Source organism: Mumia quercus (assembly GCF_025506335.1).
In the GTDB taxonomy this organism is placed as follows: domain Bacteria; phylum Actinomycetota; class Actinomycetes; order Propionibacteriales; family Nocardioidaceae; genus Mumia; species Mumia quercus.
Window position 1 is genome coordinate 27,835 of sequence record NZ_JANZYO010000008.1, and the last position, 55,995, is coordinate 83,829.

54 protein-coding genes (1 of these 54 only partly in view) are annotated in these 55,995 nt (G+C 72.1%); 21 read left to right on the plus strand and 33 right to left on the minus strand.

Features of this window, described 5'->3' with window-relative positions:
* The first annotated feature begins 216 nt into the window (after nt 1-216).
* Complete coding sequence (locus tag NYZ95_RS18240) at nt 217-1,161, plus strand: hypothetical protein (RefSeq protein WP_262852766.1); 945 nt, start codon at nt 217-219, stop codon at nt 1,159-1,161.
* Between the two features lie 67 nt (nt 1,162-1,228).
* On the opposite strand, the gene NYZ95_RS18245 is transcribed toward NYZ95_RS18240, so the two are convergent.
* On the minus strand, nt 1,229-2,242 hold the full coding sequence (locus NYZ95_RS18245) for a TerC family protein (RefSeq protein ID WP_262852767.1): 1,014 nt from the start codon (nt 2,240-2,242) through the stop codon (nt 1,229-1,231).
* A gap of 287 nt (nt 2,243-2,529) precedes the next feature.
* On the opposite strand from NYZ95_RS18245, the gene NYZ95_RS18250 reads away from it, so the two are divergent.
* Complete coding sequence (locus NYZ95_RS18250) at nt 2,530-3,558, plus strand: hypothetical protein (RefSeq protein WP_262852768.1); 1,029 nt, start codon at nt 2,530-2,532, stop codon at nt 3,556-3,558.
* A gap of 25 nt (nt 3,559-3,583) precedes the next feature.
* Here NYZ95_RS18250 and uvrB read toward each other — a convergent pair whose 3' ends face one another.
* The gene (gene uvrB / locus NYZ95_RS18255) at nt 3,584-5,692 is read right to left on the minus strand and encodes an excinuclease ABC subunit UvrB (protein WP_262852769.1); all 2,109 of its coding nucleotides are present in this window, start codon (nt 5,690-5,692) and stop codon (nt 3,584-3,586) included.
* Between the two features lie 126 nt (nt 5,693-5,818).
* Between uvrB and NYZ95_RS18260 the strand changes: the two genes are divergently transcribed.
* On the plus strand, nt 5,819-6,532 hold the full coding sequence (locus tag NYZ95_RS18260) for a TetR/AcrR family transcriptional regulator (RefSeq protein ID WP_262852770.1): 714 nt from the start codon (nt 5,819-5,821) through the stop codon (nt 6,530-6,532).
* Nucleotides 6,533-6,579: 47 nt separating this feature from the next.
* Here NYZ95_RS18260 and NYZ95_RS18265 read toward each other — a convergent pair whose 3' ends face one another.
* Nucleotides 6,580-7,884: an acetyl-CoA C-acetyltransferase gene (locus NYZ95_RS18265; protein WP_262852771.1), complete on the minus strand. Its 1,305-nt coding sequence runs from the start codon at nt 7,882-7,884 to the stop codon at nt 6,580-6,582.
* Between the two features lie 140 nt (nt 7,885-8,024).
* Between NYZ95_RS18265 and NYZ95_RS18270 the strand changes: the two genes are divergently transcribed.
* Both NYZ95_RS18270 and NYZ95_RS18275 read left to right on the plus strand, forming a co-directional pair.
* The gene (locus NYZ95_RS18270) at nt 8,025-9,368 is read left to right on the plus strand and encodes a 3-oxoacyl-ACP reductase (protein ID WP_262852772.1); all 1,344 of its coding nucleotides are present in this window, start codon (nt 8,025-8,027) and stop codon (nt 9,366-9,368) included.
* Nucleotide 9,369: 1 nt separating this feature from the next.
* Nucleotides 9,370-10,260: a MaoC/PaaZ C-terminal domain-containing protein gene (locus tag NYZ95_RS18275; RefSeq protein WP_262852773.1), complete on the plus strand. Its 891-nt coding sequence runs from the start codon at nt 9,370-9,372 to the stop codon at nt 10,258-10,260.
* 91 nt (nt 10,261-10,351) lie between these two features.
* On the opposite strand, the gene NYZ95_RS18280 is transcribed toward NYZ95_RS18275, so the two are convergent.
* The 5 genes from NYZ95_RS18280 to NYZ95_RS18300 form a co-directional block, all read right to left on the minus strand.
* On the minus strand, nt 10,352-11,239 hold the full coding sequence (locus NYZ95_RS18280; RefSeq protein ID WP_279307956.1) for an acyl-CoA thioesterase: 888 nt from the start codon (nt 11,237-11,239) through the stop codon (nt 10,352-10,354).
* Nucleotides 11,240-11,321: 82 nt separating this feature from the next.
* Nucleotides 11,322-12,254 carry a PAC2 family protein gene (locus NYZ95_RS18285; RefSeq protein WP_262852775.1) on the minus strand — a complete coding sequence of 311 codons (933 nt, stop codon included), beginning with the start codon at nt 12,252-12,254 and terminating at the stop codon, nt 11,322-11,324.
* Nucleotides 12,255-12,331: 77 nt separating this feature from the next.
* On the minus strand, nt 12,332-13,858 hold the full coding sequence (locus NYZ95_RS18290) for an amino acid permease (protein WP_262852776.1): 1,527 nt from the start codon (nt 13,856-13,858) through the stop codon (nt 12,332-12,334).
* Between the two features lie 68 nt (nt 13,859-13,926).
* A complete protein-coding gene (gene dxs, locus NYZ95_RS18295) occupies nt 13,927-15,786 on the minus strand; it encodes a 1-deoxy-D-xylulose-5-phosphate synthase (RefSeq protein WP_262852777.1) in 1,860 nt (619 codons plus the stop codon).
* 67 nt (nt 15,787-15,853) lie between these two features.
* The gene (locus tag NYZ95_RS18300) at nt 15,854-17,011 is read right to left on the minus strand and encodes a DNA glycosylase AlkZ-like family protein (protein WP_262852778.1); all 1,158 of its coding nucleotides are present in this window, start codon (nt 17,009-17,011) and stop codon (nt 15,854-15,856) included.
* Between the two features lie 14 nt (nt 17,012-17,025).
* On the opposite strand from NYZ95_RS18300, the gene NYZ95_RS18305 reads away from it, so the two are divergent.
* Both NYZ95_RS18305 and NYZ95_RS18310 read left to right on the plus strand, forming a co-directional pair.
* Nucleotides 17,026-17,454 carry an HIT family protein gene (locus tag NYZ95_RS18305; RefSeq protein ID WP_262852779.1) on the plus strand — a complete coding sequence of 143 codons (429 nt, stop codon included), beginning with the start codon at nt 17,026-17,028 and terminating at the stop codon, nt 17,452-17,454.
* Nucleotides 17,455-17,507: 53 nt separating this feature from the next.
* Nucleotides 17,508-18,725 (plus strand): Fic family protein, encoded by a 1,218-nt coding sequence (locus tag NYZ95_RS18310; RefSeq protein WP_262852780.1) that lies wholly within the window; start codon nt 17,508-17,510, stop codon nt 18,723-18,725.
* On the opposite strand, the gene NYZ95_RS18315 is transcribed toward NYZ95_RS18310, so the two are convergent.
* From NYZ95_RS18315 to NYZ95_RS18325, 3 genes are read right to left on the minus strand one after another with little or no spacing between them, the layout of a single operon-like run.
* Nucleotides 18,667-19,947, minus strand: coding sequence for an MFS transporter (locus tag NYZ95_RS18315; RefSeq protein ID WP_262852781.1), 1,281 nt, complete (start codon nt 19,945-19,947; stop codon nt 18,667-18,669). The genes NYZ95_RS18310 and NYZ95_RS18315 overlap by 59 nt on opposite strands.
* Nucleotides 19,944-20,426, minus strand: a complete 483-nt coding sequence (locus NYZ95_RS18320; protein WP_262852782.1) for a MarR family winged helix-turn-helix transcriptional regulator — start codon at nt 20,424-20,426, stop codon at nt 19,944-19,946. Before NYZ95_RS18320 ends, NYZ95_RS18315 begins: the two co-directional genes overlap by 4 nt.
* A 39-nt stretch (nt 20,427-20,465) precedes the next feature.
* A complete protein-coding gene (locus tag NYZ95_RS18325; RefSeq protein ID WP_262852783.1) occupies nt 20,466-20,981 on the minus strand; it encodes a flavin reductase family protein in 516 nt (171 codons plus the stop codon).
* A 66-nt stretch (nt 20,982-21,047) separates the two neighbouring features.
* On the opposite strand from NYZ95_RS18325, the gene NYZ95_RS18330 reads away from it, so the two are divergent.
* Nucleotides 21,048-22,244 (plus strand): winged helix DNA-binding domain-containing protein, encoded by a 1,197-nt coding sequence (locus NYZ95_RS18330; protein ID WP_262852784.1) that lies wholly within the window; start codon nt 21,048-21,050, stop codon nt 22,242-22,244.
* A gap of 1 nt (nt 22,245) precedes the next feature.
* On the opposite strand, the gene NYZ95_RS18335 is transcribed toward NYZ95_RS18330, so the two are convergent.
* From NYZ95_RS18335 to NYZ95_RS18360, 6 genes are all read right to left on the minus strand, one after another.
* A complete protein-coding gene (locus NYZ95_RS18335; protein WP_262852785.1) occupies nt 22,246-23,484 on the minus strand; it encodes an ROK family transcriptional regulator in 1,239 nt (412 codons plus the stop codon).
* 194 nt (nt 23,485-23,678) lie between these two features.
* Nucleotides 23,679-26,510 carry an aconitate hydratase gene (locus NYZ95_RS18340; protein ID WP_262852786.1) on the minus strand — a complete coding sequence of 944 codons (2,832 nt, stop codon included), beginning with the start codon at nt 26,508-26,510 and terminating at the stop codon, nt 23,679-23,681.
* Between the two features lie 200 nt (nt 26,511-26,710).
* Entirely contained in the window at nt 26,711-27,169 is a 459-nt protein-coding gene (locus NYZ95_RS18345) for a GNAT family N-acetyltransferase (protein WP_262852787.1), read from the minus strand.
* 92 nt (nt 27,170-27,261) lie between these two features.
* Nucleotides 27,262-29,796: an SCO7613 C-terminal domain-containing membrane protein gene (locus NYZ95_RS18350; protein ID WP_262852788.1), complete on the minus strand. Its 2,535-nt coding sequence runs from the start codon at nt 29,794-29,796 to the stop codon at nt 27,262-27,264.
* A 65-nt stretch (nt 29,797-29,861) separates the two neighbouring features.
* Nucleotides 29,862-31,124: a class I SAM-dependent RNA methyltransferase gene (locus NYZ95_RS18355; RefSeq protein ID WP_262852789.1), complete on the minus strand. Its 1,263-nt coding sequence runs from the start codon at nt 31,122-31,124 to the stop codon at nt 29,862-29,864.
* Nucleotides 31,125-31,151: 27 nt separating this feature from the next.
* Nucleotides 31,152-33,170, minus strand: a complete 2,019-nt coding sequence (locus NYZ95_RS18360) for an APC family permease (protein ID WP_372500519.1) — start codon at nt 33,168-33,170, stop codon at nt 31,152-31,154.
* 83 nt (nt 33,171-33,253) lie between these two features.
* Here NYZ95_RS18360 and NYZ95_RS18365 point away from each other — a divergent pair, with 83 nt between their 5' ends.
* A complete protein-coding gene (locus NYZ95_RS18365; protein ID WP_279307977.1) occupies nt 33,254-33,910 on the plus strand; it encodes a potassium channel family protein in 657 nt (218 codons plus the stop codon).
* Complete coding sequence (locus NYZ95_RS18370; RefSeq protein ID WP_262852791.1) at nt 33,907-34,608, plus strand: potassium channel family protein; 702 nt, start codon at nt 33,907-33,909, stop codon at nt 34,606-34,608. Before NYZ95_RS18365 ends, NYZ95_RS18370 begins: the two co-directional genes overlap by 4 nt.
* Before the next feature lie 15 nt (nt 34,609-34,623).
* Here the strand turns inward: NYZ95_RS18370 and NYZ95_RS18375 are convergent, their stop codons facing one another.
* Genes NYZ95_RS18375 through dut form a run of 4 tightly spaced genes read right to left on the minus strand, consistent with a single transcriptional unit; the run spans nt 34,624 to nt 36,977 of the window.
* Complete coding sequence (locus NYZ95_RS18375; RefSeq protein ID WP_262852792.1) at nt 34,624-35,364, minus strand: DUF3159 domain-containing protein; 741 nt, start codon at nt 35,362-35,364, stop codon at nt 34,624-34,626.
* Entirely contained in the window at nt 35,361-35,738 is a 378-nt protein-coding gene (locus NYZ95_RS18380; RefSeq protein WP_262852793.1) for an OB-fold nucleic acid binding domain-containing protein, read from the minus strand. Before NYZ95_RS18380 ends, NYZ95_RS18375 begins: the two co-directional genes overlap by 4 nt.
* A gap of 39 nt (nt 35,739-35,777) precedes the next feature.
* On the minus strand, nt 35,778-36,467 hold the full coding sequence (locus tag NYZ95_RS18385) for a DUF3710 domain-containing protein (RefSeq protein ID WP_262852794.1): 690 nt from the start codon (nt 36,465-36,467) through the stop codon (nt 35,778-35,780).
* 54 nt (nt 36,468-36,521) lie between these two features.
* On the minus strand, nt 36,522-36,977 hold the full coding sequence (dut, locus tag NYZ95_RS18390; protein WP_262852795.1) for a dUTP diphosphatase: 456 nt from the start codon (nt 36,975-36,977) through the stop codon (nt 36,522-36,524).
* Nucleotides 36,978-37,043: 66 nt separating this feature from the next.
* Here dut and NYZ95_RS18395 point away from each other — a divergent pair, with 66 nt between their 5' ends.
* Nucleotides 37,044-37,514: a DUF3093 domain-containing protein gene (locus NYZ95_RS18395; RefSeq protein ID WP_262852796.1), complete on the plus strand. Its 471-nt coding sequence runs from the start codon at nt 37,044-37,046 to the stop codon at nt 37,512-37,514.
* Between the two features lie 56 nt (nt 37,515-37,570).
* Entirely contained in the window at nt 37,571-37,936 is a 366-nt protein-coding gene (locus tag NYZ95_RS18400) for a DUF4235 domain-containing protein (RefSeq protein ID WP_262852797.1), read from the plus strand.
* A gap of 78 nt (nt 37,937-38,014) precedes the next feature.
* Here the strand turns inward: NYZ95_RS18400 and NYZ95_RS18405 are convergent, their stop codons facing one another.
* The 3 genes from NYZ95_RS18405 to NYZ95_RS18415 form a co-directional block, all read right to left on the minus strand.
* A complete protein-coding gene (locus NYZ95_RS18405; protein WP_149771276.1) occupies nt 38,015-38,311 on the minus strand; it encodes a DUF4193 domain-containing protein in 297 nt (98 codons plus the stop codon).
* Nucleotides 38,312-38,419: 108 nt separating this feature from the next.
* Nucleotides 38,420-39,259, minus strand: coding sequence for an inositol monophosphatase family protein (locus tag NYZ95_RS18410; protein WP_262852798.1), 840 nt, complete (start codon nt 39,257-39,259; stop codon nt 38,420-38,422).
* Nucleotides 39,256-40,389: a ferrochelatase gene (locus tag NYZ95_RS18415; protein ID WP_262852799.1), complete on the minus strand. Its 1,134-nt coding sequence runs from the start codon at nt 40,387-40,389 to the stop codon at nt 39,256-39,258. The genes NYZ95_RS18410 and NYZ95_RS18415 overlap by 4 nt, the downstream gene beginning before the upstream one ends.
* Before the next feature lie 97 nt (nt 40,390-40,486).
* On the opposite strand from NYZ95_RS18415, the gene NYZ95_RS18420 reads away from it, so the two are divergent.
* Nucleotides 40,487-41,668, plus strand: coding sequence for an MFS transporter (locus NYZ95_RS18420; RefSeq protein WP_262852800.1), 1,182 nt, complete (start codon nt 40,487-40,489; stop codon nt 41,666-41,668).
* Here NYZ95_RS18420 and NYZ95_RS18425 read toward each other — a convergent pair.
* Nucleotides 41,662-42,285 carry a trimeric intracellular cation channel family protein gene (locus NYZ95_RS18425; protein ID WP_262852801.1) on the minus strand — a complete coding sequence of 208 codons (624 nt, stop codon included), beginning with the start codon at nt 42,283-42,285 and terminating at the stop codon, nt 41,662-41,664. The two genes, NYZ95_RS18420 and NYZ95_RS18425, sit on opposite strands and share 7 nt — an antisense overlap.
* A 122-nt stretch (nt 42,286-42,407) precedes the next feature.
* Here NYZ95_RS18425 and sepH point away from each other — a divergent pair, with 122 nt between their 5' ends.
* Entirely contained in the window at nt 42,408-43,430 is a 1,023-nt protein-coding gene (sepH, locus tag NYZ95_RS18430) for a septation protein SepH (protein WP_262852802.1), read from the plus strand.
* 72 nt (nt 43,431-43,502) lie between these two features.
* Here sepH and NYZ95_RS18435 read toward each other — a convergent pair whose 3' ends face one another.
* A complete protein-coding gene (locus NYZ95_RS18435) occupies nt 43,503-43,868 on the minus strand; it encodes a hypothetical protein (protein ID WP_262852803.1) in 366 nt (121 codons plus the stop codon).
* 4 nt (nt 43,869-43,872) lie between these two features.
* Nucleotides 43,873-44,505, minus strand: coding sequence for a TM2 domain-containing protein (locus NYZ95_RS20510; protein ID WP_308212264.1), 633 nt, complete (start codon nt 44,503-44,505; stop codon nt 43,873-43,875).
* Nucleotides 44,506-44,603: 98 nt separating this feature from the next.
* Between NYZ95_RS20510 and NYZ95_RS18450 the strand changes: the two genes are divergently transcribed.
* Entirely contained in the window at nt 44,604-44,852 is a 249-nt protein-coding gene (locus NYZ95_RS18450; protein WP_262852804.1) for a DUF2630 family protein, read from the plus strand.
* Here the strand turns inward: NYZ95_RS18450 and NYZ95_RS18455 are convergent.
* Nucleotides 44,845-45,957, minus strand: coding sequence for a hypothetical protein (locus NYZ95_RS18455; protein ID WP_262852805.1), 1,113 nt, complete (start codon nt 45,955-45,957; stop codon nt 44,845-44,847). The two genes, NYZ95_RS18450 and NYZ95_RS18455, sit on opposite strands and share 8 nt — an antisense overlap.
* Nucleotides 45,958-46,060: 103 nt before the next feature.
* Between NYZ95_RS18455 and NYZ95_RS18460 the strand changes: the two genes are divergently transcribed.
* A complete protein-coding gene (locus tag NYZ95_RS18460) occupies nt 46,061-47,128 on the plus strand; it encodes an NYN domain-containing protein (protein WP_262852806.1) in 1,068 nt (355 codons plus the stop codon).
* A 6-nt stretch (nt 47,129-47,134) separates the two neighbouring features.
* Here the strand turns inward: NYZ95_RS18460 and NYZ95_RS18465 are convergent, their stop codons facing one another.
* Nucleotides 47,135-47,680 (minus strand): TetR/AcrR family transcriptional regulator, encoded by a 546-nt coding sequence (locus NYZ95_RS18465; protein WP_262852807.1) that lies wholly within the window; start codon nt 47,678-47,680, stop codon nt 47,135-47,137.
* A 161-nt stretch (nt 47,681-47,841) separates the two neighbouring features.
* Here NYZ95_RS18465 and NYZ95_RS18470 point away from each other — a divergent pair, with 161 nt between their 5' ends.
* Nucleotides 47,842-48,573, plus strand: a complete 732-nt coding sequence (locus NYZ95_RS18470) for a hypothetical protein (protein ID WP_262852808.1) — start codon at nt 47,842-47,844, stop codon at nt 48,571-48,573.
* A 2-nt stretch (nt 48,574-48,575) separates the two neighbouring features.
* Here NYZ95_RS18470 and NYZ95_RS18475 read toward each other — a convergent pair whose 3' ends face one another.
* On the minus strand, nt 48,576-49,232 hold the full coding sequence (locus tag NYZ95_RS18475) for a DsbA family oxidoreductase (RefSeq protein ID WP_262852809.1): 657 nt from the start codon (nt 49,230-49,232) through the stop codon (nt 48,576-48,578).
* Between the two features lie 274 nt (nt 49,233-49,506).
* Here NYZ95_RS18475 and NYZ95_RS18480 point away from each other — a divergent pair, with 274 nt between their 5' ends.
* Together NYZ95_RS18480 and NYZ95_RS18485 are read left to right on the plus strand one after the other, a co-directional pair.
* Nucleotides 49,507-49,710: a cold-shock protein gene (locus tag NYZ95_RS18480; RefSeq protein ID WP_262852810.1), complete on the plus strand. Its 204-nt coding sequence runs from the start codon at nt 49,507-49,509 to the stop codon at nt 49,708-49,710.
* Between the two features lie 371 nt (nt 49,711-50,081).
* Nucleotides 50,082-51,398 (plus strand): helix-turn-helix domain-containing protein, encoded by a 1,317-nt coding sequence (locus tag NYZ95_RS18485; protein ID WP_262852811.1) that lies wholly within the window; start codon nt 50,082-50,084, stop codon nt 51,396-51,398.
* A gap of 16 nt (nt 51,399-51,414) precedes the next feature.
* On the opposite strand, the gene NYZ95_RS18490 is transcribed toward NYZ95_RS18485, so the two are convergent.
* The 3 genes from NYZ95_RS18490 to NYZ95_RS18500 are packed head-to-tail and all read right to left on the minus strand — an operon-like array spanning nt 51,415 to nt 54,782.
* Entirely contained in the window at nt 51,415-52,854 is a 1,440-nt protein-coding gene (locus tag NYZ95_RS18490; protein ID WP_262852812.1) for a pyridoxal phosphate-dependent decarboxylase family protein, read from the minus strand.
* Nucleotides 52,851-54,254: an MFS transporter gene (locus NYZ95_RS18495; RefSeq protein ID WP_262852813.1), complete on the minus strand. Its 1,404-nt coding sequence runs from the start codon at nt 54,252-54,254 to the stop codon at nt 52,851-52,853. Before NYZ95_RS18495 ends, NYZ95_RS18490 begins: the two co-directional genes overlap by 4 nt.
* A 51-nt stretch (nt 54,255-54,305) precedes the next feature.
* Nucleotides 54,306-54,782 carry a hypothetical protein gene (locus NYZ95_RS18500; RefSeq protein ID WP_262852814.1) on the minus strand — a complete coding sequence of 159 codons (477 nt, stop codon included), beginning with the start codon at nt 54,780-54,782 and terminating at the stop codon, nt 54,306-54,308.
* 227 nt (nt 54,783-55,009) lie between these two features.
* Here NYZ95_RS18500 and NYZ95_RS18505 point away from each other — a divergent pair, with 227 nt between their 5' ends.
* Nucleotides 55,010-55,618: a MurR/RpiR family transcriptional regulator gene (locus NYZ95_RS18505; protein WP_262852815.1), complete on the plus strand. Its 609-nt coding sequence runs from the start codon at nt 55,010-55,012 to the stop codon at nt 55,616-55,618.
* Between the two features lie 296 nt (nt 55,619-55,914).
* Nucleotides 55,915-55,995, plus strand: the 5' end (the start) of a protein-coding gene (locus NYZ95_RS18510) for an NfeD family protein (RefSeq protein ID WP_262852816.1). It continues 351 nt past the right edge of the window; only the first 81 of its 432 coding nucleotides appear in the window; its start codon is at nt 55,915-55,917; its stop codon lies off the right edge, out of view.

Below are 55,995 nucleotides of genomic sequence, written 5' to 3' on the forward strand. Positions count from 1 at the left end.
AAACACCCCCCCCCCACCCCCGCCCCCCCCCCCCCCCCCGGGGGGGGGGGGGGGGGGGGGGCCCGGCGCGCCCCCCGGGGGGGGGGGGGGGGGGCCCCCCCCCCCCCCCGCCGCAGGGGGCAGGCGGGCGTCCACAGGCGGCGGGGAGTGCCGAGCGGTCCACAGGCGCCCGTACGGGGCCTGCGCGACGTACGTACGGCCGCGTCAGATGGCGGGATGCCCGCTCCGACACCCCTTCCCCCTCAGCTGACCAACCGCCCGTTCTCGCGCGAGGAGCTGGTCGGTCTCGGCCTCTCGCCGAAGCTCCTTCTCGGCCGGCGCTTCCGGCGCCTGCACCCGGAGGTCTGGGTGCATGCCGAGCACGCCTTGTCCGACCGCGACCGGATCGCAGCGGCCGCCCTGGCGGTGCCCTCGTACGCACGTGTCACCGACGGCGCGCGTCTGCAGCTCCTCGGCTACGACGACCTTCCCCTCACGCCGATCTGCTTCGTGGTGCCGGACGACCACCACGTCGCGCTCGACGGCGTGATGGTGCACCGGACCAAGGTGATGCCGCCGCTGGACGACGTCGGCGTCACCCCCGCCGCGGCATTCGTGGGCGCGTGCGCGGAGGAGCGCGGGATCGACCTCGTGGCTGCCGGCGACTGGCTCCTTCGACACGAGCACGCCGCCCGCGAGGAGATCGCCGAGCTCGTGACCCGTGACCCGTGGAGACCCGGCGCGGACCGTGCACGCGCGATCCTCCCGACACTGAGCCCGCGCTCCCGCTCGCCGCGCGAGTCGAAGGTCCGCGCCATGCTCGTCGCCGCCGGGCTGCCCGCCCCCGAGGTCAACGTCGACCTGCTCGTGGACGGGAGGTTCCTCGGCTGTGCCGACCTGCTCTACCGCCGGTGGCTCCTCGTCCTCGAGTACGAGGGACGGCAGCACGCGGAGAGCGCTCACCAGTTCAACGTCGACATCGGCCGGTACGAGGGGTTCCGCGACCACGGCGTCACCTACGTCCAGATCACTCAGGCGCGGTTCGCCCGGCCGCGTGCTCTGGTGCTGCTCGTCCACCGCAAGCTCGTCGCGCTCGGGTACGAAGGGCCGGCGCCGTCGTTCGGACCACGCTGGCGCGCGCTCCTGGCGCCGGTCCCGGGCTCGCACGCACGACGGCGGTGAGTCAGGTCCCACCCCAGGCTGCGGGGTGGGACCTGGCTCACCGCCGAGGCGGGCGTACGACGCCGCGTCAGGTCAGCGGGATGTCCTCGCGCTCGTCAGGACGCTGCGGCGGCGGCTGGTTGCGCGTCTTCCACAGGCTCGCCACGGCCGTGATCGAGAGAACCACGATGATGACGCCGAGGCTGGCCAGCGTCGGGATCTCCGGCACGTTGATGTGCTCACCGTTGTTGATGAACGGCAGCTCGTTGGTGTGCAGGGCGTGCAGGACCAGCTTGACGCCGATGAACGCGAGGATCACCGATAGGCCCAGCGACAGGTAGACCAGGCGCTGCAGCAGGCCGCCGAGCAGGAAGTAGAGCTGACGCAGACCCATGAGGGCGAAGATGTTCGCCGTCAGGACCAGGTAGGGCTCCTTGGTGATGCCGTAGATCGCGGGGATCGAGTCCAGCGCGAACAGCAGGTCGGTGGTGCCCAGCGCCAGGATCACGAGGAACATCGGCGTCAGGAAGCGCTTGCCGTCGATCCGGATGGCCATCTTCATGCCGTGGAACTCGTCGGTGACGCTGAAGTGGCGCTCGGCGAAGCGGACGACGGCGTTGTCGCCGGCCTCCTCGTTGTCATGGTTGCGGTAGCTCTTGACCAGCCCGTACGCCGTCCAGACCAGGAACAGACCGAAGATGTAGAAGACCCAGCTGAAGTTGTTGATCGCGGCGGCGCCCAGCGCGATGAAGATCCCGCGGAAGACCAGGGCCAAGATGATGCCGATCATCAGCGCCTCTTGCTGATAGACCCGCGGCACCTTGAAGCTCGCCATGATGATGATGAAGATGAACAGGTTGTCCACCGACAGGCTGTACTCGGTGAGCCAGCCCGTGAAGAACTCCAGGCCGTACTGGCCGCCGTGGAAGCTCGACACCCAGATGCCGAAGGCGATGGCGAGCCCGACGTAGATCGAGAGCGCGAAACCCGCCTCCTTCATCGAAGGCTCGTGGGGCCTGCGGGCGATCACGATGACGTCGAAGAGGAGCACGGCGACGGTGACGCCGATCGTGATCCACCATTCGAGCGGTGTGACGTTCATGCGGTTGGGTTCCTCCGGTCGGATCGGGTGTCAGGCCGGAGGTCTCTTCCGCCGTGCCGGCGCTGAGAGCACCCCACACGACTCGACCCGCCGGGCTGCGCACGAGGCGGCCGTGATGACGACGGGTCGACGAAAGGAATACTCCCCTCCCTCCGCCATTGTGCCAGAGGGTGCATCGGAGCCCACAACGCGAGATGCTCACGTCCGTGACGGTGAGACACGTAGGGCTTCGCGGTGCGGTGACCCGCCCGGCGGCACGGGATTCCCTTCTGCGAACAGGCGAACGGGTGGGCCTGCCGGCCTTCATGGACGGCGCCGTCCTGAGGGTGCAGGACACCGACGTCCCGGGGCGGGCGGTGACGCGCGGACTCGGCTGGGAGCCCGCGGACGCGTCGACGGAGCACTGGTACCCGCAGGGCGTGACCACCTCTGCCGACGCCGCCGACGGCGCGACCGACCGCGACCTCCTGGTCGTCAGCTGGTACGCCCGGCACCGCCCCCGCCGTACCGGGTCTCGGCTGACGTTCGTGGACCTCGCGGCGGGCCGCTACCGGCACGTCCTCCTCGTCCGCGCCGTCAGGACGCCGTGGGGCGTACGCGCCCGGCCGGTGCCGATCCATGCCGGCGGGATCGCCTGGTACGGCCCGTACCTGTACGTGGCGGCGACCCGGGCGGGGATCTTGCTGTTCCGGGTCGCCGACCTGCTCCGGTCCGACCAGGCCGAGCGCGGGCACCGCGTCGCGTCGCGGCTCGGCTACGAGGCCGTGCTTCCCGAGTACGCGCGGCTGTCGGCGTGGAGCCGCGACGAAGGCAGCCGCCTGCGCTACTCGTTCCTCTCCCTCGCGTACGGCGGTGACGGCGAGCCGCCCGCGCTGGTGGCCGGCGAGTACGGCGGCGTGGGGAGGACGCAGAGGCTCTGGCGGTTCGCGCTCGACCCCGCCACGCACCTCCCCGTACGGGAGCCGACCGGCCGCGCCGTCCCCACCGAGCTGCACGCCGCGCAGTCGGCACGGATGCAAGGTGCCGCCGTCCTCGACGGTCGGTGGTTCGTGACGACGAGCCAGGGACGCGGCAACGCCGGCGACCTCCTCGTCGGCGCGCCCGGCGGCTTCCGGCGGCACAAGGGCGTGCTGCCGACGGGGTGCGAGGACATCACCGCCTGGCCGCAGCGCCGCGAGCTGTGGTCGGTGACCGAGTGGCCGCAGATGCGCTGGGTCTACGCCGTCGACCCGGATGCGTGGGGAGGGCCGGAGACGGACGCGGGTCTCGATACGCCCGGTCTCGATACGCCCGGTCTCGATACACCCCTCGCCTAGCGGCTCGGGGCTACTCGACCAGCGATCAGCCGGCGCCGGCGGCCTGCATCTGGCGGAGCTCCTTCTTGAGGTCGCCGATCTCGTCACGCAGCCGTGCCGCGACCTCGAACTGGAGCTCCTCGGCCGCCTGGTGCATCTGGGTGTTGAGCTCCTGGATCAGCTCGGCCAGCTCCGAGGCCGCCATGGTCGAGGTGTCCACGTGGCTGCCGTCGCCAGACGCCCCCACCAGCGGCACCGGCGACTTGCCCCGCGACTGCGCGCGGCCGGAGCCGACGAGCTGCTCGATGTCGGCGTCCTCGCGAGCGAGCATGTCGGTGATGTCGGCGATCTTCTTGCGCAGCGGGGTCGGGTTGATGCCGTGCTCGGTGTTGTAGGCGATCTGGATCGCCCGGCGGCGGTTGGTCTCATCGATCGCCTGCTCCATCGACGGGGTGATCGTGTCGGCGTACATGAGGACCTGACCCGACACGTTGCGCGCCGCACGACCGATGGTCTGGATGAGCGAGCGGCCGGAGCGCAGGAAGCCCTCCTTGTCGGCGTCGAGGATCGCGACGAGGCTCACCTCGGGCAGGTCGAGGCCCTCCCGGAGCAGGTTGATGCCGACGAGGACGTCGTACTCCCCCATCCGCAGCTCGCTCAGCAGCTCGACGCGCCGCAGCGTGTCGACCTCGCTGTGCAGGTAGCGGGTGCGGATGCCTGCCTCGAGGAGGTAGTCGGTGAGGTCCTCGGCCATCTTCTTGGTCAGCGTCGTCACGAGCACCCGCTCGTTGCGCTCGACGCGACCGCGGATCTGGTCGATGAGATCGTCGATCTGGCCCTTGGTCGGCTTGACGATGACCTCGGGGTCGACCAGGCCGGTCGGGCGGATGATCTGCTCGACGACGTCGTCCTCACCCTTGACCTTGGACATCTCGTAAGGTCCGGGGGTCGCCGAGAGGTAGACCGTCTGACCGATCCGCTCGAGGAACTCCTCCCACTTCAGCGGCCGGTTGTCCATCGCGCTCGGCAGCCGGAACCCGTGCTCGACGAGCGTGCGCTTGCGGGACATGTCGCCCTCGTACATGCCGCCGATCTGCGGGATCGTCACGTGCGACTCGTCGACCACGAGCACGAAGTCCTCGGGGAAGTAGTCGAGGAGGCAGTTCGGGGCCGAGCCCGGAAGGCGGCCGTCCATGTGGAGGGAGTAGTTCTCGATGCCCGAGCAGGTGCCGACCTGACGGATCATCTCGACGTCGTACGTCGTGCGCATCCGCAGCCGCTGCGCCTCGAGCAGCTTGCCCTGGCTCTCGAGCTCGGCGAGCCGGTGCTCGAGCTCGTTCTCGATGCCGCGGACCGCGGTCTCGAGCCGCTCGGGCCCCACGGTGTAGTGGGTCGCGGCGCCGACGTACAGTTCTTCCTCGTCGCTGAGCACCTCGCCGGTGAGCGGGTGCAGGGTCATCAGCCGCTCGATCTCGTCTCCGAAGAACTCCACCCGGACGGCGAGCTCCTGGTAGACGGGGAAGATCTCGAGCGTGTCGCCGCGCACCCGGAACGTGCCGCGGGTCGCCGCGAGGTCGTTGCGGGAGTACTGAGCGGTCACCAGGGTCCGCAGGAGCAGGTCGCGGTCCATCTCGGAGCCGACCTTGAGGTGGATCATCCGGTTCATGTACTCCTCGGCCGAGCCGAGGCCGTAGATGCACGAGACGGTCGCCACGACGATCACGTCGCGGCGGGTGAGGAGGTTCCAGGTGGCCGAGTGCCGCAGCCGCTCGACCTCCTCGTTGATCGAGGAGTCCTTCTCGATGTAGGTGTCGGTCTGCGGGACGTACGCCTCGGGCTGGTAGTAGTCGTAGTACGAGACGAAGTACTCGATGGCGTTGTCGGGGAACAGCTGGCGCAGCTCGTTGGCGAACTGGGCCGCCAGCGTCTTGTTGGGCTGCATCACGAGCATCGGACGCTGGAGCTGCTCGGCGAGCCAGGCGACGGTCGCCGTCTTGCCCGTGCCGGTCGCGCCGAGCAGCACCGTGTCGGTGTCGCCGCGCTGGACCCGCTCGGTGAGCTCGGCGATCGCCCGCGGCTGGTCGCCGCTCGGCTCGAAGTCGGAGACCACGTGCAGGGGCGCGACCTGACGCTTCAGGTCCTTGACGGAACGCATGCGTCGAGCCTACGTCGTCTCACCGACAGCTTCGCCTGGTCGCAGCACGCACGAAGCGTACGGTCGGCGGGCCGTCGTCTCGTGTCGCGGCCCCCGGGCAGCATCCGTGCCCTCTAGACTTCGGATGTGGGAGAAGCCAAGACCGACGCGAGCGAGCCCCGGGCGCTGCGCGGAGCGCGAGCGACCGCCGCGCGCCGCCGAGCCCGTGAGGACGACATCATCCGCGCCACGCGGAACCTCTTCGACACCGTCGGGGTGCGCGACGCCCAGATCGAGGACATCGCGCAGGCGGTGGGCATCAACCGCGCGATCATCTACCGGCACTTCTCCGGCAAAGAGGAGCTTTTCGCGTTGACGCTGATCGGCTACCTCGATGAGATCGCCGAGGTGATGCGCGAGGCCGACGACCCGGAGGCCTCGCCCGCCCAGCGGCTCGAGAACGTCGCGAACGCGTTCCTCGACCGTGGCCACGAGTACCCCGCGTTCGTCGACTGCGCGCTCGACCTCCTCAGCAAGCCCGGCAACGAGCTGCTCGACAGCGTCTCCGAGGGCGCCATGATGCGCCTCGGTCGCGGCATGCTCGGCCCGCTCGGCGTCCTCGCGCACGTCCTGGAGGCGGGCAACGACTCCGGCGACTTCCACGCCGAGGACCCCTACATGCTCGCGAACATGCTCTACACCCAGGCCCTCGGCGCGCTGCGCTTCGCCCGCAACCAGCTGCTGGTCAGCGAGGCCTCCCCCGGCGTCCCGACCGTACGGCGGGTGCCGTGGGAGTCCGTCAAGCGGCAGACGGTGCGCGCCGCCCAGGCGATGGCCGTCGCCGACGACCCTCAGGAGTGACCGCGGCGAGGGCCGCCGGCACCCGGCGACCCTCCCCCAGCTGCCGCTCAGCGCTCCAGGATCGCGGTGACGCCCTGGCCGCCTGCGGCGCAGATCGAGATGACGCCACGGCCCGAGCCCTTCTCGGCGAGGAGCTTGGCCAGCGTCGCGACGATACGGCCACCGGTCGCGGCGAACGGGTGCCCGGCGGCCAGCGACGAGCCGACGACGTTGAGCTTGCTGCGGTCGATCGCACCGAGCGGGGCGTCGAGTCCCAGGCGCTCCTTGCAGAAGATCGGGTCCTCCCACGCCTTGAGCGTGGACAGCACCTGCGACGCGAACGCCTCGTGGATCTCGCAGAAGTCGAAGTCCTGGAGCGTCAGACCCGCACGAGCCAGCATGCGCGGCATCGCGTACGCCGGCGCCATCAGGAGACCCTCGCTGCCGTTCACGTAGTCGACGGCGGCCGTCTCGTACTCGGTGAGGTAGGCCAGCGGCTCCCAGCCCTTCGCCGCGGCGTACTCCTCCGAGGCCAGCAGGACGGTCGACGCGCCGTCGGTCAGCGGGGTCGAGTTCGCCGCCGTCATCGTCGCCGACTCGCCCTTGCCGAAGACCGGCTTGAGCTTCGCGAGCTTCTCGACCGACGAGTCGGGGCGCAGGTTCTGGTCGCGCTCGAGCCCGAGGTACGGCGTGAGCATGTCGTCGAGGAAGCCCCGCTCGTACGCGGCGGCGAGCTTGTGGTGCGACTCGACGGCGAACTGGTCCTGGTCCTCGCGGCTGATGCCCCACTCGAGCGTGGTGAGCGCCTGGCTCTCGCCCATCGAGAGGCCGGTCCGCGGCTCGGAGTTCTGCGGGATGGAAGGGGCGAGGTCGCCGGGGCGGATCCGCGCGAGCGCGGCGAGGCGGCCCTTGAGGTCCTTGGCGCGGTTGGCGTCGAGGAGGATCTTGCGCAGCCGCTCCCCCACCGCGATCGGGGCGTCCGAGGTCGTGTCGGAGCCGCCGGCGACGCCGACGTCGATCTTGCCGAGGGCGATCTTGTTGGCCACCTGGATCGTCGCCTGGATGCCGGTGTCGCAGGCCTGCTGGACGTCGTACGCGGGGGTCTGCGGGTCGAGGGTCGAGCCCAGCACGGTCTCGCGCGCGAGGTTGAAGTCGCGGCTGTGCTTGAGCACCGCTCCTGCGGCGAACTCGCCCAGGCGCTCCCCCTCGAGGCCGTACCGCGCGACCAGCCCGTCGAGCGCCGCGGTCAGCATGTCCTGGTTGGACGCGTGCGAGTAGACGGTGTTGGAGCGGGCGAAGGGGATCCGGTTGCCCCCGATCACCGCGACCCGGCGAGGTGCCGAGGCTGAGCGCTTGGCGGAGGTGGATGCCATGAGGACTCCTCGATGAAGGCGTTGCGTTGACCACACTCGTGACGGGCGAGGCTCCCTGTCCTGTACCCGCCTGTAACTCTAGGTTACGGTAGGACGCACGTTCTAGATACCACGGGTATTCGAGAGGCAGGACACACCGCATGAGCGACCGCTACCAAGACCTCGTCCACACGCCGGTCGGGAAGTTCTTGGTGAAGAACCTCGGCCTCCCCGACCCGCCACGGCTCGAACGCTACCGCGCGGGCGCTCCCCTCGTGGACGGCACCGTCCTGGTCGGCGCCGCGCCCGGCTCGACGCTCGGGACGGCCCTTGCAGACGCCCTCTCGAGCCTGTCGGTCACGACCACCGACGCGGTCGCCGAGGGCGCGCGCGTGAAGGGGATCGTCTTCGACGCCACGGGCATCGACACCGCTGCCGGCCTCGACCAGATCCAGGAGTTCCTCACGCCGGTCCTCCGCAGCCTGTCCGGCTGCGGCCGCGTCGTGCTCCTCGGCACGCCGCCCGAGCACGCCGACACCCCGGGACGCGCGATCGCGCAGCGCGCCCTCGAGGGCATCACCCGCTCGCTCGGCAAGGAGCTCGGCAAGGGGTCGACCGCCCAGACCGTTTACGTCGCGGCCGGCGCGGAGGGCGCGATCTCGTCGACGCTGGCCTTCCTGCTCTCGCCGAAGTCGGCGTACGTCTGTGGGCAGGTCGTCCGTATCGGCACCGCCGGCCTGACGAGCGCGCCCTCGTACGACCTCGCCGCGCCGCTGTCCGGCAAGGTCGCCCTGGTCACCGGCGCCTCGCGCGGCCTCGGGCTCGCGATGGCGCAGACGCTGCACCGCGACGGCGCCACGGTCGTCGGGCTCGACGTCGCCCCGCTGGCAGAGGACCTCCAGCGCGAGATGGCGGCGATCGACGGCGAGTCGATCATCCTCGACATCACCGCGCCCGACGCTCCGCAGCGGATCGCCGCGTACCTCGCCGAGCACCACCAGGGCGTCGACGTCGTCGTCCACAACGCCGGCATCACCCGCGACAAGCGGCTGCGCAACATGAAGACCGAGAACTGGCACAAGGTCGTCGAGATCAACGTGGACGCTCCGCAGCGGATCACCGCCGAGCTGCTCGACCAGAAGCTGATCCGCTCCGGCGGCACCATCCTCGGCGTCTCCTCGATCGCCGGCATCGCGGGCAACAACGGGCAGACCAACTACGCGGCCTCGAAGGCGGGCGTCATCGGCTGGGTCCAGGAGCTCGCTCCGCGCATCGCCGCCGACGGCCTCACCATCAACGCCGTCGCGCCGGGCTTCATCGAGACGGACATGGTGAAGACGATCCCGCTGACGATCCGCGAGGCCGGCCGCCGCATGAACTCCATGTCGCAGGGCGGCCAGCCGATCGACGTCGCCGAGGCGATCGCCTGGTACGCCAACCCTGGCTCGGCCGCTGTCTCCGGCAACGTCGTCCGGGTGTGCGGCCAGAGCCTGCTCGGGGCCTGACATGACCGTCCGCGAGTACGCCGGGGCTCCGGCGATCCTTCCGCTCTACCTGCGGGCGGCACTCCCTGCCGTGCCGGTCGTCGGTGGGCTCCCCGGCGTACGGCACGCCTCGGGCTCGGTGCCCGACCTCACGCTCGAGCGGCGCGGCGTCACGACCGACCTCGACGACCTGGCGGCGTACGCCGACGTGTGCGGCTTCAGCCTGCGCGACACGCTCCCGGTCACGTACCCGCACCTGGCGGCGTTCGGGCTGCAGATGGCCCTCATGGTCGACACCTCGTTCCCGTTCGCGCCGATGGGGCTGGTGCACCTGCGCAACCGCATCACCCAGCACCGCCCGCTGACGGTCACCGAGACGTACGACGTGACCGTCCGCGCCGCGGACCTGCGTCCGCACCCGAAGGGCCGGACCGTCGACGTCCACAGCACCGCCCGGGTCGGCGACGAGGTGGTCTGGGAAGAGACGATGACGCTGCTGAGCCGTGGCCGTGGGGACGGTGCGGAGGCAGCTCCAGCGCCGCTCGACGGCGTCGAGGCACCCGCTGGGACGGCGACGTGGCGGCTCGACGCAGGGCTCGGTCGCCGGTACGCGGCGGTGTCGGGCGACCGCAACCCGATCCACCTCACCAAGGTCTCGGCCAAGGCGTTCGGCTTCCCCCGCCAGATCGCGCACGGCATGTGGAGCAAGGCGCGGGCCCTCGCGGCCGTCGAGAACCAGCTGCCCCACGCGTACGCGGTCGACGCCGAGTTCCGCCGGCCGATCCTCCTGCCGGCGACCGTGGCTTTCGGGTCGCAGGCCGACGGCGACCGGCTGGTCCTCGGGATCACCGGCCGTGCGCGTGGCGACAAGCCCGCGCCGACGCACCTCGTCGCCCGGGTCACGCCCGTCTGACGCGCCCCACGCCGCATCGCCCCGCCGCCGGCGGTGAGTCCGGTCCCACCCGTGGGTGACGGGTGGGACCGGACTCACCGCGCGGGCGGTCTCAGGCCCTCGGCTCGGGGTTGACGGGCCGAATGAGCCCTTCCTGGGCGACGGAGGCGAGGAGCGCCCCGTCCTCGGCGAAGATGTTCGCGGTGGCGAACCCGCGGGCCCCGATCGCCGACGGCGACCGCTGGTCGTACAGCATCCACTGGTCCGCCCGGATCGGCCGGTGGAACCAGACCGCGTGATCCAGCGACGCGGGCTGGATGCGTGGCGAGCCGACCGTGAGCCCGTGCGGCACGAGCGACGAGCCCAGCAGGCTCAGGTCGCTGATGTAGGTCAGCACGCAGGCGTTCAGCACGGGGTCGTCCCCGAGCTCCCCCAGCGCGCGCAGCCACAGCCGCTGGACCGCCGGGACCATCTGCCGGGACGGGTCCTCGGCGGCGCGGTTGTCGCCGATGTAGCGGACGTCGAGCGCCGACCACTCCCGGCGCCAGTGCTCGGCGGCCTGGGTGTCGACGTACTCCAGCACCTCCGGCAGCTCCGGAGACGCAGCGACGGCAGGCACCTCGGGCATCGCGTCCTGGTGCTCGTAGCCGTCCTCGTGGCGGTGGAACGACGCCGTCATGTAGAAGATGACCTTGCCGTGCTGGCGAGCAGAGACCCGACGCGTCGAGAACGAGCCGCCGTCACGGATCCGCTCGACGTCGTAGATGATCGGCACGCTGGGGTCGCCACCGAGCAGGAAGTAGACGTGCAGCGAGTGGACCAACCGGTCGGGCTCGACGCTGTGCGAGGCCGCCATCAGGGCCTGTGCCGCGACCTGCCCTCCGAAGACCCGGGTGAGCTCGCTCCCCTGCGGGTGACCTCCACGGAAGAGGTCCTCCTCGAGACGCTCGAGGTCAAGAAGGTCGACAAGTTCTTCGATCGTTGCTGGCACGCGGCACATCGTCTCACGTGCGTACGGGCGCGTGGCTCGATCTCCGGGGTGACGCCGCCCGCTGTGAGCAGCGCCTCACGGGACGACGCGGTCAGTCGGACGTGCCGGGCTCGCGCTCGTCGAGCTGGGCGAGGAACTGCTCGAACTGCTGCCCGATCTCGTCGGGAGTCGGCAGCTCCGACTCGTCGGCGACGAGCGGCTCGGTCGCGGAGCGGTTCATCTGGTCGTACTGGCGCTCGAGCCCGGCCAGGACCTCGCCGCCGTCCTGCTCCTCGACCTGCTTGTGGATGTCGGCGACCGTCTCGGCCTGCTGCAGGCGCAGCTCCTCCAGGTCGAACTGGAGCCCCGTACGGGACGCCACCGCCTCCAGGAGCGCGACGGACGCGCTCGGGTACTCCATCTGGGCGACATACTGCGGCACGTGGGCCACGTAGCCGAGGGCGTCGTGCCCCCACTCGCCCAGCCGCAGCTCGAGGACCGACTGGATGCTGGCCGGCAGCACCACCTGGGCCCGGAAGACGTTCTTGCGGTCGAGCAGGTCACGGCGGACGGCGTGGTTGGTCACGACCGACGGCCGCGTGTGCGGGACGCCCATCGGGACTGCCCCGAGACCGACGACGAGCTCGACGCCGTACTCCTCCACCAGGTCGTGGACCTCCTCGGCGAACTGCTCCCATCGGAAGTCAGGCTCCGGGCCGGTCAGCACCAGGAAGGGGGCGCCGTGGTCGTCACGGTGCAGGCGCAGCTCCAACGACGGCCGCTCGTAGTCGGCGTAGCGATCGCGGTCGAAGACGATGGGGGGTCGGCGCGCGCGGTAGTCGTAGAAGTCGTCGAGGTCGAACTCGTGCACGACCTCACCCTCGTCGCGTGACTCCAGGTGCTCGATGGCCAGCCGCGGCGCCGAGCCCGCGTTGAGGAAGCCGTCGAACGCGTAGATCATCGTCGGCCTCACACCGTCGGGCAGGTCGTCGAAGATCTCGTTGCCACCGTGTCCCGGCCTGAGCCGAGCGAACCAGTTCCGCACCACGACACCTCCCAACACCGGACGACTGCGCGGGATTCCCGCTCGTACGGAGGGGGCGGGGGCCGCGCCCTTCCAGCCTACGCGGCCGGTGGCGAGGGCTGATCGGCGGCTCGGGTGACCTCCCCCACCCGCCCCAACCTGCTGTGCCGGCGGCCGTACGTGAAGTACACGACGAACCCCAATGCCATCCAGACGAGGAAGCGCACCCAGGTCTCGCCCACCAGGTTGAGCATGAGGTAGACGCAGGCGATCACGGCCAGGACCGCGACGAGGGTCGCGCCCGGGACGGTGAACCCGCGCGGGAGGTCGGGCCGGGTCCGGCGGAGGATCACGACACCGACGCTGACCAGGACGAACGCGAACAGCGTCCCGATGTTGACGAGGTCCGCGAGGGTCGAGAGGTCGACGAAGCCCGAGATCGCCGCCACCGCGAAGCCGGTCACGTACGTGATCCGGTGGGGCGTGCGGTGCTTCTGGTGCGTCTCCGCGAGCCAGCGCGGCAGGAGCCCGTCCCGCGCCATCGCGAAGGCCACCCGGGTCTGCCCCAGCATGAGGATCATCACGACCACGACGAGCCCGATGCACGCGCCGACCGAGATCACGTCACCCATCCACCGCACGCCGACGGCGTCGAAGGCGGTCGCGAGCGGGGCGCCGTCCATCGGATCGATGTCCCGGAAGTCCTGCATGCCGGTGATCACCAGGCTCACCGCCATGTAGAGCACCGTGACGATGGCGAGCGACCCGAAGATGCCGATGGGGACGTTGCGCTGCGGGTCCTTCGTCTCCTCCGCGGTGGTGGCGACGACGTCGAAGCCGATGAAGGCGAAGAACACGATGGCGGCACCGGCGAACACCCCCGCAACGCCGTAGACGGCGGGCTCCAGGCCGAGGAGCGTCTGGATCAACGGAACCTTCAGCCACCCGCCCTCCCCGCTCTCCGGCGAGGCCGACGGCGGGACGAAGGGCGACCAGTTCTGGCTGTCGATGTACTTCACGCCCGCGATGATCACCAGCAGCACGACCGCGATCTTGATGGCGACCACGACCTGGTTGATGCGGCTGGAGAACTTGATGCCGTTGATGAGGATCCACATCACGATGAGGGAGATCGCGATGGCAGGGATGTCCACGACCCCGCTGCCGGCCGCGGTTCTCAGATGCTCGGGCAGCTCGAGGAACGTGCCGTCGACCAGGTTGTTCCAGTACGAGGAGAAGCCCGACGCCAGCGCGGCGGCGCCCACAGTGAACTCGAGGACGAGGTCCCACCCGATGGTCCACGCGACGAGCTCGCCGAAGGTGGCGTACGAGAACGTGTACGCGCTGCCCGCGACGGGCACGGTCGACGCGAACTCGGCGTAGCAGAGCGCAGCGAGACCGCAGGCCAGCGCGGCGATGAGGAACGAGATCGCGATCGCGGGACCGGCGTTGGTCGCGGCGGCGCGTCCGGTCAGGACGAAGATGCCCGCGCCGATGATGACGCCCACGCCGAAGACGACGAGGTCGACCGCCCCGAGGTTGCGGTTGAGCTGGGTCTCAGGGTCGTCGGTGTCGCGGATCGACTGCTCGACGGACTTCGTACGGAAGAGCTCGCTCTTGGCCATCGTGATCCCCCCTCTGGGGTCACTATGCCCGGTACGACCCTCGCAGGCGCGTCAGAGCGTGCGGCGCGTCACAGCCTCGCGAGCGCGTCGGCCGCGATCGCCGCGCCGGTCAGCCCCATCCGCTCGAGCAGCACGTCGCGCTTGGCGTGGTCGAAGAACTCCTGCGTGACGCCGTGCACCCGCACGGGCGTGCGTACGTCGGCGTCGGCGAGCATCTGGGTCAGCACCGAGCCCATGCCCCCGACGCGGCCGCTGTCCTCGACGGTCACGAGGAGCCGGAAGCGCGCGGCGAGCTCGACGAGCGCGGGGTCGAGAGGCTTGACCCAGCGCGGGTCGACGACGGTCACGCCGACCCCTTCGGCACGCAGCACCGCTGCGGCGTCGAGGGCCTGCCGGGCCATCGGTCCCGCCGCCACGACGAGGACGTCCTCGTCGCCCTCACGGAACAGGACGTCGCTGCGTCCGACGGTGTCGACCGCCTCGATGTCGCTGGAGACCCCGCCCTTGGGGAAGCGGACGACGGTCGGCGCGTCGTCGACGGCCACCGCCTCGCGCAGCAGCTCGCGCAGCCGCGCACCGTCGCGCGGGGCGGCAAGGCTCAGGGTCGGCACGACCTGGAGGATCGACATGTCCCACATGCCGTTGTGGCTCGGACCGTCGTCTCCGGTGACCCCGGCACGGTCGAGCACGAACGTCACGCCGCACCGGTGGAGAGCGACGTCGAGGAGCACCTGGTCGAAGGCGCGGTTGAGGAACGTCGAGTACACCGCGACGACCGGGTGCAGACCGCCCATCGCGAGGCCGGCCGCGCTGGTCACCGCGTGCTGCTCGGCGATGCCGACGTCGTACGTGCGGTCGGGGAACTTGTCGGCGAACGCGTCCAGACCGGTCGGCGAGAGCATCGCCGCGGTGATGGCGACGACGTCCGGGCGCTCGTCGCCGATGCGGACCAGCTCGTCGCGGAAGACCGACGTCCACGACGTCGGCTCCACGGCCAGGGCCTCACCGGTCGTCCGGTCGAACGCCTTCGCCTGGTGCATCTGGTCTTCTTCGTTGGCGACCGCGATCTGGTAGCCCTGGCCCTTGGTCGTGATGACGTGCACGATGGCCGGACCGCCGTACGTCCGGGCCTGGGCCAGGGCCTGCTCGACGGCCGGACGGTCGTGACCGTCGATCGGGCCGACGTACTTCAGGCCGAGGTCCTCGAACATGCCCTGCGGGTAGAGCGCGTCCTTGAGGCCCTTCTTGATGGCGTGCAGCGCCTCGTACGCGGCCTGGCCGACGACGTTGGTGTTGGAGAGGCGCTCGCGCACAGCCTTGAGCGCCGGCTCGTAGCGCGGGTTGGTGCGCAGGCGCGCGAGGTGGTTGGCGAGACCACCCACGGTCGGGCGGTAGGAGCGGCCGTTGTCGTTGACGACGACCACCAGCCGGCGGTCGGCGTCGGCGGCGATGTTGTTGAGCGCCTCCCAGGCCATGCCGCCGGTGAGCGCACCGTCGCCGATCACGGCGACCACGTGGTCGGGCCGTCCCTGGACGGTGTTGGCCTTCGCGAGGCCGTCGGCGTACGACAGGCTGGTCGAGGCGTGGGAGTTCTCGACGACGTCGTGCGGCGACTCGGCCTGGCTCGGGTAGCCCGAGAGGCCGCCCTCGATGCGCAGCCGCTCGAACTCACGGGCCCGGCCGGTGAGCATCTTGTGCACGTACGCCTGGTGGCCGGTGTCGAAGATCACCCGGTCGCGCGGGGAGTCGAACACCCGGTGGATCGCCATCGTCAGCTCGACGACGCCGAGGTTCGGGCCGAGGTGGCCTCCGTGGGTGGCGACGGCGACGATCAGGCGCTCGCGGATCTCCTCCGCGAGCGCGTCCAGCTCAGCGTCGGTCAGATCCCTCAGATCGCTCGGCTGGCTGATCCGATCGAGCGTGCTCATGGTCCTCCGCGGGTGTGGGTGGGCGTCATTCGATCTTAGGCCATGGCCCCTACCCTCCCACGGACCCTCAGCCGTCGAGGGTGACCCGCGCGACAGTCCGCAGGTCAGCCACCTCGGTGGCGAGCACGGCCTCCACCGCGGGTAGCGCGGCGGCGACGGCGTCCTCGGCGGGCGCCTTCTCCCCCGGCAGCGGGATCACCTCGACGTCGACCCGGGTGCCGCGCGGCACGATCCGCCACTGGGCGACCAGCCGGGTGCCGTCGAGGACGACGGGGGCGGTCGTGCCGTTGACCTTGTTGAAGAGGTGCTGCTGGTTCTCGAGGGCGGTGAACCGCGCGCGCTCGGGGCCGGTGCCCTCGTAGCCGAGCATCACCCCGTCGAACTCCGGGAGGAGACGCAGACCTGCGGCGAAGCCGCTGCCGTCCGGAGCATCGGCGAGGTCGAGGTACGTCTGGCCGTCGGGCCCCTCGTACTGCACGACCTCGTCCCCGAGCGCGGCGATCGCCGCGTCCACGGGGCGCAGCTTGTCGCCGAGCCACCACGCGACGTCGCGCCGCGTCGCGGGGCCGTACGCCCCCAGATGGACGCGGACGAGCTCGCGCCGCGCGACCTCGGGTGGCACGCTCGCGTCGATGCCGGTCAGCGCCGCGGACGACCGGTAGAGGGTGTCGGTGCGCGTGTGCCACCGGCGGTCCGGCGGGCGCCGGACGAGCCACGGCGCCCCGCGGAGCAGGTTGCGGGCGTAGGAGTCGGCGACCGTGCCGTGCCCCGGCTTCTCTGCGTCCGCCAGCCACGCCGCGACGTGCGCGACCAGGTCGTCGCGCTCGCGCCACTCGTCGGTCGCGTACGCCGCGGTGCGGGCCCGCACCTCCTCCGGCGCGACGGCGTCGAGGGACAGGCCGCGGGCCAGCGCCTTGTCGAGCCACACCGAGGTCACCGCCGACGCCCACGCGTGGTGCTGGGGGACGGACGAGTGCACAGTGCCCCGCAAAGTGGTGCCCTTGACCAGCGCGTAGGTGTCGAACGCCTCGACGACAGTCTCGTGGGTGATGCCGGGAAGCCGTGAGGCGGCGAAGAGGAACGCGGCGCGTGGCACCTGGGTCTGGACCGGCCCGAGCGCCTCGTACAGGGCCACGAGATCGGCCACCGCGGTGCCGGTCGGGCTCGGGAACTGCCGGTCGAGCGTCCGCAGCGCGACGTCGTCCGGTGTCAGGCGCTTGCTCATGGTGTGATGCCTCCATGTCTGGGACGTACGACGCCTCGTGCACGTTCTGCCGCGTCGTCGCGGGTGAGATCGACGCCCCCCTCGTGTACGAGGACGCTGACACGATCGGGTTCCTGGACCATCGTCCCGTCTTCAAGGGCCACGTCCTGGTCGTCCCGCGCGCGCACGTCGTGACCCTCCCGGACCTCGCGAGCCAGCTCGTCGGGCCGTACTTCGAGGTCGTCCAGCACGTCGCGCGCGTCCTCCCTGACGTCGTCGGGGCGCAGGGGACGTGGGTCGCCGAGAACAACGTCGTGTCGCAGTCCGTGCCCCACCTGCACGTCCACGTGGTGCCGCGGACCAAGGGCGACGGGCTGCGAGGGTTCTTCTGGCCTCGGACGAGGTACGCCGAGGGCGAGGCCGACGCGTACGCGGCGCGGCTGCGCGCGGCCCTGGCTCGCTGACGCCCGCGGCCGCTGGCCAGGGTTTCTCCCGAAACCTTCGGTAACGTGACCAGATGGGCAAAGACTGGCCGGCCGTCGGGTGGGAGGAGCACCCCTGGACGCGCCTGCCCCCGTACGGGGTGTCGCGGGCGCGGCTGCGCCGGCACTCGGCCCCGTACCGCGCGGCCGTGCTGCCGCCCATCGCCGACCTCCCCGTACGCCTCGACGCATCCGTCCTCGCCGACGCCGAGGAGGCGACGGCCGCGATCGCGCGGTTCGACGCCGGCCTCTCGCACGCCTTCGGCGACACCGAGGCGCTGGGCGAGCTCGGACCGCTCTCCACGCTGCTCCTGCGGACGGAGTCGGCCTCCTCCTCGCGGATCGAGCACGTCGACACCGACGCCGGGCAGCTCGCGCTCGCCGAGATCGGCGCCGCCACCACCGACGACGCCCGCCTCGTCGCCCGCAACGTGGAGGCGGTGCGCGCGGCGGTCGCGCTCGCCGACTCCCTCGACGCCGACGGGCTGCTGACCCTGCACCGCACGCTGCTCGCCGACACCGACCCCCAGGGGGCGGGACGCTGGCGTACGGAGCAGGTCTGGGTCGGCGGCTCCTCCTACGGGCCGCACGACGCGGAGTTCGTCCCGCCCCACCACAGCCGCGTGCCGGCCGCGGTCGAGGACCTGGTGCGGTTCGTCCGGCGCGACGACCTACCGGTGATGGTCCAGGTGGCGATCGCGCACGCGCAGTTCGAGACGATCCACCCCTTCGCCGACGGCAACGGGCGCACCGGGCGCGCTCTCGTCCACGCCATGCTGCGGGGGAAGGGGGTGACCGAGCGCGTCTCGGTCCCGATCTCGAGCGGCCTCGTCGGCGACACGCGCCGCTACTTCGCTGCCCTCGGCGCCTACCGGGACGGCGATCCCGCGCCCGTGGTCACCGAGCTCGCCGCCGCCACCCTGCGCGCCGTCGAGAACGGCCGGCAGCTCGTCGCCGACCTCGTGGCGCTGCGCGCGTCCTGGGCCGAGCGGGTCGTCGCCCGTCGCCACGCCGCGGTGCACCGGATGCCGGCGGTGCTCGTCCGCCACCCTGCCCTCGACAACGCGCTGGTCGCGCGCGAGCTCGGCGTGAGCGACGTGGCGGCGCAGGCGGCCATCGACCGCCTCGTCGAGGCGGGCGTGCTCGTGCAGGTCGGCACGCGGGCCCGCAACCGGGTCTGGCAGTGCCCAGACGTCATCGACGCCCTCGACGCCTTCGCGCGGCGGGCCGCGCATCCACCTCGTCACGGCTGAACGCGCCGACCGCGGGGTGCGTGAAAGCGACGGCGGCCACGCCGAGGGCGCCGAGCAGGCCGCCGGAGACCAGCGCGACCTCCGGGGAGCTGAACCCGGCGACCGCTCCCCCGCGTGCGTTGCCGAGGTCCGGTCCGGCGACGCCGACCACGTGCTCCACCGAGGACACCCGCCCGCGCTGGTCGTCGGTGGTCGCGAGCTGGGTGAGGACGCCTCGCGCGATCACGGCGAACGTGTCGGCGGCCCCGGCCACCGCAAGCGCCAGCAGTGCCGGCACGAGCCACGGCGAGGCACCGAACGCGGCGACGCCCAGGCACCAGACGAGTGCCGCCGCGACCATCGTGCGTCCGGGGCGGCGCCCTCTGCTGACCACGCCCGAGGCGAGGCCGGCCAGGATGCCGCCCGCGCCGACGGCGGAGAGCATCAGGCCGGTGACAGCGGGGTCGTCGTCGAACCGCGCGGCGACGACGACCGGGAACAGCGCGACCGGCATGACCAGCACGGTCGCGAGCACGTCGGAGAGCATCGCGCCGCGCAGGACCGCCGACCGCGCGACGGCCCGCAGCCCGTCGAGCACGGAGACGTCTGCCCTTCGCCCGGACCGCGCGGGCACGGCCGACGGCGTCGGAGGCGTCGGCGGCAACCCGTGGGTGACGAGCCACGCCACGCCCACGAGCGCGGCCTGCACGCCGAACGCGACCGCCGCCCCGGCGTACGCCACGAGCAGCCCGCCGACGGCGGGACCGACGAGCATCGACACCTGGAAGCCGACATGGCTGAGCGCCACGCCTGCGGGCACGTCGGAGGGCGCCAGCACGCGCGCGATGAGCGCCCGCCTGGCCGGGGCACCGAGCGCGCCGAGGCCGGCCTGGCACGCGACGAGCACGAGGACGAGGGCGAGCGACCGCAGGCCGTACGCGGCCTGGGTGGCGAGCAGCGCGGCGACGACGGCACTGCCGGCCGTGGTGGCGAGCGCCACGCGACGACGGTCGTACGCGTCGGCGAGCGCCCCGCCGTACAGCCCGAGGACCACCATCGGGACCGCGTGGGCGAGTCCGAGAGTGCCCATGAGCGCGGCGCTGCCGGTGAGGTCCCAGACGAGCTGGAGCAGTGCGACCAGGCTCACCTGACCCGCGAGCGCACTGAGAAGGCCTCCGGCCCACAGCCGCCGGAACCCGCTCCCGCGCCGGAGCGGGCCGAGGTCGAGCAGGCCCGACCTCACGCCGACGGAGCGGGATCGTCGGGCAGGTGGGCGCTCACCCGCTCGCGGAAGGAGCGTCGTCGCAGCGCCGCGCCGAGGTCGGCCACGACGGCGTGGAACGAGTACGGCACCTCCGCGTCGAGCTCGAGGAGCGCGCGCTCGGTCGCGCGCCACTCCGCCTCCAGCAGCGGGACGAGGTCACGTCCCTGCGCGGTGAGGCTGACGAGCTTCGTCCGGGCGTCGGGGCCAGGGCCGGTCTCCACGAGGCCGTCGGCCCGGAGCACGGTGACCGTCTGGCTGGCGGCCGAGTGCGTCACACCGATGGCCTCGGCGAGCGCGCGGATCGTCATCGGGCCGTGGTGGGCGAGCTTGATGACCGGCTTGGTCAGCCGCGGGCGTACGCGCAGGCCGCGCTCGCGGTAGAGCGCGGCGAGCTCCGCGTCCATCTCGTCCTGGAGCCCGCGCAAGGGCTCCCAGAAGTTCTCGTCGGTAGGGTCCACCGCAGCACTGTAACAGCACTTATATAAGCGCTGTTACAGCTACTCCAGAGACACGTAACGTCCGCGTACGTGCGTGAGGGCCGGACCGTCCTCACCGATCTCGACGTGCTCGACCACTCCCTCGACGAGCAGGGGCCACCCGACCTGGCGCGGCGGCGCCGCGACCCGGGCACCGAGCCAGGCCACGGCCGTCTCCAGCACCGGGCCGTACGGCGTCTGCCTCCAGCTCCCCCGCGTGAACAGGCCACCGGGTGCCGGCGCGGTCCCCGCGAACGGGTCGGCCAGTCCACGGTCACGCGCACCGAGGACGTTCACCACCCACGACTCCCCCACGTCCAGGGCATCGGCCAGGTCGCTGTCCTCGTCGACCAGCATCAAAGCCCGCGCAGGCTCGCCGCCGGCCACGAGCAGGGACGAGACGGTCAGGCCCGCCCGACCGCGCCCCTCCCCCGCGGTGCAGATCGTGACGGCCTGCGCGAGCCGGCCGCGCAGACGGCGCAGCGGGTCGCGCTCGCCCTCGGGCGGGACGAACGGGTGCTCGGAGTGGATCGTCACGCCGTCAGCGTACGGTCGGTCGCGCCGTCCGCGTGATCTGTCACCGCGCTGCGCCAGGATGGGCGGGTGCACCTCACAGACGAGCAACGCCGCCGTCGACTCGTCGTCCAGCACCGGGTCGGCCTCGGCGAGCACGGCGGCGCGCCCCGCGTCGAGGACGTGGTCGACGACCTCCTCGTCCTGCACGCCACCGACCCGGCCAGCGTCTACCTCTCCGTCCTGGCCCGCGCACCTGGCCTGACCCGCGACGACGTGCGGGCGGCGATGTACGAGCGACGCGACGTCGTCCGGGTCCTCGCCATGCGGCGCACGCTCTTCGTCGCCGGCCGCGCCGACGTCCCGATGATCCACGCCGGTGCGAGCCGCGGCGTCGCGCGCGTGCTGCGCACGCGTCTCCTCAAGGAGCTCGCCAAGATCCCGACAGACCCACCCGTCCCGGACCCGCAGGCCTGGCTCGCCGAAGTCGAGCAGGACGTCGACGCCGTGCTGGCCGCGGCGGCGCGCGACGGCGGCACGCTCAGCGGCGCCGAGATCAGTGCGGCCGTCCCGGCGCTGCGGACGGCGCTGCTGCCGACGACCGACAAGGCGTGGGACGTCCGTCGTACGGTCACGTCGCAGACGCTCGCGCTGCTGTCGGCCGAGGGGCGCATCGTCCGGACCGAGCCGAGAGGCTCCTGGACCTCGCGCCACCACGCGTGGGCCCCGATCACCTCGTGGTTCCCGGACGGCATCCCGGAGGTGCCCGAGCCCGAGGCCCGTGTCGGGCTCGCCCGCCGCTGGCTCGAGGTCTTCGGGCCGGCGACGCCCGACGACCTGCAGTGGTGGACGGGCTGGAACAAGACCCACACCCGTGCCGCCCTCGGCGCGCTCGACCTCGTCGAGGTCACGCTCGAGGAAGGACCGGGAGTCATGCTCCCCGGCACCGAGGTGCCCGACCCCGTCTCACCGGGCGTGGCGCTCCTGCCCGCGCTCGACCCGACACCGATGGGCTGGAAGCACCGCACCTGGTACCTCGGCGTGCACCGCGAGCGCCTCTTCGACCGGATGGGCAACATCGGCCCGACCATCTGGTGGGACGGCCGCGTCGTCGGCGGATGGGCGGTGCGCCCTGGGGGCGAGGTCGTGCACCGCCTCCTGGAGGATCTCGGCACCGACGTCCGCGACGCCGTCGAGGCCGAGGCGGGGCGCCTCGAAGGGCTGCTCGACGGGGCGACGTTCACGCCGAGCTTCCCGACGCCGCTCGACAAGGAGCTGCGGGCGTGACTCAGGCGGCCGCGACGCGGACCCGTCGGACCGCCTCCTCCGCCGCGGCGACGACGAGCAGCGGATCGCTCAGCATCGCTCCGAAGGCGAGCTCGCCCGCCCCCACGAGGACGGAGTCGCGCCCGAGGCCGGGCAGCACGACCTCCGTACGCCGGTCCTCGGAGTCGAGGGTGCCGCGCACGACCTCGGCGTCGACCTCGGCGCTCACCGCCGGGTACAGGGCGCTCAGCAGGCCGCCGAGGATCACGACCTGCGGGTCGAAGATGTTGATGAGGTTCGTCAGCCCGACGCCCAGCATCCGGCCGACCTCGCGCAGCGCGACGGACGGCGTACCGACCTGGTCGAGGAGACCGACGAGGTGGGCGATGTCGTGCGAGGGGGTGCCGAGCGCCTCTGCCACGGCGACGGCGCCGATCTCCGTCTCCCAGCACCCGCGGTTGCCGCAGCGGCACAGGCGCCCGCCGACGGAGACGCGCATGTGCCCGACCTCCCCGGCGTACCCGACGGTGCCGAGCAGACTGCGCCCGCGCGTGATGAGCCCGCCGCCGACGCCGACGTCGCCGCTGAGGTAGACGACGTCCGACATCCCGCGCGCGACGCCGCGCGCGTGCTCGGCCAGGACACCGAGGTTGGCGTCGTTGCCGATCACCACCGGCACCTCACCCCCGAGGCGGTCCTGGACCAGCTCGGTGAACGCGACGTCCGACCAGGCGAGGTTGGGCGCGTAGTGGATGCGGCCGTCGTCGGCCGACACGACGCCCGGGATGCCGACCCCGACCCCGACCAGCAGCGTGTCGGGCGGGACGTCGTCGAGCAGGTCGGCGGCCGTACGGGCGATCTGGTCGGCCACCTGCTCGGGCGAGGCACCGACCTCGACCGGGACGGAGAGGCGACCGTGGACCGTGCCGCCGAGACTGATGCGCGCGACCTCGATCGACTCGACCCGCAGCTCGACGGCGATCACGCACACGTGGCGCTCGCCGGGGCGTACGTGCAGCGACGGGCGGCCGGCGCCCTGGCGGTCGCCGCGCGGTGAAGCCTGGGCGACGACGCCGAGCCTCTCGAGCTCGACGACGAGCGCGGCGATCGTGGAGCGGTTCAGCCCCATGCGGGTCGTCAGGTCGGCACGAGACACGTCCGTGTCGCGGTGCACATGACCGAGCAGGGTGCCCAGGTTGTGGCGGCGGACCGCCTCCTGGTTGGCCCCCTTGCCGGTCGGTCGCTGCTGCTGCAGTGGCACCGCGTCGTTCCCCTCGCTGTCAGTGGTACGGCGAGGCGAAACTAGCACGACACCCCCCGATTTTGTCACCGGCGCAACAAAATCGAGACCAACGCGACCCTCGCGCCCCGGAGACGCCGACGGCGGTGGGCCCGGGGCGCCCCCCGCGCCCCGGGGGGGGCCCCCCCCCCCCCACCGCCGTGGCGGGGACGGACTCAGCCGATCAGGGAGCGAAGCACGTACGGCATGATGCCGCCGTTGCGGTAGTAGCTCGCCTCACCGGGGGTGTCGATGCGGACGACAGCGTCGAACTCGATGTCGCCGGCCTTGACCTTGACGGTCTTCGGCGTACGGCCCTCGTTGAGCTCGGTGATGCCGGTGAACGAGAAGGTCTCCTCGCCGGTCAGGCCGAGGCTCTCGGCGTTCTGGCCCTCGGGGAACTGCAGCGGCAGCACGCCCATGCCGATGAGGTTCGAGCGGTGGATGCGCTCGTACGACTCGGCGATGACGGCCTTGACGCCCAGGAGCGCGGTGCCCTTGGCCGCCCAGTCGCGCGAGCTGCCCGAGCCGTACTCCTTGCCGGCCAGCACGACCAGCGGGATGCCCGCGGCCTGGTACTTCTCCGAGGCCTCGAAGACCGTGGTGACCTCGCCGTCCTCGTTCAGCTGACGGGTGAAGCCGCCCTCGGTGCCCGGCGCGAGCTGGTTGCGCAGACGGATGTTGGCGAACGTCCCGCGGATCATCACCTCGTGGTTGCCGCGACGCGACCCGTACGAGTTGAAGTTGCGCGGCTCGACGCCGTGCTCGGCGAGGTACTTGCCGGCCGGGCTGTCCTTCTTGATCGCGCCGGCGGGCGAGATGTGGTCGGTCGTGACCGAGTCGCCGAGCTTGAGGAGCACGCGCGCGCCCTCGATGTCGGTGACCGGCGACGGCTCGTGCTGCATCCCGTCGAAGTACGGCGCCTTGCGGACGTAGGTCGAGTCGGCGTCCCACTCGAAGACGTCGCCCTCCGGCGTCGGCAGCGACTGCCAGCGCTCGTCACCGGCGAAGACGTCGGCGTACTCGCTCTTGAACGTGTCGGCCGACATGGCGCCGGCGACGACCTCCTCGACCTCCGACGGCGACGGCCAGATGTCCTTCAGGAAGACGTCGTTGCCGTCGTTGTCAGTGCCCAGCGGGTCGTTGAACAGGTCGGTGTCCATCGTGCCGGCCAGCGCGTACGCGACGACCAGCGGCGGGGACGCCAGGTAGTTCATCTTGACGTCGGGGTTGATCCGGCCCTCGAAGTTGCGGTTGCCCGACAGCACCGAGGTGACGGCGAGGTCAGCGTCGTTGACCGCCTGCGAGACCTCGGGGATGAGCGGGCCCGAGTTGCCGATGCAGGTGGTGCAGCCGTAGCCGACTAGGTTGAAGCCGAGCTTGTCGAGGTACGGCGTGAGGCCGGCGCGCTCGTAGTAGTCGGAGACGACCTTCGATCCCGGGGCCAGCGTGGTCTTGACCCACGGCTTGCGCGCCAGGCCTTTCTCGACGGCGTTCTTCGCCAGCAGCGCGGCGCCGATCATGACCGACGGGTTGGACGTGTTCGTGCACGAGGTGATCGCCGCGATCGTGACCGCGCCGTGGTCGAGCTCGTACGTCGTCCCGTCCTCGGTGGTGACGAGCTGCGGGTTGCTCGGGCGTCCGCCGTCCTTCGGCGCGCACGACAGGTAGTCCGTCGCGGGCGTCTGGCCGTGCGCGTCCTCGTGCGCCGCCGGCGGGTCGGAGGCGGGGAAGGACTCCTCGACGGCCTCGTCGTACGCGCCGATCGGCGGCGCCTCGGCGTGCTCGACGTAGTTGACGAGCGCTCCGCGGAACGCCTGCTTGGCGTCGGAGACGACGATGCGGTCCTGCGGACGCTTCGGGCCGGCGATCGACGGGACGATCGTGCCGAGGTCGAGCTCGAGGTACTCCGAGTAGCGCGGCTCGTGGTCCGGGTCGTGCCAGAGGCCCTGAGCCTTCGCGTACGCCTCGACGAGCGCGATCTGCTCCTCGGAACGGCCGGTGAGGCGCAGGTACTTCGTGGTCTCCTCGTCGATCGGGAAGACCGCGATGGTCGAGCCGTACTCGGGGCTCATGTTGCCGATCGTGGCGCGGTTGGCCAGCGGGACCGCGCCGACGCCCGAGCCGTAGAACTCGACGAACTTGCCGACGACGCCGTGCTCGCGCAGCATCTCGGTGATCGTGAGCACGAGGTCGGTCGCGGTCGAGCCCTCGGGGAGCTCGCCGGACAGCTTGAAGCCGACGACACGCGGGATGAGCATCGAGACCGGCTGGCCGAGCATCGCCGCCTCGGCCTCGATGCCGCCGACGCCCCAGCCCACGACGCCGAGGCCGTTGACCATGGTGGTGTGCGAGTCGGTGCCGACGCAGGTGTCGGGGTAGGCCTGCAGCACCTTCTCGCCGGTCGAGCCCGTCGAGACCTCACGCGTGAACACGGTCCGGGCGAGGTGCTCGATGTTGACCTGGTGGACGATGCCGGTGCCCGGCGGGACGACCTTGAAGTCGTCGAACGCGGTCTGGCCCCAGCGCAGGAACTGGTAGCGCTCGCGGTTGCGCTCGTACTCGATCTCGACGTTGCGCTCGAACGCGTCGGGCGTGCCGAAGACGTCGGCGATGACCGAGTGGTCGATGACCATCTCGGCGGGCGCGAGCGGGTTGATCTTGCTCGGGTCGCCACCGAGGTCGGCCATCGCCTCGCGCATCGTGGCGAGGTCGACGACGCACGGGACGCCGGTGAAGTCCTGCATGATCACGCGGGCGGGCGTGAACTGGATCTCCTTGCTCGGGTCCGCGTCGGCGTCCCACCCGGCGAGCGCCTTGACGTCGTCCGCGGTGATGTTGGCGCCGTCTTCGGTGCGCAGGAGGTTCTCCAGCAGCACCTTGAGGCTGAAGGGCAGCGAGGCGACGTCCAGGCCCTCGCCGGTCACCGCCTCGAGGCGGTAGATCTCGTACGCGTTGTCCCCGACATTCAGGGTGTCCTTCGCGTTGAAGCTGTTGACGCTGGCCATGCCTCTCCTCGTTCCGTCCTGCCGGAGCCCTCGATCGCCGTACGCGCTCTGCGCGGCATCCGCCTTCTATCGTCGCGCGCCCTCAGGGGACCCGCGCGATCAGGCTCGCCTTACTCGGCCGCTCCTGCGGCATGTATCTCGATGTCAAGATAAACGTTATCAAACTTCCGGCCCCGTTCCGAGCCCGTCCCCGGCGGCGGTCAGGCGCGGCGGCGGAGGACCACGTACGTACGGTCGTCGGCCGACGACTCGAACTTGTCCACGGCGGCGAAGCCGAGGCTGTCGACGACCTTGAGCGCCCTGACGTTGAACTCGGCGACGGTGACCCGGAACGTCGTCGGAGCGAAGTGCTCGACACCGAACGCGAGACCGGTCGCGATCGCCGAGTGCCCCAGGCCCTGCCCGGTCAGCTCGGGCCGCAGCCCGCCGGCGATGTCGAGCGCGTCGTCGTCGTAGTCGTAGCCATGCACCCGCGCGGTCGGGCCGTAGCACCGGTAGCCGATGAGACGCTCGCCGTCGACCAGCGCCCAGAACCCGTGCGACAGGTCGGTGAAGTGGCGCGGGTCCATGCCCGTGAGGTCGTAGCAGCCGTTGGGCTCGGGATAGCTCCAGGTGACGATGTCACCCGCATGCTCGGGAGTGAGCTCGACGATCTGCATTCCGGCACCTCCCCCTGGCGGTGGCGATATCCAAGCACGCGCGTTCGCGCTTCGGCAATGGTGCGTCCAGACGTTGGCACAAACGGCAGGCGTCAGCGCAGCGTGCGGACGTACGCGACGACGGCGCGCGCGTCACGCACCCGCGCTTCCCAGGTCGCACCGGCCAGCACCAGAGCGAGCCCCACGAGCCCGAGCGGAAGCCAGCGCGGCATGTCACCGACGAGCGGCCCCGCCCACCGCACCGCGAGCACGGTCGTCAGCACGGCACCGACCACGAACGGTGCCTTGGTGCGCACCAGCGCGCCCGCACCGAGCAGAGCGACCCCGGCCGCGGCGAGCAGCAGGCCGCGCACGGAGACGGGGTCGGTGAGCGCCCCGGGCAGGCTCGGGAGCACGGCGAGACCGAGGCCCGGCAGGAGCACGGTGGAGGTGGCGCCCCGCTCGCGGCGCATCCGGACGATCCCGGCGCCGAGCAGCGCCAGGCCGAACGGCAGCGTGTACGCCTCGACGACAGCGACGTCGGAGGCGGCGAGGCGGGTGACGTAGGCCGCCGCGAGCAGGACGGAACCCACGACCGCGTACGGCCTGCGGTCGCGCCGCAGGAGTCCGACCGCGCTCGCCCCGACCCCGAGCACCGTGAGGCACAGGCTGAACCATCCGAGGCTCGTCTCGCCCGACTCCGCCAGCGAGACGCACGCGGTCACGGCAGCGACGATCTCCCACGGCACCCGCAGCGCACGAGGCAGACGAGGCACGGAGGCGGCGGCGAGCAGCGCGACCGCGAGCACCGCTGCAACGAGGGCGCCGGTCCGCAGCCCCGCGGCTGCGACGTCGACCCAGGCGAGGACGGCGAGCACGCCGAGACCCGCGGCCGCTCCCCCCGCGAGGGCGACGGCCTCCCTGCGAGCGGCTGACCCGGCGCCGACGGCGACCAGTGCGGCGACCACCGCCGACACCGACCAGGTGGTCGCGGATGCGGGAGCCGAGCCGAGCGGCAGGAGCGCACCCGCGAGCGCTGCCGGCGGTGCGGCAGACGCCGCCGCGACCGCGAGGTCACCGCCGCCTCGTACCAGCCAGAGCGCCGACGCCGCGCCCGCGTACAGCACGGCCGCGAGGCCGACGACCAGGACGGGTCCGTCGAGCAGGACGCCGACCACCAGCGCCCCGGCGGTGCCGAGCAGCACCGCCGTGACCACCGAGCTCCGGCGGAGCGCCGCCACCGTCTCCGCCGGTGCCGCGACCCGCCACCACCTCACCACGAGCGCGATCGCAGCGGCACCGCACCACGAGAGCGCGACCAGCCACACGGGGTCGTTCCAGTCGGCAGAGAAGCGGAGCGCGACGTCGTCGGCCCACCCGGGAAGCCACGACTCGGCCGTCGCGAGGACGGTGGCCCCGGCCGTCGCGAACAGTGCGCCCACGAGCGGGAGGGCGGCCACAGCGAGCGCGGCGCGGACGCCGACCCTCCACCCCGACGACGGGAGCACTGCACCGACCACGGCCGCGACGAAAGGGACGGCGACCCACGTGAGGGTCACGAGCTCGAGGTTGCCGTCGGGTCCGAGCAGCCCGACCACGGCGAAGGAGACGGCGACGACGAAGCCGGCCGCAGCCCGTACGGCGGTGGCGGCGGTGGCGTTCCCACGTCCCTCCAGCACCCGTGCGACGACCACGGCGAGCGCGGCGACGACCACGGCGAAGAGCAGCAGGGCGGGCGCGTCACCGTGCGTCCAGCGCGTCGCTGCTCCGTCGGTCAGGGCGACCCCGGTCATGAGGACGAGCGCGGTGCCGGGGACGGCTGCCGCAGCACTCAGCCCGACCGCCCAGGCCGCGACGGGGAGCCTGAGCCGAGCAAGGCCGAGGGTGGCGAGGACGAGGCCGGCGACGGCCGCCGTCAGGGTCCACCGCAGGTCGATCGGGAGCACCACGAGCAGCGCGACCGTGCCGCAGAGCAGCCCGACGACCAAGCCGACCTCGGCGGCCACCAGGCGGGTGATCCAGCGCCGGACCCCGAGGGCGACCGCGAGGCTGGCCACCGCCAGGACCGCCGAGAAGACGAGGATGAGGACGTCGCCGTCGACCATGCCGAGCCCGAGCACTCCCGCGCTGCGGCCGGCGCCGACGTCGACGGCGGCGAGCAGCCCGCAGACCGTCCACAGCGCTTCGGCGGACGCCCGCAGACGGCGGGTCGTGACCCACGCGGCGCAGGCACCGACGGCGACCGTGAGGCCGACGAGCACGAGCGTACGACCGGTGAGCCCGAGGCTCCCCCACCCGACCGCGACGAAGACGAACCCGGCGATCACCAGGCACAGCGCCCCGAGCGCCAGGAGCGTGCCACCCACCGACCACCCGGTCCGCGCACGCACGGCCGGCGGAGCAACCGCCGGCGGCGCCCAGGTCCCGTACGCGGGGCGCGGCTGAGGCATCGGCGGCGCCGCAGGGCGCGCCCGTACGGCGGCCGCCTCCGCCCGCAGCTGCGCGAGCACGCGGTCTGCTTCGGAGAGAAGCGAGAGCAGCTTCAGCGCACGGTCACCGCGCAGCTGGATGCCGCATCTCGGGCAGTGCTGCGTACCGGTGGCGGGCGCACCGCAGCCCGGGCAGTGCAGAGGATCGGCGTACGTCACGGCTGAAGTCTCTCGCGACCACGATTCAGGTCTCTCGCGGCGGTCCGCCAGGTCTCTCGCGACGGTCAGTCGGTGAGGTCGAGCGTCGCCACGCACTCGACGTGGTGGGTCATCGGGAACAACGCGTACGCCTCGACCTCGCCGAGCGCGTAGCCGAGCTCGGCGAAGGTCCGGACGTCGCGCGCCAGCGCTGCCGGGTCGCACGCGACGTACACGACCCGGCGAGGGCGCAAGGCTGCGACCGCACGGACGACCTTCGCCCGCGCGCCCGTACGAGGCGGGTCGAGGACCACCACGTCGACCTGCTCCCCCGCCTCGCCGCGCGCGAGCACCCGCGCCACGTCACCGTTGACGACGCTCACCTGTGGGAGGTCGCCGAGGTTGCGTCGCGCGTCGCGCGAAGCGCGGGCGTCGCCCTCGACGCTGACCACCGACCCGTCCGGGCCGACGGCCTCGCCGAGGAACGCCGAGAAGAGCCCGACGCCGGCGTACAGGTCCACGACCCGCTCTCCCGGCTTCGGCTCGGCCGCGCGCATCACCGCGTCGACCAGCGTCGTCGCGGCGTCAGGGTGCACCTGCCAGAAGCCGGCTCCGCTCACCCTGAAGCCGCGGTCGCGCACGACCTCCCTCACCCAGTCCCGCCCGCGGACGGTGGCGCCGTCGGCGAGGAGCCCGGTCGCCTCCACGACCGGCAGCTGGCCGGTCACGTCGTACGCGGCGGCGAGCGCGTCGCCGTCGGAGCCCGCGACAGCCGTGACCCGCGACGCCGGCCAGCGGCTCGCCAGCACCGGCGGCAGGTCGTCGGACGCGATGGGGCAGTCGTCGAGCGGGACGATCTCGTGGGAGCGGTGACGACGCAGGCCGAGCGTGCCGTCGGCCTGCGCGGCGAACGTCACGCGGGTGCGCCACCCGAGACCGTCGAGGGCCGCCTCCCCGAGCGGCGGACGTACGACGACGTCGCGCTCGATGCCCGCGAGCCGTGACAGCTGCTCCCGCACCACAGCGCCGAGGAGCGCGCGCTGCGTCTCGAGCGAGGCGTGCTGGAAGTCGCAGCCGCCGCACCCGCCGGGGCGCGCGACGGGGCACCGCGGCTCGACCCGGCCCGGGGCCGCCTCCAGCACCTCGACCGCGTCGGCGCGCAGGAAGCGGTCACCCTCACGGCCCTCGGTGATCTCGGCGACCACCCGCTCGCCGGGGAGCGTGTGCCGGACGAAGACCACCTGGCCGTCCCACCGGGCGACGCAGTGGCCGCCGTGGGCGACCGGACCGACCTCCAGCTCCATCCGGGTGCCGGTGAGGTCGCGTCGTTCGTCCGTGGGTGCCTGCATCCCTCCAGGGTGCCGTACGGCCCCTGGTCAGGAGTCGCGGCGGTCGCTGAACATGCGTCCCTGGCGGATCTCGCCCGGCACCGGCCGCACCCGCTCCGGCCCGCGGCGCTTGGCCGACTGCAGCTGGTACGGGACGCTGGTGACGAGCACGCCGGGCGTGAACAGCAGCCGCCCCTTCAGCCGCAGCGCCGTCTGGTTGTGGAGGATCTGCTCGTACCAGCGCCCGACGACGTACTCGGGGACGTAGACCATCACGATGTCGCGCGGGCTCTGCCGCCGCAGCTCGCGGACGTACTTGATGACCGGCCGGACCAGCTCCCGGTAGGGCGACCCGACGACCACGAGCGGGACGGGGATGCCCAGGTCGTCCCACTGCTGCGTCAGCTTTGCGGTGGACGCCCGGTCGAGGTCGACGGTGAGCGCCTCGAGCGTGTCCGGCCTCGACACCCTCGCGTACGCCAGCGCGCGCATCACCGGCTTGTGGAGCCGCCCGACCAGCACGATCGCGTGCACCCGCGAGGGCAGCGTCGTGTCGGAGTCGTCGACGGCGAGCTCCTCGGCGACCAGGTCGTAGTGCCGCCGGATCGCACGCATGAGGAGGTAGAGCGCCACCATCGCGGTGATCGCGATCCAGGCGCCGGCGAGGAACTTCGTGATCAGCACGATGACCAGGACGCTCGCGGTCATCGCGAGGCCAAACATGTTGACGGCCCGCGAGCGCATCATCCGGCCGCGCTCGACCGGGTCGGCCTCCGTGCGCAGCAGCCGCGTCCAGTGCCGGGTCATCCCGAGCTGGCTGAGCGTGAAGGAGACGAAGACCCCGACGATGTAGAGCTGGATCAGTCGTGTGACCTCGGCGTCGAAGGCGAGGATCAGCACGATCGCCGCGAGACCCAGCAAGACGATGCCGTTGCTGAAGGCCAGGCGGTCGCCTCGGGTGTCGAGCTGACGCGGGAGGTGCCCGTCGCGCGCCAGCACGGAGCCCAGCACCGGGAAGCCGTTGAACGCGGTGTTGGCGGCCAGCACGAGGATGACGCCGGTCGTGGCGATCGTCAGGTAGAACAGCGGCGCCGCGCCATCGAAGACAGCGGCAGCCAGCTGACCGATGACCGTGTCCTGGACGTAGTCGTCCCCGACCGGGACGCCGTCGCGGCTCAGCTGCGTGGCGGGATCCTCCGCGAACCGGAGATGGGTCAGGTCGGCCAGGATGATGATGCTCATCAGCATCGTCACCGAGATGAGGCCGAGGAGCGCGAGCGTGGTCGCGGCGTTCCTGCTCTTGGGGCGCCGGAACGCGGGGACGCCGTTGCTGATCGCCTCGACGCCGGTGAGGGCCGCGCAGCCCGAGGAGAACGCCCGGGCGACCAGGAAGGTCATCGCGATCGCCGAGATCGCGCCGGTGTACGGCTCCTCGGCGACGAGCTCCAGGTCACCGCTGGCGACCTTGGGCAGGTCGCCCCACGCGTACCGGACGAACCCCCACACCGCCATCCCCAGGATGCAGAACATGAAGAGGTACGACGGGATCGCGAAGGCGACCCCCGACTCCCGCAGACCGCGCAGGTTGACCGCGATCAGCAGCAGCACGAGGACGGAGGCCGCGAGCGCCTCGTGCCCGTTCAGCCAGGGCAGGGCCGCGGTGGCGTTCTGGACGCCCGAGGAGATCGAGACCGCGACGGTGAGCACGTAGTCGACCATCAGCGCGGACGCGACCGTCACCCCGGCACGGGGGCCGAGGTTGACCGTGGCCACCTCGTAGTCGCCGCCGCCGCTGGGGTAGGCACGGACGTTCTGCCGGTACGACGCGACCACCGTCAGCATCACGACGGCGACCGCGATGCCGATCTTCCAGTTGAAGGCGTACGCCGACAGACCTCCCATCGAGAGCACGAGGAAGATCTCGTCCGGCGCGTACGCCACCGACGAGAGTGCGTCGCTCGCGAAGACGGGCAACGCGATGCGCTTCGGCAGCAAGGTCTCGTCGAGCTGCGTGCTGCGCAGCTTCCGCCCGAGGAACACGCGCTTGCCCAGCTCGGCCATTCCCACCCGAGGATGGTAGACCCGTGCGGTCCGCTCCGCGCTCGCCGTGCCTGCTCGCGGTGTAGCGTCGTCGCGTGCATGTGGTGATCATGGGCTGCGGACGGGTCGGGTCGACCCTCGCGCACCGCCTCGAGTCGCGGGGCCACTCGGTGGCCGTCATCGACAGCGACCCCGACGCGTTCCGCCGTCTGGGCCCGTCGTTCGCCGGGATGACGGTGACCGGGCTCGGCTTCGACCGTGACGTCCAGCGCCGCGCGGGCATCGAGCGCGCCGGCGCCTTCGCCGCCGTCTCCTCCGGCGACAACTCCAACATCATCTCGGCCCGGGTCGCCCGCGAGCAGTTCGGCATCGACACGGTCGTCGCCCGGATCTACGACCCCGGGCGCGCCGAGGTGTACGAGCGGCTGGGCGTCCCCACGGTGGCGACCGTGACGTGGGCCGCCGACCAGGTCCTGCGCAAGCTGCTCCCTGCCGGGCACAGCTCGGTCGTGTTCACCGACCCGTCCGGCAAGGTCCGCGCCGACCAGGTCTTCGTGCCGGAGGTGTGGGTCGGGCACACGGTCGGAGCGCTCGAGGCCGCGACCGGCGGCCGGGTGGCGAGCGTCACCCGTTACGGAGGCGCCGAGCTTCCGGACGCCGAGATGGTCCTCCAGGACGGTGACGTCCTCCACCTCTACTCGCGGATCAACGACTCCGAGACCGTCTTCAGCACGCTCGTCGAGGGCCCCCGTCAGGAGGACGCATGAAGGTCGCCATCGCCGGGGCCGGCGCCGTCGGCCGGTCCATCGCCGCGGAGCTGCTGGAGAACGGCCACGACGTGCTCCTCATCGACCGCAACCCGCGGGCGATCCGCTCCGACGTCGTCCCCGGGGCCGACTGGCTCCTCGCCGACGGGTGCGAGCTCTCGGCCCTCGAGGTCGCACGGCTCGAGCTCTTCGACGTCGTCATCGCCGCGACCGGCGACGACAAGGCCAACCTCGTCGTGTCGCTGCTGGCCAAGACCGAGTTCGGGGTGGGCCGTACGGTCGCCCGGGTGAACCACCCCGACAACGAGTGGCTCTTCAGCGACGCGTGGGGCGTCGACGTCTCGGTGTCGACGCCGCGGATCATGTCGGCGCTGGTCGAGGAGGCGGTGACGGTCGGCGACCTCGTACGCCTGTTCTCGCTGCGGGGCTCGCACGCCAACCTGGTCGAGCTCACGCTGCCCGCAGACTCGCCCCTCGTCGGCGTCCGGGTCGGCGACGTCCGCTGGCCCCGGGACGTGGTGCTCGTGGCCATCCTGCGCAGCAACGGCATCCAGGTGCCGGAGGCCGACCGGTCGCTCGAGGCGGGCGACGAGCTGCTGTTCGTGGCTCCTGAGGACGCCGAGCAGGCGCTCCAGCACCTCCTCGCCCCGATCGAGCACCACGCCGTCGGCATGGAGAGGTCCGAGCCTCCCCAGTGACGGCGCACGGGCCGCTCAGTCGCGGGGCTGGACCTTCGGCTGGATCTCCAGCGCCTCCCGCGACAGCAGCTTGCCCGCCGCCTCGGGGTCAGCCACCGGCGTGTGGTTGCGGCTGAGCAGGTAGACGATGCCGGCGAGCGTGAGGATCTGCAGCGGCCACCCCATCAGGACCTTCGCCGTGCCCAGGAGCGCGACCTGGTCAGCCGCCCACAGCGGGTACTGGACGACGACACGCAGCACGCAGGGCAGCGCGAGGATCAGGGTGAGCCGCGAGCACAGCCGTACGAGCGCCTTGTCGCGGTGCCAGGCGGTCGGGTCACCGGTGACGCTCCCGACGATGAAGCCGACCAGCGGCCACCCGATGAGGACGGTGAAGACGAGCACCACCGCATACCCGCCGTTGTAGAGCAGGCCGGGCAGGAACGCGTCGCGTGCCTCACCCGAGCGCAGCGCGAAGACCGCGGCGATGGCGATCCCGAAGAGCGAGTTGAGGACGAACTGCGTCGTGCTGCGCTGAACCACCCGCACGACGAGGAGGACGACCGCGAGCCCTCCGCTGAGCCACAGCGCGAGGGGAAGGTCGCGCGTCACGACCCAGCTCACGGTGAAGCCGACCGTCGGCACCGCGGCCTCGAGCATGCCGCGCACGCCACCGAGCGCCTTGGAGAGCTGGGCCCGGACGACCTGCTCCACGGTGACGACGGTCGCCGCACCGGGCGTGGCGGGATCCTGCGGGGGCGGGGCGCTCGCGCTCATCGGCTCAGCTCGTATCGGGGGTTGTAGATCACACGGTCGCCGTCGCGCAGCCCGAGGCGACCCGTGGCGGTGAGGGCACGACCGGCCTCGATGCCGGGGATGCGGCTGCGGCCGAGCCAGATCAGGGTCAGGACGCCGGTGCCGTCGTACAGGCGCGCCTCGAGGGTGCGCGCCCCGGCACGGGGACGCAGCGTCACCGCGCGCAGCTCGCCGTGCACCGTGACGACGTCGCCCACGCGCTGGTCGCAGACCGGCAGGCACCCGGCGGTCTCGGCGCCACGTCGCAGCGCCCGGTCGTCGGCGCGCTCGGTCAGCCCGGTCATGTGGTCGCGGGCGCGACTCCACATGCGGGTCACCGCTCCAGTGCTCGTCATTCCTCCAGCCTAGGTCGCGGAGGCGTCACTCGCGGGGGCTCAGGCCTCGGTCGTCGGCTGCTCGGCGCGCACCGCACCGGCCGGCACGACGACGGGGATCTGCTCGCGCGGCGGCATCGGGGTGGTGCCACGGACGACGACGAGGTCGCGCACGGTCTGCTCGAGGAGGCTGTCGGGGTCGGACGACGAGCCCAGCTTGCCCATGAACGTCGCGCGCAGCAGCCAGCGTGGACCATCGACGCCGACGATGCGGCTGGCCTGCACCCCCTGGCGCCCGTCGGACGCCTGGACGGGGACCTCGACGCGTAGCTCGCGGCCGAAGGTCGAGTCGACCTCCTCGACCTTGCCGCCGACGCGCTCGACCTCCGCGATGATCTCCGGACGGATCTCGGCCCACAGGCCACCGCCGCGAGGCGCGGCGAACGCCCGCAGCTCGACCGCGCTCTCCTCGGCCAGCGCAACCACCGACGTGGCCGCCCCGGTCTCGGGGTCGGTCGGGATCTGGATGTCGAGGCCGACCCGCCCCTGGACGATGAGCGCACCGACGTCGACGAAGGTGGGGTCGTCCTCGGCGATCTCGCGCTCGGAGGCGTCCCACGGGCCCTGGGACCTGTCGTACGGCACCTCGGCGTCGCTCTGCTCCTCCGCAGCCTCAGGTGCGTCGACGACCTCGGTCTCCGTGGCCTCCGCAGCCGTCTCGTCGTGGTCCTTCTTGCGACGACCGAACATCACCGCGCTCCTCTCGTCCTCGTGTCCCGTGGCTCGACAGCGCCGTGCCTTCGCTCAGGTGGTCCTCGTCACTGCGAAGCCACCCGTCGAACCGTACCCCCCGTCACCACGCTCGGACGGCGGGAGGGCGTCGACCAGCCGGAACTCGGCACGCTCGACGCGCTGGAGCACCAGCTGGGCGATCCGGTCACCCCGCGAGAGCACGATGGGCTCCGTCCGATCGAGGTTGACCAGGCACACCTTGATCTCGCCACGGTACCCCGCGTCGACGGTGCCGGGAGCGTTGACGATCGAGAGGCCGCAGCGGGCCGCGAGGCCGGAGCGGGGGTGCACGAGCGCGACGTAGCCCGACGGCAGCGCCACGGCGATCCCGGTCGGCACGAGCGCGCGCTCGCCCGGCGCCAACGTCACGTCGACGGTGGTGCAGAGGTCGGCCCCGGCGTCGTCGGGGTGGGCGTACGAGGGGAGGGGGACGCTGTCGTCCAGACGCGTGAGCATGACCTCGACCATGACGCCCGACCCTACCGGCCGACCCTCCCGCTCAGGGCACCCTTACCGCCATGGCAACCTTGTCGCATGAGCCGTGACGCCGACGTGCCGTCCTACCGGGAGCACCTGAGCGTCCCCGCTACGTGGTGGCTCACCGCCGCCGGCCTCGCCGTCGTGGTGTGGTGGATCTTCGCGCTGGCCACTCCCCCGTGGCTGGCGCTCACGGCGGCCGCCCTCACCGCCGTCGCCGTCGGGATCGGCCTCCTGCAGTACGGCAGCGCCGTCGTCGAGGTCTCCAACGTGCACCTGCGGGCGGGCGCGGCCCGCATCCCGCTCGTCCACTGTGGCGAGGTGACCGTGCTGGACGCCGCCGAGACGCGAGCGCTGCACGGCCCGCAGGCCGACGCACGCGCCTTCTTCCTCGTCCGTCCCTACATCGCCACCTCGGTGCGGGTCGAGGTCCTCGACCCCCGCGACCCCACCCCGTACTGGCTCGTCGGCACCCGTCATCCCCACCAGCTCGCCGACGCACTCATCGCGCGGCGTACGCACGGCTGAGGAGGCGCTACCGTTTCGGCAGTGCGGACCTCCGCACGCCGACGAAGAAGGGAAGGGTGAGCGTGGCGCGCAGCGCGAAGAAGGCGAAGAAGCAGGCCGTGGACAAGGCCCTGCCGAAGCCGAAGCAGAAGCGGCCCAGCAAGACGGCGTGGCGACTGATCGACCGGACCTCGACGATCGCGGCCGGGGTGATCGCGACGCAGGCGGCCGCCATCGTCTGGCGCGCCGCCACCGGCAACAAGCCGCCCACCGACGACGCCTCGCGCGATCCTGCGATGCAGACCCGCGAGGCCGTGGCCTGGGCGGTGCTCGCGGGCGCCAGCGCCGGCCTGATCAAGGTCGTCCTCAACCGGCAGGCGGTGGCCTACTGGGTCAAGTCCACCGGTGACCTGCCGCCGGGTCTGAAGCGCCCCAAGGCCTGAGCAGCCTCTCGGACGACCTGTACAGACGACGACGCCCCCGACCGGTCAACGGTGCGGGGGCGTCGTCGTAAAGCCTGATCAGGCGCAGTCCACGCAGATCAGCTGGTTGCCCTTCTCGCGGGCGAGCTGGCTGCGGTGGTGCACCAGGAAGCACGACGTGCACGTGAACTCGTCAGACTGCCTAGGGAGCACCTGGACGGAGAGCTCTTCGTGCGACAGGTCTGCTCCGGGCAGCTCGAACGACTCAGCTGCCTCGACCTCGTCCTCGTCGACCTTGCCGGAGTTCTTCTCGTGCCGACGAGCCTTGAGCTCCTCGATGCTGTCTTCCGACTGCTCTTCTTCGGTCTTCCGAGGAGCGTCGTAGTCGGTCGCCATGAACCCTCCTCTTGACGTCTCGTACCCGACCCCCGAGGGGCGGGTTCATCCCATTTCCATAACCTTCAGGCGCGCAGATTGTGCCACACAGATCGGCGCCACCCAACTTCAGAAGCCACAAGCACGGACCAGCCGCAAAAATTCCTCCGCGAACGCCTCCGGCGCCGCGACCGCGAGCCGCTCGTCCGCCGGTCCGTCGAGTCCCGTCACCACAACCCCGGCTTCCCGGGCGATCAGGCCACCGGCGGCCAGGTCCCACGGCGCGAGACCTTGCTCAACATACGCGTCGAGGCGTCCGGCGGCGACCGCACACAGGTCCAGGGCGGCCGATCCGGTGCGACGGATATCACGGACGTCGAGAAGGAGCCGTGCCACGGCCTGCGCCTGGCGGGCACGCACCTCCGGCACGTAGTTGAACCCCGTCGCGACGAGCGCCTGCGAGGCAGAGACCGGGGCGACGGCCGACAGCCGGACCGCCTCGCGCGACGGGCTCGCACGCCAGTACGACCCGCCGCCGCGCACCGCGGTGTACTCGTGCCCCGCAGCCACGTCGATGACGCACCCGGCCTCGACGACGCCGTCGACCTCGGCGGCGATCGCGACCGCGTACTGCGGGAGGCCGTACACGAAGTTGACCGTGCCGTCGATGGGGTCGACGACCCACCGCACGGGGGATCCGGCGGTCTCGCTCTCCCGACGCTCCTCTCCGAGGATGGCGCCGCCCTCCTCGCCCAGGATGGTGTCTCCCGGGCGCTCGGCGAGGATCGTCGAGCGGATCAGCTGCTCGGTCGCCCGGTCGATCTCGGTGACCGGGTCCGTGGGGCTCGACTTCGTGGCGGCGACGTCGACCCTCCCGTCGGGACGCCGCTCGCGGACGAACGCCGCGGCGGCGCGTGCGGTGACCAGGCCCAGGGTGAGGAGCGCCTCAGGATCGGGCCGAGCGGTCACGGCGCCTCGCCCAGCAGCGCGGGCCGCTCGGGATCGCGCAGGTTCGCGCAGCAGCCCGCCGGGCACACGTCCCAGCTGGGAGGCAGCTCACCGACGACCGCCTGCGTCGGCTCCTCGCCGCGCGCGGCCGCGGCACGCTCGAGGATCAGGTCACGGATCGCGGCGACGAAGCGCGGGTCGACGCCGGGGGTCGGGACCCGCGCGAAGCCGAGCCCGAGCCGCTCGGCGGTGGCCTTCGCCTCGGTGTCGAGGTCGTAGATGACCTCCATGTGGTCCGACACGAACCCGATCGGGATCAGCACGACGGAGGCGACGCCGTCGCCGGCGATCTCCTCGAGGTGGTCGTTCACGTCCGGCTCGAGCCACGGGACGTGCGGTGAGCCGGAGCGCGAGCAGTAGACCAGGTCGTGCGCCCGCTCGACGCCCGTGCGCTCGGCGACCGCGGCCGCGACCTGGGCGGCGACGTCACGGTGCTCGCGGACGTAGGCGGCACCACCGACGAGAGACTCGCCCGTCGTGAACCGGCCGCTCGCCTCGTTCATCGCGTCCGGGATCGAGTGGGTGACGAACACCAGGCGCGTCGCCGCGGTGTCGTGGCCCTCCACCCCCAGCCGCTCGAGCGCGCCCACGGTGCCGTCGACGAACGGGGCGACGAAGCCCGGGTGGTTGAAGTAGTGGCGGACCCGGTCGAGGCGCGGGGCGCCGTCACCCACGGCCACCGTCGCGTCGTACAGGTTCTCGCGGTACTGGCGGCACCCCGAGTACGAGGTGTAGGCGCTGGTGAACAGGCACACCGCGCGCTCGACACCGTCCTCGCGCATCTGAGCGAGCGTGTCCGCGAGGTAGGGGTCCCAGTTGCGGTTGCCCCAGTAGATCGGGAGGTCGATCCCGTGCGAGCGCAGGTCCAGGCGCAGCACCGCGAGAAGGTCGCGGTTCTGGTCGTTGATCGGCGAGCGGCCACCGAAGGAGAAGTAGTGCTCGCCGACCTCGACGAGACGCTCGCGCGGGATGCCGCGGCCGCGCGTGACGTTCTCGAGGAACGGGACGACGTCGTCGGGCTTCTCCGGCCCCCCGAAGGAGACCAGCAGGAACGCGTCGTACGGACGGGTGTCAGGGTCGGGACGATCCATGCCGTCCATCCTTCCAACCCGGAAGATACGCTGCAGGGGTGACCCCGTCGGGGCGCCCGGAGGGGTCTCCTCCGCCACACCGTCTCCAGGACCATCGTTGCTCGACACGTACCGCCGGATCCTCGCGGTCCCAGGTGCCCCGGCGTTCAGCGCGGCTGCGCTCGTCGCCCGGCTGCCCATCTCCATGCTCACCCTCGGCCTCGTGCTCCTCGTGTCCGAGCAGACCGGGTCGTACGCCAAGGCGGGCGTGATCTCGGCCGTGGCGGTGATCGCCAACGCGGTCGGTGCCCCGCTCCAGGGCAGGCTGACCGACCGCTTCGGGCAGCACCGGGTGCTCCCGGCGACGGCGGCGCTGTTCGGGCTCGGGCTCGCACTCGCGCTGCTGGCGATCTCGCAGGACGCCCCGGCTCCCCTCCCGCACCTGTGCGCCGCGCTGGCCGGGGTCGCGCTCCCCCAGGCGGGCTCGATGGTGCGGGCACGCTGGACGCACAACGCCGAGCCCTCCATGATCCCGACCGCCTTCGCGCTGGAGGCAGTGCTCGACGAGGTCGTCTTCATCGTCGGTCCGGTCGTCGTCACGTTCCTCGCGACGCTGGTGAGCCCGTACGTGGGGCTGGTCGTGGCCGGCGTCGCCGGTGTTGCGGGATCCCTCGCGCTGGCCGCGCAGCGTCGTACGGAGCCGCCGTCGGGGCGCCGGGAGCGCCACGAGGACCGCAGCAAGTCGATGCCCTTGGGGCTGCTGCTGCCGCTCATCGGGGCCGGTGTCGGGTTCGGCGTGCTCTTCGGCGCCGCGGAGGTCGTGACGGTGGCGGTCGCCGACGACGCGGGCTACAAGCAGCTGTCGGGCGCGCTGCTCGCCGTCTGGGCCGCCGGCAGCCTCATCGCCGGCTTCCTCGTCGGCGCTCGTCCCCCGGGCGTCACGCCGCTGCGCCAGCTGCGGATCACGACCGCGGTCCTCACGCTCAGCATCGTGCCCCTCCTGCTGACATCGTCACTGCCCCTCGTCGCCCTCGCGCTGTTCGTCTCAGGTTTCGCGATCGCGCCGAGCATGGTCGCCGCGACCCAGCTCGTCGAGCAGGGAGTGCCCAAGGAACGGCTGACCGAGGGCATCGCCTGGTTCACCACCGGTCTCGCGACCGGGGTGGCACCGGGTGCCGCGATCTCCGGGTGGGTGGTCGACTCCGCCGCGCCGTCCTGGGGCTACGCCGTGTGCCTCGGTGCCGGCGTGGTGGCCATGGCCGGCTCCTGGGTGATCCGCGGCAGGCGCTCGGCTCAGTAGCCGTCCATCCCCGGCGGCAGCGGCGCGTGCCACCCCCGACGCAGCGCGATCATGCGGTAGCCGAACGCCAGCAGGGCGCCGGGGACGATGACCCACACCTCGTCCAGGTCCCACCCGACCGCCACGACGGCGAGGGTGGACCCCAGCAGCGCCGGGAACGCGTACAGCTCCTCTCGGAGCACCACGGGGACGCGGCCGGCGAGCAGGTCGCGGAACACGCCGCCGCCTATCGCCGTGACCATGCCCATGAGCGCGGCCGCGACCGGTTCGAGACCGAACTCGAGCGCCTTGACGGCGCCGGTCACGCAGAAGAGCCCCATACCCGCTGCGTCGAAGACCGCGATCTTGCGCTCGACCCGTCCCAGCGCGGGGTGGAAGCGGAAGGCGACCAGCCCGGCGAGCACCGGGACCAGGAGGTAGCGCCAGTCCTGCAGCGCGGCCGGCGGGGTCGCCCCGATGAGGACGTCGCGCAGGAACCCTCCTCCGAGCCCGGTCGCGCCGGCGAGCACGAGGACGCCGAAGATGTCGAGCGGCTTGCGCACCGCGACCAGCGCCCCGGAGAGGGCGAACGCGGCGATGCCGACGAGGTCGGCGGCGACGAGCGCATCGGTGGGCACGGGACGAAACTAACGCCCTGCGGGGGGTCCGAACGATCACCCTCTCGGCGCGCTTGCTTGGATTGAGTCCGGCGGCACCCGAGACTGGGGCAGGTACGAGGCACGAGACGAGAGGAACGACGATGCGAGACCTCACCGTGGTGGGGCTGAGCGAGGACCAGAGGTACGTGGTCCTTCGAGGCCCGGTCGGTGAGCTGTTCCGCATCCCGGCCGACGATCGTCTGCGCGCCACCCTCAGGAACGACCGGGCCCGACTCGGCCAGTTGGAGATTGCGATGGACAGTGCACTGCGTCCGCGAGACATCCAGGCTCGGATCCGCCGGGGCGAGTCGCCGGAGGAGGTGGCCGAGGCGGCGAGGCTTCCCGTCGAGCGCATCATGGGCTACGCGCACCCGGTGCTCGCCGAGCGCGAGCACATGGCCGAGCGCGCCCGAGGCGCCACCGTGCGCCGCAAGCACGCGCAGTCGAACGCGCTGACGCTGGGCGAGTCGGTCGACGCCACGCTCCGCGACCGCGGCGTCGAACCGGAGACCGCCACGTGGGACTCCTGGCGTCGCGACGACGCCCGCTGGACGGTCAGCGTCACGGCCGGTGCGGTGACCGCCGACTACGTCTTCGACCCCGCCGGCCGCTACACCTTCGCCGCCGACGACGCCGCCCGCGAGCTCGTCGGCGACGTGCCGGAGGCGCCGGACGCGAACGAGATGGCGATCGCCGACGCCGTCTCGCGCCCTGTGGACGTCGTCGAGCTCGACTCCGACCCCCGCGTCACCTCGCTGCGGCAGGCGCGGGCCCGCCGAGCCGCCCAGGCGAGCGAGCGCGACACCGACGACCAGCCGGCCCTCAGCGACCTCCCGGAGGTCTCGGAGGTCTCGGAGACCGAGCCGACGCTCGAGCTGGACGAGCACCCGGCGCCGCCGCGTGCGTCCGCTCCCCCGGCCGCGCCCCCGCCGCCCGCTCCGGCGCGCGAGGCCGACCCCTCCAGCGTGCCCGCTGGGTCTGCTGGATCTGCTGAGCCCGAGGGCGCGAGCAGCGCGGAGGACGAGTCGGGTGCCGACGGCCAGCCGCGCAAGCGCACGCCTCGCCGTCGCGAGCGCCGGAGGGTGCCGTCCTGGGACGAGATCATGTTCGGCGACAAGGGCTGATCTGCCCCCACCTCACGCGACGAAGCCCCCGTCCCGCAGCCGCGAGACGGGGGCTTCGTCGTCGCTGGCGACTCAGCGTGCCGTGTCGATCGTGACCGACCCACGGCAGATCTGGACCACGGAGAGCTCCTGAGCGCCCGCCGGCACCGTCGTACCGACCGTGACGGGGATCGAGCGGACCGCGTTCGGGTCCGTCCCTTGCGTCACCGTCAGGATCGCGGACGCGTCGTCGAGGTTGACGTCGATCGACCCCACGCCGGCGCTCACGTTCTCCGCGATCACCGTGCTGGCGCCCTGGACGACGACCGTCCCGCCGTCGGCGTCACCGATGCAGCCGGTCTGCCGCTCACCGTCCGACCCCCCACAGCTGGTGACGAGTCCTCCTGCGAACACCACGGCGACCGCTCCTGCCGTTCGGCGTGCCCTTGCGCGCGTCACCTGATCACTCCTTCAGCGGGCGGCCCTTTGCGTCCGCCTTCCAACCGTTCGCCCCGACGAGATAGAGGATGCCCTCGACGAACCCCCACAGCGAGCCGATCCCGCACGTGAGGATCGTCACCACGATCTGGACCACGCCGATCGTGGTGAAGCCGAGGTAGAAGCGGTGGATGCCGAACCCACCCAGGAAGATGCCGAGGAGCCCGGCGATGAGCTTGCTCTTGGCCTCGGGATCGGCGTAGCCGTAGCCGTAGCCCGCCGGGCCGTGCGCGCCGTAGGGCTGCTGCCCGTATGCCTGCTGGCCGTACGGCGGCTGCTGGCCGTACGGGGCCTGACCGTACGGCGGCTGCTGGCCGTAGTCCGGCTGTCCGTACGAGGGCTGCTGGCCGTAGTCCGGCTGTCCGTACGAGGGCTGCTGGCCGTAGGGAGCCTGGCCGTAGGGCGGCTGCTGCGCGTACGGGTTCTCACCGGCCGTCGGAGGCGCGGCGGGGGCCTCGGATCCCTGGTCGGTGCCGGGGTAGCCCCAGCTCGCGTCTGCGGGGCGCTCCGGCTCCGGCTGGTCCTGCGGGCCGTTGGTCTCCGGCTCACCCACGGGGTTGTCGTCGTCCGGCGCACCCGTGGCGGATGAGTCGCTCACTCGTCACTCCTTCGTCATGGCTCCCCACACCTTAGCGGTCGCCTTCGAGGCTTCGATCGGTCTACCGTGGACGAGCAACCGACGACCAGGAGCTCGCTATGACGACCGACAAGGACATCCTCACGACGATCTCGTCGCTGGTGGCCGAGGAGAAGTCCCTGCGTGAGCGGAGGGAGCGCGGCGAGACCGACGCGGACACCGAGCTCGCCCGCCTGCGCGAGCTCGAGACGAGCCTCGACCAGTGCTGGGACCTGCTGCGGCAGCGGCGGGCGAAGGAGGAGTTCGGCGAGGACCCGAGCACGGCGTCCGTACGGCCCGCCGGTGAGGTCGAGGGCTACCTCAGCTGAGCTGATCCTGCGCGAGCCCGAAGACGCGGATCGCGTTGTCGCGGCTCACGGCTCGGGTGAGACGCTCGGACGTCGCCCGGTCGATCTCGTCACGGACGGCGAGGTCGTGCAGCACCGCCCCGAGCGCGCGCCGGAAGAGCACGGCCGCGAGGTAGTGGTGCTCGGCGACTCCGTACCCGTCCGAGCTGTAGAGGAGCCTCTCGAACGGCGCCGACAGCAGCACCTCGGCGACGACGCGCGCGGACAGGTCTCCCCCGGTCCGCGTGACGCGGCCGAGACCCAAGTGGACGTGCGTGTACGCACGCGCGAGGACGGCGGCCACCTCGTGGTACGGGTAGGCGTTGACCAGCAGGACCGGCACGCCGATCTTCTCGGTCGCCTCGAGGAACGGCCTCACCGCCGCCGGGTCATGGACGACGGCCCGCCCGGTGGCGAGGGCGTGACCGAGGGGGAGGTGGAGAGGCAGCCCGGCCTCGAGCGCGGCGAACGCGAGCCACGTGTGCCACCGCGGGTCACCGTCGCGCTCCGTCGGGTCGGCCGCCACCAGGTCGACCAGGGAGGAGTCGCGCGGTGGCCGCGCGTCCAGCGCCGGCCGGCCCGGCCCCCACCCGTCCGGCACCCGCAGCGCCGCGAGCGTCACGCCGGCGACCGCGTCGGTGTCGGCGAGCTCCGCGCGTACGGCGTCGGCGAGGTCCGGCGGGTCGACACGGCTCCCTACGTCCTCGGCGAGCTCTTCCAGCCGGACGACGCGGTGCCCCCGTGCGTCGGCGGCTGCGACGGTGGCCCCGAGGTCGGTGCCCGCCGGCTCGTCGAGGACGAGGTCGCCGACTCCGGCGCGTGACAGGAGCCGGCGCTCGACCTCGGCCGCGCCGAGCTCGCGACGGCGGGCGAGGTAGGCGTCGAGCGCGGCGTGCGCGTCGAGGTCGAGGACCGGCGCGCACCAGCGGCGCAGCGCCACCGTCGACATCGACGCTCCTCCGTCGCCCGCACCGAGCAGCCGCTCCAGCTGGTCGTCGGACGGCGTGCCGGCCAGCACCGGATGGCAGTGCGCGTCGACGAGACGCGGCCAGTCGTCGGGCACCGGGCTTCGCCAGCGGTCAGGCATCGGACCCCTCCCCTCGAGCAGCGGGTGCTGCCGAGCGTACGCGCGCCGGCGCGTCTGTGTCCGCTCGACGGTGGCGTCGGGGGCGCCGTACTAGCCTGGCCGGATGAGCCGGCTCGCACGGTCCGATCGTCACGCCATCCTCGTGGACGCGGGCTACCTCCTTGCCTCGTCCGCGCAGATCATCGTGGGGACGTCCTTGCGGCGGGCCGTCGCGGTGAGCTGGGAACGCCTCGTCTCGGGGATCAAGGAGTCGGCCGCCGCGCACACCGACACCCGCCTGCTTCGAGTCTTCTGGTACGACGCCGCCAACACGCTGGGAGGTCGTGCGCTCTCGGAGGAGCACAACCTCGTGTCGCTGCTCCCCGACGTCAAGCTGCGCCTGGGCCGGGTCAACAACGAGGGCGCCCAGAAGGGCGTCGACACCCGTATCGCCCTCGACCTCGTCAACCTCGCGCTGCAGGGCGCGGTCTCGGAGATCTTTCTCGTCTCCGGCGACGACGACCTGACCGAGGCCGTCGACATGGCGCAGGACTACGGAGTCCGCGTCAGCCTCTTCAACGTCCCGAACGACGACGCGCGCATCGGCGTCCACGCGACCGCGATGAACCTCGCGCGGGTCGCCGACGACCGTCTGCGCATCCCGACCGAGACCATCCGCTCGGCGATCACGCCGTCGCCGCGCCAGCGCACCGAGCCCGTTCCGGTCGCCGTGCCGGTGCCCGTGCCCGACCCGGTCGCCGAGGTCGCTCCCCAGGACGACGCGCCCGTCGCGCCTCGGCTGCGGATCCCGACGCCCTCCGACGTGGCACGACTCCACCCTGCGCCCGCTCCCCCGGCACCCCCGTCACCCGCGGCGCCTCCCGCGGTCTCGTTGGCCTGGAGCAGCTCGAGCGGCAACGCCGGGGGCGGCCCGGGACACGACCCCGACGCCGACCTCCGCGCGGTGATCCCCGACGTCGTACGCACGGTGGTGCGCAACTGGCTCGACTCCGCCACGCAGGCCGACGTCGAGGCGCTCGTCGCCACCCGCCCGACGATCCCCGGCGACATCGACTCGACCCTCCTCAACGACCTCGTGGCCCACAGCGACGACCGCTACCGGGTGCTGCAGACCGAGACGCGCTGGCAGCTTCGTGAGGCGTTCTGGGCCGAGGTCGACCGGCACGTCTGAGCGGGCTCAGGGGCGCAGGAAGTCCTGGAGCAGCTCGGTGAGGAGGGCGTCGAGCGTCGTGATGCGGTCCGGGCCGACGAACGCCGGCCCGGTCAGCGCGAACGAGTAGGCGTTGAGCAGGACCGCCGACGCCAGCAGGCTGGGGTCTCCTTCGCGGATCGACCCGTCGCGCTGCCCGTCCCTGACGAAGTCCTCGAGCAGGGCGAGCTGCTCGTCGGTGCTGCGCCCACGACGGTTGACCAGGTAGGGCAGCAAGAAGTCCGGGTCCAGCTCGACCACGCGCTTCAGCAGGGGCAGCCGGCGGACCTGCCCGACCATGCTGACCGTGCCCGAGACGAGGACGTCGCGGGCCGACCGTCCGCCGATCAGTCGCATCGCCCGCTGCATGACCATGCGGAACTCGCGGGTGAAGAGGTCACCGACGACGCCCTCGACGTTCGGCCACGTCCGGTAGAGGGTCGCCCGCGAGACCTCCGCCCGCCGAGCGAGGTCGGCCATCGTGAGTCCGCGCACACCGCGCTCGACGACGATGGCGTGCGCCGCGTCGAGCACCCGGTCTCTCGAGACCGTGGGGTTCCCCCGAGGTGCGTCCTGCGATCCCCCTCGCCGATGCGCCCGCATGCGTCGCAGGGTATCGACCTCGCCGCACGGCGCCTCGCACCCCCTCCGCTCGGCGACCGGTCGGGGACCCCGACCTCGCATAAGGTCGAGCGGTGGCCGTACGACGACTTCTGCTCGCCTCCGCGACGCTCCTGCTGACCGCCGGGCTGGTGACGACCGGACTGTCCGCGCCTGCCCAGGCGGCATCGGGCCAGGTGTCCTCGCCGAGCGCGACGCTCTACAAGAACTGCTTCAGCCATCCGTTCCGCTACGCGCTGAGCGGTGTCGGCGTCGGCTGGACGCTGACCGTCGACCTCGTGTCCTCAGGGGGGCGACGTGTGGACCGCGCCGTGGTGCCGCAGAGCGCGGGTGCCTCGGGCACCGGTGCGTTCCGGCTGTGCGCGGGCTCGGTGCGGCCCGGCGGCTACACCGTGCAGTCCCGCGTGACCTGGCCCGCGGAGACCGGGCGCGCGCCGCTCGCGCTGCCGACCACCCGGCTGACGCTGGTGCGGCCACGCTCGAAGACCGCGCTCAGCCTCTCGACGCGTCGACCCAAGCTGCGCAAGCACCTGAGGGTGCGCGCGACCAGCAGGGTCGCCCGGCCGTACGGCTTCTTCCCGACCTCAGGTGTCCGCGTCAAAGCGCAGGTGAGGCACAAGGGCCGCTGGCGCACGCTCGGGAAGGCCCGTGCGACGAACGCCGACGGCACCGCGACCTGGCGGGTCCGGTGGCGCTACGCCACCCCCAAGAAGGTGCGGGTCGTCACGCTGCGCAGCGTCTACCAGAGCTCCTCGACCTCACGGGTCGTGATCGTGCGCAGCAAGCGTCCGAAGGCGAAGGGCTGACCTCAGCCCTCCGCCGCGACCTTGGTCAGCACCTGCGCGAACGTCGACGCCGCCTGCGCTCCTGAGATGCCGTAGCGACCCTCGACGACGAAGAAGGGCACGCCGCTGATCCCGTACGCGTCTGCCTGAGCGAGGTCGGCGTCCACGTCGGAGGAGTACGTCCCGGCGTCCAGCGCGGCGAGCACCTCCTCGCGGTCGAGACCGACCTCGGCGGCGAGGTCGGCCAGCGTCTCGTCCTTCCCCAGGTGCGCTCCCTCGACGAAGTACGCCGCGAACAGCCGCTCGACGAGCTCGTGCTGCAGCCCTCGGGCCTTCGCGAGGTGGAGCACCTCGTGCGCCTTGCGGGTCGCGGCGTGCCGAAGGGCGTCGAAGTCGTAGGCCAGACCTTCCTCCGCACCCAGCTGGGTCATCTGCTCGAGCATGCGGCGGACCTGGACCTCGTCCATGCCCTTGTGCTTCGCGAGGAAGTCGACCTCGGAGCCCTCGAAGTCGGCGGGGGTGTCGGGCGAGAGCTCGAACGAGTGGAACTCGACCTCCACCTCACGGTCCCCTCCGGCGGCGCGATACTGCGCCAACCCCGCCTCCCACCGGCGCTTGCCGAGGTAGCACCACGGGCACGCGATGTCGGACCACACGTCGATCTTCAGGGGACGGCTCATGGCGGACGCAACGACGTGTGCGGTGCGAACATTCCTCGTCGCCGGTTCTGCCGAGACCGGCGTGTCGCGGCTCGGCAGGTGCACCCACGGACCTGCTAGTGTTCTGGAAGTAGTTGTTCGGTTCAGCGCAGGTGAGATCCCTGGCGCCAACGGTACGACCGTTGGCGCTTTTGTCTTATCTGCGTCGGGCACATCACCACAACCATGTGGCGGTGGGACAACCTGCACGGGGGTCGGCAACGGCCGGCTCCACAGTTCGACGAAAGAGCAAGAAATGTCGCAAGGCACCGTGAAGTGGTTCAACGACGAAAAGGGCTTCGGCTTCATCGCCCAGGACGGTGGCGGTGACGACGTGTTCGTTCACTACACCGCGATCGCCGGGAACGGCTTCCGTACGCTGGCCGAGAACCAGCGCGTCGAGTTCGACGTCACCCAGGGCCAGAAGGGCCCGCAGGCGGAGAACGTTCGCGCCATCTGAGAGGTCGTCTCTCCACGAGACTTCTGACGAGGGCCCCGACACCGAGAGGTGTCGGGGCCCTCGTTCGTCTCACGACGCGCGAGACGTTCCGGCTTCCGCGCCCTGCGCGCTCCGTACCCCCGCAGCGGAGCGTGCAAGACGCGGATCTGCCCACCCGACGCACCAGGCTCGGGCGACGCTCCTGCCTCCCGGCAGCGAAGCGTCCTCTCATCCCAACTCGCGGCTTCGGTGGTGGCAAGGGTTGCAGCGGGGTTGCAACTCTTGCGCCGATGGCCCGAAAACACACGAATTCTCCGCGCCAAAGGCTGGGCTGACAGCGTTCCAGGCCGTACGGTGGGGTCTGCGAGGAGGCCAGCAACCGGGGGGTGAGCATGACCGCTCCGCGCACGGAGGCGTCGTCGATCGACCTTCGCAGCCTCTATCGCATCCGTTCTGACGTCCTCGCCGGCCGCTCACCCGAGCACGAGCCGCGCGCGGTGGTGCGCGCGTCGTGGGACCGCACGCGGACGCTGGGACTCACCCCAGACGGGGTGCCGCCCGAGCCGCCCGTCGCACCGGACGTCGTGGAGGCCGAGCGGGCCGCGAGCGCCCTGCGCCCGATGGTGGACCAGCTCAGTGACCTGCTGCGTGCGGCCGTGAACTCTGCCGGCATGCTCCTGGCCATCACCTCCGCCGACGCGCGCATCCTCTGGCGGGCAGGCTCGGGTGTGCTGAGACGGTACGCCGACGACCTCGGGATGGTCCCGGGTGCGACCTGGGCCGAGGGCAACGTCGGTACCAACGCGATCGGCACCGCGCTGGTCGAGGGCACGCCGGTGGGGATCCACGCCGCCGAGCACTACGCCGAGGACCACCTCCCCTGGTCCTGCGCCGCCGCACCCGTGCGCGACCCGCTCAGCGGCGACCAGATCGGGGTCGTCGACCTGAGCTACCGCAGTCCGAACGTGAACCCGCTCGCACTCCCCCACGTGGTGATGGCCGCGCAGCTCGCCGAGGCGCAGCTGCGCCAGCGCTACCACGACAACGCCGACCGCCTGCGCACGTACGCGGCTCCCATGCTGGCCCGTCTCGGCGGCCCCGCGCTCGCCGTCACCCGCGACGGGATCTGTGCGGCCGCCGTCGGCACCGAGCCGCCTGCCCGCATCGAGCTCCCCCGTGACGTCGAGCCCGGTGCTCTGTGGCTGCCGTCCCTCGGCAACGTCGTCGCGGAGCCTGTCCCCGACGGGTGGCTGCTGCGGCTCGCCGACGACGGCTCCGACCACGAGCCGACCACCCGGGTCCGCCTCGACCTCACGCGGTCGCCCTCGGTCGTCGAGGTCACGGGCCCGAGCGGCTCGTGGAACCACACCCTCTCGCCGCGGCACTCCGAGATCTTGCTCTCCTTGGTCCGCAACCCCAACGGGCGTTCGGCCTCCGAGCTCGCCGAGGACCTCTTCGGTGGTCCTGGCCGTACGGTCACGGTGCGCGCGGAGATGTCGAGGCTCAGGCGCACGCTCGGCGGCGTCCTCAGCGCGATGCCCTACCGCGTCAGCGAGATGGTCGACGTCGAGGTCGAGCTGCCCGACGACCCCGAGGCGCTCATCCCCGGATCGGCCGCACCGATCGTCGTGAGCACGCGCGCCGACCTCGCGGCGGAGCTGAGCGAGCCCGACGGTCGGCCGCGGGTCGGCCGTCACCGCGCGTACTGACGATCTCGTCAGCGCGTCAGCGCGTCAGCCGGTCGAGGAACGCGACGAGCAGGGCTTCGCGCAGCGCCGGCGGGGCCGCGTCCAGGAGGGCGTTGACCGGCGCCATCCGGGACGGGACGGCGACGCTGCCGCCGTCGCCTGCAAGACCGGCGAGCCCGAGCAGGCCGTCGAAGGCGGCGTCGTCGAGCGTCGTCGGGTCGAGGGCCTGCGCAGCCGCGCGGAGCTGCGGGTCGACGACGACGGGCCCGGCGGCGACCGCCTCCGCGACAGCGGCACGCAGCGACTCGAGGAACTCCGGGACGAGCGGGGCGGTCGCCGCCGAGACGGTCAGGTGCAGCGACGGCGGGAGCGCGTCGTAGGCCATCTGCGGCTGCACGAACCACCCGCGGTCGAGCATCGCGTCGCTGAGGGTGAAGACGTCGCACGCGTCGTCGGTGGTGACGGCGACGAGCGTGGTGTCGGGCTCTGCGGCGACCGTCAGGTGGTCGATGTCGGCTGCTCCCGCCGCGAGGGCGCGCGCGCCGTCGTGCGCGGTGCGCGCGAGCCGGTGGTAGCCCTCGTCGCCGAGGTAGGTGACGACGGCCCACGCGGCGGCGAGCGGACCGCCAGACTTCGTCGACTGCATGGTCGCGTTGAGCATCGTGTACCCCGGCCAGTCGGCGCTGGCGAAGAACTGCGCGCGCCGCAGCGCCGGGGTCCGGTGGAGCAGCAGGGAGACCCCCTTGGGGGTGTAGGCGTACTTGTGGAGGTCGGCGGAGATGCTCGTGACACCGTCCACCGCGAAGTCCCACGGCGTCGGGGCGAGACCGTCGCGCTCCAGCCAGGGAAGCACCCACCCGCCGATGCAGGCGTCGACGTGGAAGCGCACGCCGTGCGCCCCGGCCGCGGCGGCGATCTCTGGGATCGGGTCGACGACGCCGTGCGCGTACGACGGGGCGCTCGCCGCGACCAGCACCACCCGGTCGGCGTGATCCGCGAGGGCGGCGGCCATCGCCGCCGGATCGGCGCGGAAGGTGACGGGGTCGACCGGGACGCTGATCCGCTCGACACCGAAGTAGTGCGCCGCCTTGTGGAACGCCGCATGGATCGTCGTCGGGACGACCATCGCCGGACGCGCGACCTGGGGGTTGGCGTCACGCGCCGTCTGGACGGCGAGCAGGATCGACTCCGTCCCTCCGGAGGTCACCGTCCCGACCGCCGTCTCCGGCGCGTGGAGGAGCGGGCGCGCGAAGGCGACGAGGTCGCGCTCCATCGTGAGCAGGCTCGGGAAGGCGGTGGGGTCGAGGCCGTTCGTAGCCCCGTACGCCGCGAGCGCCTCGCGCCCGAGCGCGTCCGCCTCCGCGATGCCGGAGTCGTACACGTAGGCGAGGGTCCGGCCGCCGTGGGTGGGGAGGTCGCCTGCCCGCATCGCCAGGAGGCGGCTCGCGATGTCGTCGACGGTGTGCTCGGTGGTCACGCGGTGGGCTCCTCGGGCTGCGTCGCGGCGACGGCGTCGGTCGTCGCGACGGGGTGGACACGGTCGTCGAGGGTGTAGCGGCGCAGCCACAGGAGGCTGAGCGCGACGAGGACGGCAGGGACGAGGGAGAAGCCGATCGCGATGGCGGTGACGGCGGAGTCGGGTTGAGCGACCTCCTCGCCTCCGCGGGAGGAGACGTACCCGCCGAGGGCGAGCACGAGCGCGTACAGCCCCGGGCCGAGCGCGAGACCCAGCGTCTCCCCCGCGGTCCAGACACCGGTGAAGACGCCGATCCGGTTCTCACCGGTCCGCGCCGCGTGCTCGGCGGCGACGTCGGGGACCATGGCCATGGGAAAGACCTGGGCACCTGCGTAGCCCACCCCCACGAACGCGGCCGCGAGGTAGGCGGCCCACGCCGCGCCGGTCACCGCGACCAGGAGACCCACCGACCCCACGATCAGGAAGCCGGTGGCGACGACGTAGCCGCGGCGCTTGCCGCGGCGTGCGGCGTAGCGCTCCCACAGCGGGGTCACCACGAGCGCGGGTCCGACGAACGCGACGAAGAGGAAGGTGGAGGCCCCACCACCGTCGAGCAGGTGGGTGGCGACGTAGGCGACGCCCGCGAGCATGGCCCCGATCCCGAGCGCCTGGAGGACGAACGTGAGGAGCAGGTTGCGGAAGTCCGCGGACTGGCCGACCAGCCGTAGCTGCTCGCCGAGCGTGCCGGTCGGCGAGGCGACGCCGTGGTCGGGCGCCCGACGGGTGCCGAAGTACGCACCGAGGACGCCGAGGACGAGGATCACCCCGACGTACACCCCCATCACGCGGTAGCCGGTGCCCTCCGAGGTCGCCTCGCCGACCGCGTCGACCACCATCGGAGCCGTGGCTCCCGACAGGAGGATCGCCAGCGCCAGGACGGCGACGCGCCACGTCATCAGGCGCGTGCGCTCGTCGTAGTCGAGGGTCATCTCCGCCGGCATCGCGACGTACGGCACCTGGAAGAACGCGTACGCGCTGGCGCACGCGAGGAACATCAGGACGACCCATCCCCCGGCCAGCCACGTGGGCTCCGACGGGCCGGCGAAGATCAGGGCGAAGGTGACCGCGAGCAGGAGGCCCGCCCGCAGCAGGAAGGGCCTGCGGCGTCCCCGTAGGTGGGTCGAGCGGTCGCTGATGCGTCCGGCGACGGGGTTGAGAAGGACGTCCCACGCCTTCGGCAGGAACACCATGACGCCAGCGACACCGGCGGCGATGCCGAGCGTGTCGGTCAGGTAGGGAAGAAGGAGCAACCCGGGAACGGTGCCGAAGGTGCCGGTCGCCACCGACCCGAGCGCGTAGCCGCGCCGGACCGCGGGAGGCAGAGGCGCAGCGACGGCACCCGGCCCAGGTGAGGAGGACATGCGACGTTTCTATCGCAAGATCCAGGGCACGTGTCCAGGATCACGCAACCGTTACCGCGCGAGGTCGATCCCCCAGGCACGCAGGTCCTCCGTTCGGACGACCGCCCACCCGTTGCGCTCGACGCGCAGGCCGTCGGGACGAGGGGCCCCCAGCCACGTGAGCGGTGTCGGCCTCCAGCCGAGCACGACACCGGACTCGACGGCGCTCCCTCGGAGGTAGTCGGACGACTCGACGGCGTCAGGCGCCTGGCCCGACCACCCGGCGACCGCCGCGACGACCTCGCGGCGGCTCGCGACCGTGGCGTGCAGCACGTCACGCGCCTGCGCCAGCCACGTGAGACGCGATCCGCTCGACCACGACTCGAGCAGGAGCACGGACGCTCCCTCCTCGAGCAGCGCCCACGGGAAGTGGCGCTGAGCCCAGAGGCTCCAGAAGCGGGCGTCGCTCACGGCGTGCGCGCTCTCGGGGCCCTCGGGGACGTCGGCGCGGCGACGGTGACGGCGGTGCTGGACGAGGACGGCAGACATGCGGAGGTCTCCTTCGGTCGAGTACGAGACCTCGACGTTAGGGCCGCGGACGACGGGCTCCGCGCTCCATCCACAGGCCCTGCGAGCGCCTCCGCCTGTCCCCAGGCAGGCACCCCGCAGGGGTGCGGCACGCCTGTGCCGTGCACGACATATTGTCCGTTCCCGCCCTCGCGATTCCGCTCACGGACTACGATCCAGATGCACCCCCCACCCTTCAGGAGCGAACGATGAGCAACGAGCCGACCGCGCGTCCGCAGCGGCGATCCTCGGCCCTGCTCAAGCGCCGGCTCATCGAGGACCAGCGCAGGCAGCTCGACGCCATGCTCGACTGGGCGTTGAACGACAGCGGTGTCGAGGAGATGGCCGCGCAGATCGTCGGCGCGCGGCGTCGCTTCATCATCGGCGCCACGAAGTCCTTCGCGTACGCGTCGCTCCTCGCGCTCGACCTCAGTGCGAGCCTGGCCAACGTGCACCTCGTCGACGGCACAATCATCCGGCCGATCGACGTGCTGAGCGACGTGCGCAGCTCCGACGTGATGGTGGCGTTCTCGATCCAGCGCTACCGCAAGTACACGATCGACATCGCGACCACCTTCCAGGACGCCGGCGGCCGGCTCCTCGTGATCACCGACTCGCCGGACGCGCCGCTCGCCCATGTCGGGGCAGAGGTCGTCCTGGTCCCGCCGACCGGGGTCGAGTACGACAGCTCTCCCCCGAGCCTGAGCCTCCTGATCGGCGTGATCGCGTCGCTCACCGCCGCCAGCGCGAAGGGCGCGGGCCGGCGCAGCGCCCAGCGCGACCATCTCGGCGAAGTCCTGGATCTCTACGTCGACTGAGCTATTCTTGGACAGGTGACCTAGATCACCGGGGCATTGACGTCATATCGGACATTCGCCCCCGTCTCATGGATGTCGCGGGGTCGGGAAAGCACGGCCCCGGCCGTGCCTCCCCCGGCCCGACCCCGCGACCTCCAAGCGTCACGGGCCTGGGCTCCCCCTCCCGGGCCCGTGACTTCACCGGGGCCGCTCGCGCGTCATCCCTCGGGCGCGAGCGGCTCGCCGGACGAGTGGGGCGCCCTTCTCGCGCAGAGTAAAGTTGACCTCATCCCCCGCCCGTTCGGGGAGGTGTGCGCATGCCGTGGTTCGTGTGGCTGGTCGTGGCCGTCGGGCTGGGTGTCGCCGAGTTCTTCACGCTGACCTTCGCGCTCGGGCTT

What these genes read in the sequence shown, in the direction of transcription:
- NYZ95_RS18240 (WP_262852766.1), top strand. Translation starts at nt 217, where the DNA reads ATGCCCGCTCCGACACCCCTTCCCCCTCAGCTGACCAACCGCCCGTTC.
- NYZ95_RS18245 (WP_262852767.1), bottom strand. Translation starts at nt 2,242, where the DNA reads ATGAACGTCACACCGCTCGAATGGTGGATCACGATCGGCGTCACCGTC.
- uvrB (WP_262852769.1), bottom strand. Translation starts at nt 5,692, where the DNA reads ATGCGTTCCGTCAAGGACCTGAAGCGTCAGGTCGCGCCCCTGCACGTG.
- NYZ95_RS18265 (WP_262852771.1), bottom strand. Translation starts at nt 7,884, where the DNA reads ATGGCATCCACCTCCGCCAAGCGCTCAGCCTCGGCACCTCGCCGGGTC.
- NYZ95_RS18270 (WP_262852772.1), top strand. Translation starts at nt 8,025, where the DNA reads ATGAGCGACCGCTACCAAGACCTCGTCCACACGCCGGTCGGGAAGTTC.
- NYZ95_RS18275 (WP_262852773.1), top strand. Translation starts at nt 9,370, where the DNA reads ATGACCGTCCGCGAGTACGCCGGGGCTCCGGCGATCCTTCCGCTCTAC.
- NYZ95_RS18280 (WP_279307956.1), bottom strand. Translation starts at nt 11,239, where the DNA reads ATGTGCCGCGTGCCAGCAACGATCGAAGAACTTGTCGACCTTCTTGAC.
- NYZ95_RS18290 (WP_262852776.1), bottom strand. Translation starts at nt 13,858, where the DNA reads ATGGCCAAGAGCGAGCTCTTCCGTACGAAGTCCGTCGAGCAGTCGATC.
- dxs (WP_262852777.1), bottom strand. Translation starts at nt 15,786, where the DNA reads ATGAGCACGCTCGATCGGATCAGCCAGCCGAGCGATCTGAGGGATCTG.
- NYZ95_RS18300 (WP_262852778.1), bottom strand. Translation starts at nt 17,011, where the DNA reads ATGAGCAAGCGCCTGACACCGGACGACGTCGCGCTGCGGACGCTCGAC.
- NYZ95_RS18305 (WP_262852779.1), top strand. Translation starts at nt 17,026, where the DNA reads ATGTCTGGGACGTACGACGCCTCGTGCACGTTCTGCCGCGTCGTCGCG.
- NYZ95_RS18310 (WP_262852780.1), top strand. Translation starts at nt 17,508, where the DNA reads ATGGGCAAAGACTGGCCGGCCGTCGGGTGGGAGGAGCACCCCTGGACG.
- NYZ95_RS18340 (WP_262852786.1), bottom strand. Translation starts at nt 26,510, where the DNA reads ATGGCCAGCGTCAACAGCTTCAACGCGAAGGACACCCTGAATGTCGGG.
- NYZ95_RS18345 (WP_262852787.1), bottom strand. Translation starts at nt 27,169, where the DNA reads ATGCAGATCGTCGAGCTCACTCCCGAGCATGCGGGTGACATCGTCACC.
- NYZ95_RS18355 (WP_262852789.1), bottom strand. Translation starts at nt 31,124, where the DNA reads ATGCAGGCACCCACGGACGAACGACGCGACCTCACCGGCACCCGGATG.
- NYZ95_RS18365 (WP_279307977.1), top strand. Translation starts at nt 33,254, where the DNA reads ATGGGCTGCGGACGGGTCGGGTCGACCCTCGCGCACCGCCTCGAGTCG.
- NYZ95_RS18370 (WP_262852791.1), top strand. Translation starts at nt 33,907, where the DNA reads ATGAAGGTCGCCATCGCCGGGGCCGGCGCCGTCGGCCGGTCCATCGCC.
- NYZ95_RS18375 (WP_262852792.1), bottom strand. Translation starts at nt 35,364, where the DNA reads ATGAGCGCGAGCGCCCCGCCCCCGCAGGATCCCGCCACGCCCGGTGCG.
- NYZ95_RS18380 (WP_262852793.1), bottom strand. Translation starts at nt 35,738, where the DNA reads ATGACGAGCACTGGAGCGGTGACCCGCATGTGGAGTCGCGCCCGCGAC.
- NYZ95_RS18385 (WP_262852794.1), bottom strand. Translation starts at nt 36,467, where the DNA reads ATGTTCGGTCGTCGCAAGAAGGACCACGACGAGACGGCTGCGGAGGCC.
- dut (WP_262852795.1), bottom strand. Translation starts at nt 36,977, where the DNA reads ATGGTCGAGGTCATGCTCACGCGTCTGGACGACAGCGTCCCCCTCCCC.
- NYZ95_RS18395 (WP_262852796.1), top strand. Translation starts at nt 37,044, where the DNA reads ATGAGCCGTGACGCCGACGTGCCGTCCTACCGGGAGCACCTGAGCGTC.
- NYZ95_RS18405 (WP_149771276.1), bottom strand. Translation starts at nt 38,311, where the DNA reads ATGGCGACCGACTACGACGCTCCTCGGAAGACCGAAGAAGAGCAGTCG.
- NYZ95_RS18415 (WP_262852799.1), bottom strand. Translation starts at nt 40,389, where the DNA reads ATGGATCGTCCCGACCCTGACACCCGTCCGTACGACGCGTTCCTGCTG.
- sepH (WP_262852802.1), top strand. Translation starts at nt 42,408, where the DNA reads ATGCGAGACCTCACCGTGGTGGGGCTGAGCGAGGACCAGAGGTACGTG.
- NYZ95_RS18450 (WP_262852804.1), top strand. Translation starts at nt 44,604, where the DNA reads ATGACGACCGACAAGGACATCCTCACGACGATCTCGTCGCTGGTGGCC.
- NYZ95_RS18455 (WP_262852805.1), bottom strand. Translation starts at nt 45,957, where the DNA reads ATGCCTGACCGCTGGCGAAGCCCGGTGCCCGACGACTGGCCGCGTCTC.
- NYZ95_RS18460 (WP_262852806.1), top strand. Translation starts at nt 46,061, where the DNA reads ATGAGCCGGCTCGCACGGTCCGATCGTCACGCCATCCTCGTGGACGCG.
- NYZ95_RS18475 (WP_262852809.1), bottom strand. Translation starts at nt 49,232, where the DNA reads ATGAGCCGTCCCCTGAAGATCGACGTGTGGTCCGACATCGCGTGCCCG.
- NYZ95_RS18480 (WP_262852810.1), top strand. Translation starts at nt 49,507, where the DNA reads ATGTCGCAAGGCACCGTGAAGTGGTTCAACGACGAAAAGGGCTTCGGC.
- NYZ95_RS18485 (WP_262852811.1), top strand. Translation starts at nt 50,082, where the DNA reads ATGACCGCTCCGCGCACGGAGGCGTCGTCGATCGACCTTCGCAGCCTC.
- NYZ95_RS18495 (WP_262852813.1), bottom strand. Translation starts at nt 54,254, where the DNA reads ATGTCCTCCTCACCTGGGCCGGGTGCCGTCGCTGCGCCTCTGCCTCCC.
- NYZ95_RS18500 (WP_262852814.1), bottom strand. Translation starts at nt 54,782, where the DNA reads ATGTCTGCCGTCCTCGTCCAGCACCGCCGTCACCGTCGCCGCGCCGAC.
- NYZ95_RS18505 (WP_262852815.1), top strand. Translation starts at nt 55,010, where the DNA reads ATGAGCAACGAGCCGACCGCGCGTCCGCAGCGGCGATCCTCGGCCCTG.